Source organism: Mesorhizobium waitakense (genome assembly GCF_056431085.1).
This window is the reverse complement of the sequence record NZ_JBWKME010000062.1, coordinates 55,588-109,937: the sequence shown is the minus strand read 5'-3', so window position 1 is coordinate 109,937 and position 54,350 is coordinate 55,588. Positions and strand designations below refer to the sequence as shown.

The following is a 54,350-nucleotide window of genomic DNA, read 5'->3' as shown; positions in this document are numbered from 1 at the left end:
ATGCCACTTTCGGCGGCCAGTCGGCGCTCGACCTGATGCTGCGCGGCGAAATCTCCGACCTTGCCGCGATGCGCGAATGGCTCGATGCGGAGCGTGGTGCATGGTGAGTGGGCTCGCGGTCCGGCGCCGCGTCCACTGGCAGCAGACCTTCCGCATCATCCGCTCCATCCATCCGCCAATCGACCTCTTCGAGGATATTGCCGACCCGCGTGACTGGGAGGCGCTGGCCGCGGTCGAGGAGAAGACCAACCCGCGCATCAGGCTCGAGATCGGCGACCTTGGCAAGGTGGCGGCCACAAGGCGGGTCTCCGGCCCTGGCGCCAGCTTCGTGATGGCGCCCTTCGTGCATTGTTCGATCCTGCGGCCCGGTCGGTTCTCGGATGGCAGCTACGGGATCTATTATGCCGGCGACAGCGAAGAGGTGGCGCTCGCCGAGACCATTCACCACCATCAGAAATTCATGCGCGCCACCAACGAGGATCCGGGCTGGACGGCGGATTTCCGCGTGCTGGTCGGCAGCGTCGACCGCGACCTCGACGACGTGAACGCGGTGCCCGGCGTGCTCGATCCCGACGACTACACCGCCTCGCAAGCGGAGGGGCGGGCGCTGCGTGCGACCGGCAGCGACGGGCTGGTGTGGAACAGCGTGCGCATGCCGGGCGGCGGCTGCATCGGCATCTTCTCGCCGGACGCCATCACCATTCCGGTCCAGGGCCGGCATTACAGCTATCACTGGGACGGCGCCCGCGTGGATTTCGTGCGCGAGCACGATACGGGCAAGGTGCTGGCCGTCACCTGATGGCTGGCGAGAGCGAATTGCATCCGCGGTGAAGACCCGCTTGGTTGCAACCGCCCCGGATCCCGCTTTACAGGTCGCGGCAAAGTCGATATCCACAAATCCAAGGATCCGGATATATGGATAAAAAAGGCACGTTGAACGCGCTGGCGGCCCTTGGCCAGGAGACGCGACTGGATGTTTTCCGGCTGCTCGTCCGCGCCGGTCCGGAAGGCATTCCGGCGGGCGAGATCGCCACAAGGCTGGATACGGTCCAGAACACCATGTCGGCGCATCTGAAGGTGCTCGCCCATGCCGGGCTGATCCACCCCCAACGCGATGGCCGGATCGTGCGCTACGTCGCCGACATGACCGGGTTTCGGGACCTCCTGGCCTATCTGATGGAAGATTGCTGCAACGGCGCGCCGGAACTCTGCCGTCCCGTCATCAATGCCGTGACCTGTGACTGCTAGGAGCACGCCGATGAGCGAAGTGGCTGTACGAGATCGCCCGCACCCTGCCGAAGGCCAGCTGAGCGCCGTGGCGAACGACCTGCCACGCCGCTGCGTTGCCGAAGCGCTGGGAACCGCGCTGCTGGTCGCGACGGTGGTCGGCTCCGGCATCATGGCATCCCGGCTGACGCACGACATTGCCATTTCGCTGCTCGGCAACACGTTGCCTACGGGAGCGATCCTTGTCGTGCTGATCACGATACTCGGGCCGGTTTCAGGAGCGCATTTCAATCCGGCGGTCACGCTGGTGTTCGCGCTCCGCCGCGAAATCGACGCGAGGGCAGCGCTCGCCTATGTCGTCGCCCAAATTGTCGGCGGCATCGCCGGGACATTCCTGGCGCACGCCATGTTCGAACTGCCGATCCTGCAGGCCTCGGTGACGGTGCGGACCGGAGCCGGGCAATGGCTCGCCGAGGCAGTCGCAGCTTTCGGCCTCATCTTCACCATCCTAGCAGGCCTGCGCTTTCGTTCCGACGCGATCCCCTGGCTGGTCGGGCTTTACATAACAGCCGCCTACTGGTTCACGGCCTCGACCTCATTCGCCAATCCGGCCGTCGCAACCGCGCGTGCCTTGTCGGACACGTTTTCCGGCATCCGCCCGGTCGACCTGCCGGGTTTCATATTAGCCGAATTGCTGGGCGCGCTGCTGGCCATGGCCCTGGCGGGCTGGCTGCTTGCCGAACCGAAACCAACCAGACAGATGCAGGCCGCGAAATGACCATCACCATCTATCACAATCCCGATTGCGGCACCTCGCGCAACACGCTGGCCATCATCCGGCAGTCGGGCGAGGAACCGGAGGTGATCGAGTATCTGAAGACGCCGCCGTCACGACAAAAGCTGGTCGAGTTGATCGCTGCCATGGGCATGACACCGCGCGAGCTGCTGCGCGAGAAGGGCACGCCCTACGGCGAACTCGGCCTTGCCGACCCGAAGTGGTCCGACGACGAGATCCTCGATTTCATGCTGGCGCATCCGATCCTGATCAACCGGCCGATCGTGGTGAGCCCGCTCGGCGTGGTGCTGGCCCGGCCGTCGGAAAAGGTGCTGGACATCCTGCCCAACCCGGACATCGGCGCGTTCAACAAGGAGGATGGCGAGGTGGTCATCGACGCTTCGGGCAAGCGGGCCAGCTGATGCTATTTCCAAATTTTTCGAAATTTGGTTGACGACTCGACAGGCGCCGCGTAGCTTATTTCCATGAAACTCGAAAAAGCAGCCACCCAGCTCGAAGCGCTCGGCAACCCGACGCGGCTTCAGCTTTACCGCATCCTCGTGCGCGCCGGTGACGACGGGCTTGCCGTCGGCAGCGTCCAGGGCAAGCTCGATATTCCGTCCTCGACGCTGTCGCATCATCTCAAGCGGCTGGTCGACACCGGCCTTGTGACGCAGGAACGGCAAGCGACGACGCTGATCTGCCGCGCCAACTATCCCGGCATGAATGCGCTGATCGGCTATCTCGCCGACGAGTGCTGCGCGGATGCCGCCTGCGCGCCTGCCGTCGTCAAAGCGCTGGCCTGATTTTTTTCGCTTTGTAATTCGAAGATACCGGAAGGATCGAACATATGGACATGATGGCAAACCTTCCCGTCGCGGTGATCGGCGCAGGCCCGGTCGGCCTCGCCGCCGCCGCGCGTCTGGTCGAACGCGGCATCCGCCCGCTGATCCTGGAACGCGGCGAAAGCGTTGGCGCCGCACTGCTCGAATGGGCACATGTGCGGGTGTTCTCGCCATGGCAATACAATATCGACGCGGCGGCGCGGGCGCTGCTCGACCGCTCCGGCTGGACGGCGCCAGACATGCGAGGCCTGCCGACCGGGGGCGAGATCGTGCGCGATTATCTGGCGCCGCTTGCCGCACTTGCCGGCATCGCCGCCAATTTGAAGCTCGGCGCCGAGGTCACCGCGATCACCCGCCAGGGACATGACAAGGTCGCCAATGACGGTCGCAAGGACGCTCCCTTCGTCATCCGCTACCGCGATGCGGGCGGCGAGCACCGCGTTCTCGCGTGCGCCGTCATCGACGCGTCCGGAACATGGTCGCGGCCAAACCCCATCGGCGTCGACGGGCTGCCGGTTGCCGGCGAAGACGCGGCTTGCGAGCGCATTGCCTATGGCATTCCCGACGTGGTCGGCAAGGCCAGGGACAGCTATGCGGGCAAGCGTGTCCTCGTCATCGGCGGCGGGCATTCGGCGATCAACGTCGCCCTGGCGCTCATGGAGCTGCAGGACGCAGCACCTGGCACCAAGATTTTCTGGGCGCTGCGTCACGCCAGCGTCGACCGGCTGCTTGGCGGCGGGCTGAACGACCAATTGCCCGAGCGTGGCGCGCTTGGCCTCGCCGCCAAGCAGGCGATGGCCGATGGAAGGCTGAACATGCTGGCGGCTTTCGCCGTCAACCGCATCGAAATGCAAGGCGAGGGGCTTGCCGTCGACGCCAGCCTGGCCGGCAAGCCATTCAGCCTTTCCGTCGACCGCATCGTCGTCACCACGGGCTTCAGGCCCGACCTGTCGTTCCTCGGCGAAATCCGCCTCGCACTTGATCCCGCCGTCGAAGCGCCGCCGGCGCTGGCGCCGCTGATCGATCCGAATTTCCACTCGTGCGGCACGGTTCCCGCGCATGGCATCCGGGAACTTGCCCATCCCGAACCCGGCTTCACCATCGTCGGCTCGAAGTCCTACGGACGCGCCCCGACCTTCCTGATGGCGACCGGCTACGAGCAGGTTCGCTCGGTGGTCGCCGACATTGCCGGAGACCATGTCGCGGCGCGCGAGGTGCGGCTGGTGCTGCCGGAGACCGGCGTGTGCAGCGCCGATGTTGTGACGGGATCGGACAGTGCTGGTTGTTGCGGCGGGCCCGCGCCCGCCAATGTCGATGCCTGCTGCGTCGAGGATGCGGACGCCAAGGCAAAGGGTGCGTCGGGCTGCGGCTGCGCAACGGGCCCATCGGCTGGCGCCAGGGCGACGGAAGCCGTGGGCGTCGATGCCTGACCGGTCTGTCCTGCGCAAGGCGGTATGGGCGCTCGGGCTGACGCAGATTATTGGCTACGGCACGCTCTATTACAGCTTTTCGATCCTGGCGCCGGCGATGGCCAGGGAGTTCGGGCTCACGGAAGGGTGGGTGTTCGGCGCGCTGTCCGCCTCGCTGTTTGCCGGCAGCCTGTTCGCGCCCACGGCCGGGCGCTGGGCCGACCGCTTCGGCGCCGGGCGCATCATGACCATCGGCTCGGTCGCGGCAGCCGTCGCGCTGGCGCTGTGCGCCGTCTCGCCCGGACGCGTGACCTTTGTTCTGGCCTTGCTGGCGATGGAGCTGGCCTCCAGTTTCGTCCTCTACAGCGCCGCCTTCGTGGCGATCGTGCAGATCGGGGTTCCCCGGCCGCAACGCAGCATCACTCACCTGACGCTCATCGCAGGGTTCGCCTCGACCCTGTTCTGGCCGCTGACCTCGGCGCTGAATGCGCATTTGACATGGCGTGAGGTCTATCTGCTGTTCGCGGCGCTCAATCTCGGACTCTGCCTGCCGATCCACGCCTGGCTAATGCGCCTGTCGCGCCGTCACGCGACGGCCGCGCCGCAAGAGCGCGGGCCAGCCCATGAAGCGGGCGCGGCACTCGATCCGCGACGCGGGCAGGCCGTGTTCCTGCTGATGCTGGCGGGCTTCGCCTCCGAGGGCTTCGTGCTGTCGGCGATCCTCATCCACATGGTGCCGCTGACGGCGGCACTTGGGCTCGGCACGGCCGGCCTCTTCGTTTCGACCCTGTTCGGGCCGGCGCAGGTCGCCAGCCGGTTGATCAACATGCTGTTTGGCGGGCGGCTTCAACAAACGCATCTCGCCGTCATTGCCGCGTCGCTGCTCACGGCCGGGCTGTGCGCGCTGCTGTTGACCACGCCATGGCTGCCCGGCGCTTTCCTGTTCGTGCTGCTGTTCGGCCTCGGCTCCGGTCTCACCAGCATCGTCGGCGGCACCTTGCCGCTCGAGCTCTTCGGCCGCCAAGGCTATGGCGCGCGGCTGGGATGGGCGAGTGCCGCCCGCCAGTTCACCTCGGCCTTCGCGCCGTTCGCGCTGGCCTTCATGATGGCGCGGACATCCGTCGCCAATTCGCTGTGGGTGCTGGTGGTCGTCGCCGCGAGCGGCGTCATCGCCTTCCTCGCCATCGCGCTGCTGAGACGGCGCGAAAGCCGGGTTGCATTTGCGATTGGCGGCAGTCCGGAAGAGGCGAGTTAGCCCGGACTTCTCAATGTCGCAAAATCTTGCTCAGGAAAGCTCGGCTGCGGTCGGTCTTGGGGTGCGAGAAGAATTCGTCCGGCGTGCCGCTTTCGACGATGGCGCCGGCATCCATGAACACCACGCGCTGGGCGACCTTGCGGGCAAAGCCCATTTCGTGCGTCACCACCATCATGGTCATGCCTTCCTCGGCGACCGCCACCATGACGTCGAGCACTTCCGAGATCATCTCGGGGTCGAGCGCCGAGGTAGGCTCGTCGAACAGCATGATCTTTGGCCGCATGCCGAGGCAGCGCGCGATCGCCACGCGTTGCTGCTGGCCGCCGGAGAGCTGCGCCGGATAGGCGTTGATCTTGTCGGCCAGCCCGACCTTGGCCAGCAATTCGCGCCCGGCCTTTTCGGCTTCAGTGCGCGGGATCTTGCGGACATGGATGGGCGCCAGCGTCACGTTTTCGAGCGCCGTCTTGTGCGGATAGAGGTTGAACGACTGGAAGACGAAGCCGATCTCGGTGCGCAGCTGCGTCATGTTGGTGGCGGGGTCGCCGAGGCGCTGGCCGTCGACGACGAGATCGCCATCCTTGATCGCCTCCAGGCCGTTGACGCAGCGGATCAGCGTGCTCTTCCCCGAGCCGCTCGGGCCGCAGACGACGACCACCTCGCGCGGCTCGACGCTGAGCGTGATGTCCTTGAGCACGTTGAGCGCGCCGAACCATTTGTTGACGCCGCGAAAGTCGATCATACCGGTTTTGGTCATATTTGCCGGACCTTTGGGGTTCGCAGTCACAGCTGCACCTCGCCATGCGCCGCGCCCATGCGGCGCTCGAGCCGGCGGGCGAGCATGATCAGGGGATAGCAAACGATGAAATAGCCGACGCCGACGAGGAAGAAGACCAGCAGGCCGTTGGGGACGCGCTGCACCACCAGCCAGCCGACGCGGGTGAGGTCGGTGAGCCCGATCGCCGAGACGACCGAAGAGTCCTTGATCAGCAGCACATATTGTCCGACCAGCGGCGGCAGCACGATGCGCATCGCCTGCGGCAGCACCACCTGGCGCATGCGCTGCCAGCGCGACAGGCCGGATGCCAGCGCTGCCTCGACCTGGCCGGTCGGCACCGAACGGATGCCGGCGGCGACGATCTCGCAGATGAAGCAGGCGGCGAGGTTTGTCAGCGCGATGATGCCGGCGGTGAAGGCGTCGAGCTCGATGCCGAGCTCCGGCAGGATGAAGAAGATCAGGAAGATCTGCACCAGGAACGGCGTGCCGCGGATCAGGTCGACCCAGGCGCCGATGACGCTGCCCACCAGCCGGTTGCCGCCGGTGCGCAGGATGCCGAGACCGAAGCCGAGCAAGGTGCCGAGCACCAGGCTGATCAGCGACAGCACCACCGTCATGCCGAGACCGCGCAGCGCCAGTGGATAGCTGCCGGCGAGGCTTTGCAGCTGTTGCCAGATCATGTCCGCGCCCCCGCAGTGCCGAGCCAGCGACTGGAGAGAGCAGCCAGCCCTTTCAGGCAGTAGTAGAGCAGCAGGTAGAAGGCGGCGATGGTGAGGAAACCTTCCGCCGGCATGAAGCGGTCGGAAGCGAGCAACTGGCCGGCGCGGGTCAGTTCGGCGACCGAGATCAGCGACAGCAATGCGGAATCCTTGACCAGTACGATCGCCTGGCCGAGCAGCGGCGGGATCGTCACCTTGAAGGCTTGCGGCAGGATGACCAGGCGCATGCGCTGGACATAGGTCATGCCCGAGGCGACGCTGGCTTCGACCTGGCCACGCGGGATCGACAGGATACCGGCACGAATGATTTCAGCGACATAGGCGCCGCTGTTCAACGACAGCGCAAGGATACCGACGACCAGCTCGGGCAGGACGAAGCCAAGCCGGGGCAGGCCGAAATAGAGGAAATAGAGCTGCGCCAGCAAGGGCGTGGCGCGCACGGCGTCGATATAGGCCTTGGCTGGGGCACGAAACAGCCAGCCGCGCTGCAGATTCATGGCGCACAGCACGATGCCGACGGCGAGCGCGCCGAGAAAGGACAGCGCCGACAACCACACGGTCGTGACCAGGCCCTGCCCGAACAGGGGCAGATACTCGACGATGGTGCGGAAACTGAAATTCTCGAGCATCGCTGGGCGGTTCCCCAAAGCGGGCGAAACGAAAGGCCAGGCGGCTTCGCGGCGCTCAAGACGCGCGCAAAACCGCCTGGATCCCAAGGCTGGTTAGTGGTCCTTCTTCCAGGCGTCGGAATTGACCCAGTAGTCGAGGTTCTTCTGCAGGCGGCCGTCGATGCTGACCTGGTCGAGGAACAGGTTCATCCAGACCAGCAGGTCCGGCTCGTCATAGCGGGTGGCGAAGGCAAGCGGTTCCTTCGACAAAAGCTCCGGCATGATGGTGAAGGTGCCGGCCGGGTAGGCGGTCGACTGGCCTTTCACCGCCGAGACGTCGTTGACGCCGCAATCGGCCTGGCCGTTGTTTACGGCGTCGAGCAGCAGCGGACCGCCGCCCTTGTAGCTCTTGATGTCGGCATCGGTGAAGACGGCCTTGGCCTCCTTCTCGCCGGTGGCGCCCAGCAGCACGGCGATCTTGGTGCCCTTGGCCTTGCAGTCCTCGGTGGTCTTGAACTTGCTGTCCGCCTTGGTGAACACGGTGCTGCCCGTATACATGTAAGGTTTGGTGAAAGCGACCTTCATGCCACGCGCCAACGTTGGCGTCATGTCGGCGACCAGAAGGTCGGCCTTGCCCGACAGCAGCGCCGGGATCAGGCCGTCCCAATCGAAGTCGAGAAAGGTGATCTTGACGCCCATTTCCTTGGCCATCAGCTCGGCCAGTTCAACCGAACTGCCGGTGCGTTCGCCATTGGCGCCGACCAGCGAGAAGGGCGGTCCTTGTGTCTGCACGGCGACGCGCAACTCGCCGCGCTTGGTGATGTCGTCGAGCGTTCCGGCGCTGGCCGCGGTGGCGAGCCCGGCGAGCGCAAGTCCAGCGATGAAAAGTCTGGCAATCTTCATTTGGCATTCCTCCTTGTTTTATTGTTCCACGTTGTTGTTTCACCCTTCGGGGTGCTTTTTTGAGCGGCAGCGCCGTTGCCGGCGGCAGCCACCGTTCGAAAACCCTCAGTCCCAGGCCACCGTCTCGGTCACAGTGATGCCGCGCCTGGCCAACTCGTCGAAGAAGCGGCCATCGGGCACATCGAGCAGCGGGTTGAGCAGGCCTGGTTTGGTGATCTCGCGCCGCGCCAGCATCTGCGCCACGATGCTGGCGGGATAGCCGACGCCGAGGCTCATGCCGAACAGGCCGGAGGCCAGGTCGCGCTCGATGATCAGGTCCGAGGTCACCGTCTTGCGGCGGCCGCCTTCGAGGCCGGAAAAGACATTGCGCATCACGCAAAGGTCCTTTTCGCCGGGGCCGTACTGCAGTTGCGGCCCGAGCAGCCGGCCTAGGAATTCGCGCGGGCTGGAGCCGGTGCCGGGCACCTTGTCTTCGGAGAGGAAGCCCAGCTCCTTCAGCGGCGCCCAGAAGGCCGACCATCCCGGCCAGCGCAGCGTATAACGGCCCGAGCGGCGCAGCCCTCTTGCTGCGTCCAGCATCTCGACATAGTGCAGCGCATCGCCATTGGGGAAGGCCTCCAATGCGCCCAGGCCCGCGACCTCGATCTCGTGGATGAAGGGGTTGTCGTGCTGCTGGCCGGCCGGCACCGCGACGCGTTCGCCGTCCTTGATCATCACGCTGTCGCGGTTCTGGCTGACCAGAACCATGTCGAAGTTCCAGCTCACCTTGTAGCAAAGGGGCTTGGCCATCGCCTTCGGCTCGGGAATGCCGCCGCAATAGGAATCGATCGCGGCGATGGTATCGAACTGCCTTGCGGCGCGCGCGTAGAGCACAAGGTCGATGCCGGGATCGAGCCCGCATTCGGCCATGATCGGCACACCAACCTGTTCGGCGGCCGGCGCCAGGTCGGCGATGACCTTGCCGTAGTTGGTGGTGACCAGCGGCGTGCGCGTTGCGATCGCGGCCTGGACCGCCTCACGCATCAGTGGCTGCGGCAACAGGTCGATGACCGCGTCAGCATTCGCCAGCACGCCGGCCAAGGCAGGGCCGATCGCTCCCTTCGGTACCACGAACCGCACGCGGGCAAGGTCGGTCAGGCCGTCAAGGCGAGCCGCGCCGTCCGGCGCCGTGTCGACGCAAATCACCTCCTCGGCACCGCTGGCGACGAGATCGGCGATGGCCGCCCGGCCTTGCAGGCCGAGGCCGCCGAGAACCGCTATTCTCATGCCGGCTCCTTGCGATCGTCCGACCAGCAGCCTTCCGGCAGGCTGACCCATTTGTTGCACGACGCCATGACGACGAAGGTCTCGCTGCGAACGACTTCGCCCGGCTCGCCGGCCCCCGGGATCAGCTCGCTGGTGACGCGGTAGAGATCGGCGACGTCACCGGCCACGGTCACGTCGACGATGATGTCGAAGCGCCCGGTGACCACCGAAGCCGAGTTGACGAAGGGCAGTTCGGAAATGCGCTGCGCCAGCTCGCGGGCCCGGCCGCGTCCTTGCGCATTGATACCGACAATGGCCGAGATCAGTTCTGGGCGCTCGGTCAGGTTCAAGAGCCCGACGATCTTCAGCAGATTGCGGTCGAGCAGATTGCGCAGCCGCGTGCGCACCGTCGGCACCGAAATCGCCAACATCTCGGCGAGCCGGTTTATGCCCGGCTGTGCGTCCTGCGACAGCTGTTTGACCAGCCGCCGATCAGTCAGATCGAGATGTTCCCGCAAAGGCTCTTTCTTTCATAAAAAGAAAAAAGGTCGGCAAATTATTTGCCTATATGAAAACAAGCTATGTCACGAACTTTTGAAAAGCAAGGTGTTGTTTTCGCACCAAGTGGCATGGTGCGTCGTCTGGCGCGGTTGCGGTTGCGCTATTGCGTTGCCGGGTTCAGACCAGCGCGGCAGCCAGCAATTTCGCTTGCGGCGTCAATTCGTCGAAGCGGCGGGCGCACAGATTGAGCTGGCGAGTTGCCCAGTCGTCGGTGAGCCGCAGGCTGCGCAGCGAGCGTGCCGAGTGGCGCGCCGCACTTTCCGGGACGATGGCGATCCCGGCGCCTTGCGCGACGAGGCGGCAGACATTGTCGAGGCCGGGCACTCGGATGCGGATATGCAGATGACCACCAAGGCGGGCGGCCTGGCGTGTGACGTGCTCCTGCAGCGCATGGCCTGTGCCGAGCCCGACGAAGGGTTCACCGAGAATGTCGGCGAGGCTGGTGGCGCGGCCTTCCAGTCCGGGCCAGTTCCGCGCGGCGACCACCACCAGCCGGTCGATGAAGAACGGTTTCTGCTCGAGATGCGACAGGCCGGCCCAGGTCGCGGCGATGCCGAGATCGGCCGCACCGCTGGCCACCGCCTTGGCGATCTCATGGCTGGGGCGCTCGTCGAGATCGATGTCGACCTGGGGATGCGTGACAAGGAAAGCCGGCAGGACACCACGCAGCAGCTCGCCGGTGGCGGCGGTGTTGGCGAGCAGCCGGACGCGGGCGCGAAGACCGGAGGCGTAGGCGCCGAGGTCGCCGGCCATCGCCTCGATCTGGTTCTGCACGGTGCGCGCATGGTGCAGCAGCGCCTGTCCGGCCGCCGTCGGCACCACGCCACGGCGGCGGCGTTCCAGCAGCGGCGTTCCGAGGCGATCCTCCATGCCCTTGATGCGGGCGCTGGCCGAGGCCAGGGCAAGGCCGGCGAGTTTGGCGCCACGGGTGATGCTGCCGCGCTCGGCCACCAGCAGGAACAGCCGGAGATCGACCAGATCGAAGCGCATTCTTTGCTCCTGAAAACAGTTCGGCAGCCGCGCAACCCCAGGTATCAGCCTTCGTCCTGGACGAAGGCTGATAGTGCAATTTCCACATTGTGACCGGCCCGCATCTGCGTCAAACAGTTTCGGTGGAGATGTCTGATGACCGAACGAACATCTGGCCGTCCCGGCATTCTTGAAAGCACGGCGATTGTGCTGGCCGTCGCCGTGGCCTGCCTTGCGATGGTGCGGGCGGAGCCCGGCCTGCGAGGATGCGCGACGACCTCCGTCAGCCGCGATGCCGCGCCGGCAAAGTCCAGCCCTGAGGCCGATGCCACGGACATGCTGCTGCATGACTGATCCTGCCCTGAAGGTGCGATCGTGCTGAGCGCCGGTGTCATCACCTGGATCGGTGCGGTGTTTCTCGCCGCCGGCGTGGTCAAGGGCGTCGTCGGCATGGGTTTGCCGACCGTGGCGATGGGGCTGCTGGCGGTGACGATGCCACCGGCGCAAGCCGCCGCCTTGCTGCTGATCCCGTCGCTGGTCACCAACCTCTGGCAGTTGTTGACGGGTCCGTCGCTCGACGGCCTGTGCAAGCGGCTGTGGACGATGATGGCCGGTGTCGTACTCGGCACCGTCGCCGGCGCCGGCCTTTTGACCAGCTCGCACACGGGATTTGCCTCGGCGGGGCTGGGCGCGGCGCTGGTGCTCTATGCGCTTGTCGGCCTCGCCAGGGCCGGCTTCACCACGCCGGCGCGCTACGAGACGTGGGCGTCGCCGCTGGTCGGCGTGGCGACCGGGCTGGTCACCGGCGCCACCGGCGTCTTCGTCATTCCGGCCGTGCCCTATCTGCAGTCGCTGCGGCTGGACAGGGAAGACCTGATCCAGGCGCTCGGCCTTTCCTTCACTGTCTCGACGGCAGCGCTGGCCATCGGACTGTTCAGAACGGGAGCTTTCGCATCGCCGACGGTGCAACTGGCGGGATCGGTCGCAGCCCTTGCGCCGGCGCTGGCCGGCATGGTCGTCGGCCAGGCGCTGCGTCAGCGGATGAGCGTCGAGACCTTCCGCACGGTGTTCTTCGTCGGGCTGCTGGCGCTGGGGGTCTATCTCGCGGGGGAGGTGGTGCTGTAGCCGCGCAGGCCTACCGAACCACCAGGACCGGGATTTCGGTTAAGGACAGCACCTCCGCGGTCTGGCTTCCCAACAGCAGCCTGCCCAGTCCCCGGCGGCCGTGCGAGGCCATCACGATCAGGTCGCAGCCCTCAGCCTTCGACAATTCCAGGATCGCCTCGGCGGGCTTCTTGTCCTCGATATGCACCACCTCAGCGCGCACATTCGCCAGGTCAGCCGACGCCTTGCATTTGTCGAGCACGTCCTTGGCGTATCGGCGACCACCTTCCTGATAGGCGACGAATTCGTCGCCGGCGGCATAGCCGGCCATGGTACCGCCCCAGGCGAAGATCGGGAATGGCTCGGTGACGTGGACAAAGGTAACGGTGGCGCCGAGGCGGCTGGCCAGCGCCAGGCCGTGGGCAACGCCCTTGTCGGCCAGTTCCGATCCGTCCGTGGCGATCAGCAAATGTGTGTACATGATGATGTGACCTGTTGTGCCAGGGCCGACACGCCCTTGTGGTGGTGAGAGCCTGTAGCGGCTGACCTTGATATAGTTGCGCCACCGGGCTCATCACAGGGGCCAGCTCGATGCGGATCAAGGCCAGGCCATTGCACACTTTCGCGTTGGCCGGATTCCCCTTTGCCGCGTCCTCCTCTAAGGTGCCGGCGATTTGAGGGACACCCATATGAGCAGCGCATATCCGCAGATCCATCTGGTCCGCCATGGCGAGACGGCGTGGAGCCTTTCGGGGCAGCACACCGGCCGCACCGACATGCCCCTGACGCCGGCCGGCGAGGCTGCCGCGCGCGGCGTCGCCGAGCGGTTGAAAGGCCTGTCGTTTTCGGCCGTATGGTCGAGCCCGTCGCAGCGCGCCTACAACACCAGCGTGCTTGCCGGCTTCGGGGCAGAGAGCGTCAAGAACGACGATCTGCAGGAGTGGGACTACGGCGCCTATGAAGGGCTGACGACAAAGCAGATCCTGGCCGAGCGGCCGGGCTGGAACGTGTTTCGCGATGGTTGCCCGAAGGGCGAGACGGCGGCCGATGTCGGCGCCCGGGCCGACACGATCATCGCCGCGCTGCGCAAGGCCAATGCCGACATTCTGGTGTTTTCCAGCGCGCATTTCCTGCGCGTGCTGGCGGCGCGCTGGATCGGCCTGCCGCCGGAAGGCGGCGCGCTGTTCGTGCTGGACACCGCAAGCATCAGCGTGCTCGGCTACGAGCACGATCTGACCGAGCCGGTCATTCGCAAGTGGAACCAGAAATAGTTCTAGGCAACGCCCTGCTTGTCGAACTTCTTGATCGCCTCGGCGGTCACGGGCGTGAAGAAATTCACCAGATTGCCGTCCGGGTCGCGGAACAGCAGCGAGCGGTTGCCCCAGGGCATGGTGGTCGGCTTCTGCACGGTTGCGTCCTTGATGGTGTCGGACAGCCTGGCGAATTCCGCGTCGACATCGCCGACGCGGAATTCGATGATGGCGGTGTGGTTGTCGGCGGGGCGGGCGACGTAGCCGCCGAACAGCTGCAAGGTACGCGTGCTGCCGATCGCCAGCGTGCAGGCCGGTGTCGCCAGTTCGGCGAAGTCTTCGGTGTGGATCGTCACGGGCATGCCGGTGATCTCGCCGTAGAATCGCACGAGGCGCTGGACATCCAACGTGATGATGCGGACCGAGACGAAATTCATCGCATTTGCTCCCTGATTTGCTGGAGCCACGGTCGGGCTCGTGCGCAGATATAGACCAGCCCTCCTGACAGCTTCCCGTCAGGAGGCCGGCCAGACAGGCGGCAGGCCGAAGGGAGCAAAAAGGTCGGGGCCGAGCGGGCCGACATAGACCGTCAGCGAGGCGATCCCGTCGTCGGCCGGCTCGATGATATGCAGCGACTGGGCGCGCCATTCGGAATCCTGATGGCGCCGCGCATAGATCGCGACCGCGGGCTGGCCGTTCGCGCGGGTGGCGACCGGCTGGTAGCCGGCGAAATTGCCCCAGACAGTCTTGAAGAAACCATGGATCGCCTGGCGGCCCTTATACCAGTCCAGCCATGGCGGCATGTGATAGGTGGCGTCCTCGCGCAGCAGCTCGATGAAGCCGTCGAGGTTGGCGGACTGCCAGGCCTGCATGTAGCGCTCCAGCAGCAGGCCCTCTTCGCCGGTGGGCCGCGATCGCTGCAGCGGACGCCCCTGCGGATAGCGTGCCCCAAGCGTTGCGCGGGCCCGCTGCAGGGCGCTGTTGATCGAAGCTGCGGAGCCGCCCAGCAATTGCGCGCTCTCGAGCGCCGACCAGCCCAGCACGTCGCACAGCAAAAGGGCGGCGCGCTGCCTGGGCGGCAAGGACTGGATCGCGGCGACGAAGGCGAGCTGCACCGCTTCGCGGGTCTCGTAGCGCGCTTCCGGGCCCGGCTCGCCGTCGATAAGGTCCGGCAGCTCGGTGTCCGGGTAGGGCTCCAGCCAGGCGAGTTCGGCGGCGGGTCCGGCAGCGGCGCGCCCCTCGGACGGCGGCCGTCCGGGCTGCTCGACAATGCGATGCGCCGATGACCTCGCCTTGATGGCGTTGAGGCAACTGTTGGTGGCGATGGTGTAGAGCCAGCCGCGGAGCGAGCCGCGGCCATAGAATTGCGACCGGCCGCGCCAGGCTTTCAGGAACGTGTCCTGGACGAGGTCGTCGGCCTCGTGCAGCGTGCCCATCATCCGGTAGCAATGCAGCTTGAGTGCGCGGCGATGGGCCATTGTCAGGCGCTCGAAGGCCAGCCGGTCGAGGATCGGCTGGCCTTGCTCGCCCATTGGCTCAAGCGGGCCAGGAGCGTCTGTCATGTCGAGCCCATCGTGTTGAATGCGACTGGCATCCTGCGCGCCTCATGCCGCCGCCGCAAGTCCGCTGCCGCTGACGGTGAAGGAGACGCCTTGCAGCTTGCCACCGGCGAGCGTGACCACGGCGTGCCCGACATCGGCCGGTGTCTGCATGTCGGTCATGCTGGCGAGGAAATCCGCCGGGCTGATGCCGAGATAGGCCGACACGCCGTCGATGCCGCGCTGGCCGACGCCGGTGTCCGGCATGATCCGCATCGGCACCAGCGCCATGAAGCGCAGGCCAAGGCCGAGCCGGTCGGCTTCCTTCTGGCAATGGGCGGCAAGAAACATCTGCATGCGCTTGGCCCCGGAGTAGCCGCCGGAGTTCGGTGGGCCGCCGCTGAGCGCCGCGCCACTGGAGATCAGCACCACCCGGCTACCCGGCTTCAGCCGGCCCTGGAGTGCGGCCTTGCAAAACAGGAACGATGCCTTGACGTCCATGTCCCAGTTCGCGGAGAAGTCGTCCCAGCTTTGGTCCTGGACCGGCGCCGACGGGGCCAGGGCGCCGGCGCAGATCACTAGAACATCCGGCTCCAACGCGGCGAACACCGCATCGGGCGCGATCTCCTGCGTGGCGTCGACCGCCAATGTCTTCACCCTGGGTTTCTCCCAGGACAGCTGTTTCAGATCGGCTGCACCCCGGGCTACGGCGAGCACCGTCGCACCCTCGCTGAGTGTGGTTTCGACGATCGCGCGGCCGACGCCCCGGCTGCCTCCGACGACGACGACATTCTGACCTTGTAACGATGCCATGGATCACCTCGCTTCTTCCGGCCGCCGGACCATTCCAGCGCCTGTAGATCAGGACAGCGCGGGTGAGCGGAAATCATCGGTGGGGGCAAGAATTTTTTGGAGGTGTCGCGGTTGAAGGGGCCTGCACCCGCCACTTACCCCGCCAGCAGCGCCAATTCCTCCGGCGTCAGGTGCCGCGCCGTGCCCTTGGCGAGGTCGCCGAGTTGCAGGCGGCCGATGGCGATGCGGATCAGCCGCAGCACTTCGATGTGATGCGCGGCGAGCAGGCGGCGGATGTGGCGGTTGCGGCCCTCGTCGAGCACGATCTCCAGCCAGGCGGTGCGGCCGCCGCTGCGCAGAAGCTCGATCGCGTTCGTGGTCAGGGTCTCGCCGTCGACGGTCACGCCGGCGCGCAATCTTTCCAGCATCGCGGCGTCGGGCACCGTGCCGATCTGCACGTGGTAGGTCTTGGGCAGATGCGAGGCCGGGTCCATCAGCCGGTTGGCAAACTGGGTGTCGTTGGTCATCAACAGCAAGCCTTCGCTCGCCTTGTCGAGCCGGCCGACCGGCGAGACGAAGGGCAGGTCGAGCCCGTCGAGGCAGGCATAGACGGTGTCGCGCTGTTGCGGGTCGTCGCGGGTGGTAACCATACCGCGCGGCTTGTTGAGGATGAGATAGACCTTGCGCTCGGCAACCACGGGCCGGTCGTCGACGACGATGCGGTCGCGGTTGAGGTCGACACGAAGGGCCGCATTGCGCACCACCTTGCCGCTGACGCGCACGCGCCCCTCGGCGATCAGCACCTCGGCCTGCGTGCGCGAGCACAGGCCGAGCTTCGACAAAGCGCGGTTGAGGCTGACGCCAGGCGGTTTGCCAGTGTGCGGCTTGCCAGTGCTAGCGTTGCCGGCAGGTGGCCTGCTGTTGGGCGGTGGTGGTCGTGCTGCCATGCTGCTGGGGATCGGTCCGTTGTGTCAGACAGATGCCACGGGCCACGACGGTTTCGCAAGCCGGATGCGGCGAGGCCCGCTCACATGCGACGATGGCGGGCTGTCTCCTTCCACGAAGCTGTTCTTACCGGAGGAGGCTATTCCCTCCCGTTGAAGAACGCCGTCAGCACGGGCGCGTGCGCGGCGGGTTTCAGCATGTGGTTCTGGCCGGCCAGCGTCCGGTAGCGGGCATTGGGCAGCGCCTCGGCCAGCGCCTTGTTGCCACGCTGCATCCAGAGCGGGCTCTTGCCGCCATCGGTTACCAGGATCGGCACGTGCACCGAAGCCCAGCCGGCAGAGTCTAGCATCTTGCCGCGTTGATCGCCGGCGACGATGGCGCCGTCATAGGGCAATGTATGCGCCACCGCCTTGAGTTTGCGCCAGATCGGCGTCAGCCGCATGAAGACAATCAGCAGGCCGGGCATGCCGACCGATCTGAGGAAGGCAGTCACCGCGTCGCCGCGCCGTTCTTCAGCGATCGCGGCCCGGATCGTTGCCCAGTCGCCTTGCGTGGTCCCGCGGCTGTCGTCGACGATCAGCGGCGCTTCGTAGAGCGCCAGCTTGCCGATGCCGGGCAGGCGGCTTGCCGCCATCAGCGCCAGCATGGCACCTGACGACATGCCCCAGACGAAGGCCTCGCCGCCAGCTGCCTGGAGCACGGCCTCGATGTCGTCGATCTCGCGCTCGACCGCGTAGAGCGCGGTGTCGCCGCTGTCGCCACGACCACGGCGGTCGTAGCGGAACACGGTGAAGCTACCTTCAAGCGCCCTGGCGAGTGGAAGGCTCGGGCCCATGGTGCGGGAACAGAGCGCGCCGTCGACCAGGATGAGCGGATGGCCCTGGCCACGGCGCTCGCAGGCGATCGGCGTTCCATCCCGCGACAGGACGGCCTGCGTGGTCGGCTCGGCGTTTTCAGCCAGCATGGTTGCCTCCTATCAGCTGCTCGAGCCGGTCGAAGCTCTGCGTCCAGCCGCCGCGCATGCCGAGTGCCAGCATGCGGTCGCGGTCGGCAGCGCTGGCCAGCGTCACCTCGAAATGGACGTGGGTTCGCTGCGCATCCGGCGTGAAGGTCACCGTATGGCGGCTTTGCCCAGGCGGCTTGCCGGCCCATTCGCGCAATTCGGGATCCGGCTCGTCGGAATAAACCAGTCGGCTGTCCGCCACGATTTCGAGATAGCTGCCCTGGTTGCGGTAGAGCGCGCCGCTCGAGGTGCGCATGTCGATCTGCCAGCGGCCGCCGACGCGCAGGTCGAGCACACAATGCGGGATGGTGCAGTCCTTGATGCCCCACCATTGCGCCACCAGCAAAGGATCGGTCAACAGCCGGAAGACACGCTCGACCGGGGCATCGAAAATCCGCTCGATGGCAAAGCTACGGTCGTCCGCCGAAGCCATGGGCGCGCTCATTCCGGTTTGTCCGCGCCGCGCCGCAACAAGTCCTCCATACGGTCGAAGCGGCCTTCCCAAAGCTTGCGATAGCCGTCGAGCCAGCGGTCGATGTCGCGCAGCGGCTTGAGTTCGATGCGGCTCAGATGCTTCTGCGCCGACCGGCTGCGGGTGACCAGGCCTGCCTGCTCCAGCACGCCGACATGCTTGGAGATCGCTCGCACGGTCAGCGCGAAAGGTTGCGCCAGTTCGGCGACCGAGGCTTCGCCGTCGAGCAGCCGGGCAAGGATGGCGCGGCGCGTCGGATCGGCCAGCGCGGCGAATGTGTCGTCGAGGGAGATTTGGGTTGCCATTTTGGAACCATTTAGTTCTGGAACTATTTGGTTCTATAAAGCAATCGGCCCGTCACGTCAACGGTGACCGCCTCACGCCGCTTGCAGAACCCACAGAAGGTGACCGTAACGGCGGAAGTAGCGCGCCACGAGGCGCTGCTGCCTGGCTCTGATGAGATCGGCCAGGCGCCGCTCCTGGCGCCAGCGCGGCATGTTGCGCCAGAAGGCGATGAAGCGGGCGGCGTCCTCGATGGCTTCTTGCGCCGACAGCGCCGGACCGATCGCCGCCAGGAACAGCGCCTGCGAATGTTTCAGTGCATCGATGACGGCCTTGCGCCTGACATGATCCTGGCAGGCGCGCTCGATGCCGTTGCGGCGGATCGCCTCGAAGGCTTCGAGCAGAGCAGGGCTGTCGCCGGTGTAACCGCAGGCGCGGGCGAAATCGGCGGCAAGGGCGTCCATCGTCACTCCCGGAGGGCGGGCGGTTCGCGCCCCCGACTCACATTTGTGAGTTGATATAAGCATAACTCAAATAAATGTAGAAGAAAAACTTTTGGGAATCTTTGAGATAGGCGACTCGACTCGCGGCCTAAAACACAGGATTATGCGAACAAATCAGGAACAAAAGACGAGGCAGGGGCGATGGCATTGCCAGGCAAGGAACCAGTAATCGCGCATGTCGCCTCGATATCGGTCGAGTGCGCCGATTGCGGCCGCAACAGATGGTGGCGGCCCGATCAGCTGAAGCGGTTCGGGGTGTCGGGGAATACGCCGCTGGCCGCCCTTTCAGGCCGCATCGTCTGCTCGGCCTGCCGCGCCGACGGGCTGCCGGGCGTGGCCATTTCGATCCAGGCGGCGTTCATCGACGAGCGCCAGCGCGTGCGCAGCGAAGCCCGGATGCTGAACGACCGCGAGGCGCCGCTCGAGGGAGCGAGGCGGGCGTGAGGAGAGGGGCGCTGCGGGAGCCGCCACCCTAATACCCCAGCAGTTCCTTGAGCGGGATGACGCGCCAGACCTGTTTTATGGCGTAGCGGTTGAAGGTCAGCGTCTTCGGCGGATTGTACTGCTCGACCACCAGCTCGGCGGTGGTGCGCTTGACCAGCTTCTTGATGAAGGCCTTGCCGTTGCGCTCGTTTTCTTCGGGAAAGGTCTCGATCACGACATGGTCGCCGGGCACCGCCTCGCGGCCGCCGCAATAGATCATGTCGCCCGGTTCGTAGCGCGGCACCATGGAATCGGAAAGCACGTGCAGCGCAAACACCTTGGGGAGGTTGCGGATGCCGGGCGGACGCTGGACATAGCCGGCCGGCTCGCCGTTCAAGGTGAAGTCGCCGTCATCGCCGCCGACGGCGGCGCCCAACACCGGGATATCCATCGGTCCGGCGGGCGGTGCGCCGGCATCGGTGACGATCTCCACGTCGGCGACCGGGCCGGCATCGTCGAGGAAGACGACCTCGCCCTTGCCCAACGCCACCGGGTCGACTCGCAGGAAGGCGGCGGTCTTCAACAGGTTCTCGGTCTTGGGCAGGTTGCGGCCGGTTTCCCAATTGCCGACTGCCGCGACATCGGTGTCATTGTGCTCGGCAATGTGGCGCATGACCAGGCCGCGCTGCTTGCGCGCCTGGCGGATCGCCGCCCCGACCTTGATCGACAGTTGCGTTTTTGCCATGGCGCGCATGTGAGCGATGAAAGTGGCTCTCGTCTATGAAAGAATGGCTTGCATAATTTTTTGAGTTATGCTTATATACGGACATGCAAAACCTGTCCAGATTCGATGGCGCCGTGGCGCCGGCCTCGCATGAGGCGGACCCGGCGGTCACCACCGTCAGCCATTCCCTTCCGTCCCGGCCGTCCTCCCCGGCCGGGGCGAAGCCCGAGGCGCTTTGCCTGATTGCATCGGCCTCGGATCCGGTCCGCCCGTCACCGGCGACCGGAACGGCCGGAGCCGCCGCTCCCAGCGGCTCCGGCCCCCAATTCGATCGAGATGGCGCTGGCCAGGATTCTGACGGTCCAGCTGACCGGTCATGCATCCGCACGCAGGATGGCACCGTCATCTTGTTCGATGGCCGTTTCCGCCTCCGACAGAAAAACGGCCGTGGCGCGGCTTTCGCGCCTCGCTGAACCGGCCAGGCGGCGAGCCCGCTCCCGCTGAGGCTAAAGCCGGAGCCAGCCGGCCCTCCGAACAGACAACCCTGACTGCGGCCCAGGCAACCGGGCCCAGACCTGACGCTTGCCCGACGGCGCACGGCCGAAGGCGGAACTTTGGAAGGAGCCCTGAGATGGCAAGCTATACCGACGCCGAATTGCAAGAGATCGCCCGCTGGCTGAAGGACGGGCTTTCCGCCTCGAAGATCGCGGCGGCTCTCACTGTGCTGCGTGGCAGTCCGGTGTCACGCAACGCCATCATCGGCGTCGTGCACCGCAACACCACGCTGGGCGCGATCGGCTTGGCCTATGGCAAGCGGCCGCCAGCCGGCAAACGCACGGTGAGCAAGCGGGCGAACGGAACGGGCGGGGCCATCGCCAAGGTGTCCGACACGATCGACGTCGCGCTTGCCACCGGCATCGCCGGCACGCCGGTCCGGCCGAAGCGCTTGCCGCAACCCCTGTCGGTGCGCGATGTGGGCGTGCTGGTCGCCGATGGCGAAGCCTATTGCCTGGAGATGCCGGTGCTGCCTCGTGCGGCCCTCGGCCGCCAGCCACATGGCGTGGCGATGCGTTTCATCGACTGCCTGTTCGGCCGCTGCCGCGCGCCGCTGGATTTGACGCTGGAAGAAGATCCTGAAAACGATGCGCCGGGCAGTCGGCCGGGCGCCGCCATGCTGTCCTGCGGCATGCGCACCAAGGCGCTGAAAAGCTATTACCCCTACCACCAGGCCCGCTTTCGCCGCCGCGTTTTTGAGGCGGAGGCGGGGTGAGCATCCCTTCACCCCCGTTTACGGGGAGAAGGTGCCGGCAGGCGGATGAGGGGCGGCGCTGACGTGGTGGGATTGAAAACAGATATGAGCTTCAAGCATCCGACCGAAGCGCTGGCGCCGCCCCTCATTGCCCTGGCGGACATTTCTCCCCGTTCACGGGGAGAAAGAAACTTCGTCGCCCTATTTCGGTATCTGCCGGCCTTGCTTGGGCATGCGGCTTTGCACGGTCCTGGTCTCGAGCGTCATGGCCGGTCCGCCTTCGGCCTCCAGGATGTCGGCCACCCTGGCAAAGCCGGTGAACACTTTCATGGCGTCGGATTCGGAAATCTGCGCTGCGATGGCAGCGCTGCAGGCGTTGAGGGCGCTGCGGTAGACATGGCCGCGCCGCTCGAGCGGCCAGCGCTGCAGGAAGTCGGCGGCGTCGTTGACGCAGTCGATCTCTTCGATCTGTCCGTCGATCCGCACCTTGAGCGGCACTCCGGTCTTCATCGTACCCACGGCGTTCACCTTCACTCTGCGCGGGGCTGGAAACCCCGCTCTTATCAACGCGCCACGCTGGCTGGCGGTTGCATCACATTTTCGGCCCGGCCCTGCCCACCAACCTCACAACCCTCACGGGCTGACCACGGCGTCCAGCCAGGCATGGGCGCGGCTTCTTGGCCTGGCCACCAATATATTCTGTTGCCCAGCCGCCCTGGTGAGGGCGTCGAACGCGATGCGCTGGCTGCAAGTGCCGTCTACCGCCAAGGCGACGAGCCTGGCCGCCTCGACATAGCCAGGTGCTGTCTTGTCTGGCCATTGCTGCCTGAGCGCGTCGGCGGCCTCAGCCACCGAGCCGACCAACATGGTTCTGCTGTCGCAAAAGCGCAGCGTAACCGGCATGAAAGCTGTCATACGCAAACCTCCCGTTGGTATGGACGCGACATAACGTCGAAAGTTCGCGCTGGTTCCATTAGTCCGGACGCGGATATGGCCGCAGTCTCGGCAAGGCTTGTGTCCTCCAGCGTACTCAGCATTGAGCTGCGCTATCCGCGAGGTGCTCGCCAGAGCAGAAGGTACGTTAGTGCCGCCGGTGAAGAGGTGACGCTCTCTGATTGACAGATCGGCGGGACAGCGCCCCCCCCCTCTGGCCTGCCGGCCATCTCCCGCACAAGGAGGGAGATCGGCAGCGTTGCCCGCACCGCCTTTCCTGCAACGTTGGCGATTGCGAAAGCAGCAGCAACATCCAATCTCCCCACTCGTGGGGGAGATGCCCGGCAGGGCAGAGGGGGGCGCGAAGGATCACCAGCCTCCCTAATCCCAACACCCCAACCAGGAGCCTCCCGTGAGCAAGAGAACCAGAGCCGCAAGACCGCAGGCGCCAAAACTGCCGAAGGGCGAGGCCGAGCAGGTGCGCATCCGCCGCGAGATCGGCCATGATTTCGCGCTGAAGGACGATGACTTCGGCCGCAAGCGGCTAGCTGCGGGCACGCTGGAAGCGGGCCGCGTCTACGAGGTGTCGAATGACGGCTTCACCTCCACCGGCGGCATCGTGCGGGTGCGCAATGTGGATCCGCTGCTGGGCATCACCTCGCTGTCGCGCCAGCAGCGCGAGGCCGGCCTGCGCTACCGCGAGGATTTCCGCTGCAGCCAGCAGGCGAGCGTGAAGCCGATGCGCTGGAGCGAGCGCGTCGACGGCGGCCGGCACGGCGGCGGCATCGCCGACAGCGTGCTCGACGCCGGCCGGGCGCATGCCGCCGCAAGCCGGGCGCTATGGCATTGGGAGGTGGCCGCCGTGGTCCAGAAAGTCTGCTGCGCCGGCGGCTCGATCAAGAGCCTGGCCGAGCAGACCGGCGAGGGGCGGGATGTGGTGACAAAGCTCTTGAAGGTCGGGCTGGACCTGCTGGCGGTGCACTATGGGATGATGTTGGGGAGAAGGTGAGGGTGACAGGCGACCCGACCGGCAATGCCGGCCGGATCAGTTCTCACAAGATCAGGTCATCCGCAGACGCGGATTTCCTCGATGATCCTGTGGTGATGGCGCCAGTGCTTGACCAGTTCGATGTGGCAACGGTGGTGCCGGTGGTAATAACGCGGCCTGTAACCGTTGTCGTAGGAGTCGTCCTGGTAGTAGCGGCGATAGGCGTAGCGATCGCCGTAGTCACCGTAACCATTGTAATAGCCGTTGCCGTAATAGTCGTCGGCATAGCCGCCGATGCCGAGAGTGATACGGGCGCGGGCATCCGCGGGGGCGATCATCGCCGCCGCCGAAGCAATGGCGATAACCGAAACAAGCAGGAGCTTCTTCATGGCTACCTCCTTTCAAGGTTGACCTAATATAACCCCCGAGACGCGGCCCCGTTCCACAGATTCGCTAGATGTGACGAACAGTAGGGACATCAAGGCCGGGCCGGCAGACAGTTCAGGAATCCATATACTATTGCACGCCGTAAACGAGGGAGAAGCTAGTTACCTTCCCAACCTCCCCATCTGCCTTGTCAAAAACTCCACGAACAGCCTTGCCCGCACCGGCAGTTGCCGGCCGAAGGCATGTACGATGTGGACCGGCATGGTTGGCATCGGCACCTCCGGCAGGACGCGCATGAGTCGGGCGGTGTCGATGTCGTCTTGCACGGCGACTTGCAGGAGGTGGGCGATGCCGGCGCCGGAAAGTGCCGCGTTGCGGATGGCGCCGCCGTCGTCGGTGTCGAAGCGGCCATCGGGCACGATTTCGGTACCGTCGGCGAAGGCGATGGGTCGCGGGCGGCCGGCCGAGACGTAGCGGACGAAATCGTGGCGTCGCAGATCGGAGATCGAGGCTGGCAAGCCTCGACGCTGGAGATAGGCGGGGGCGGCCACGAGCACGATCGGCAGGCTGGCGATGCGCCGCGCCGTAAGCCCGGCATCGGCCAGCGTGCCCATGCGCACCGCCACGTCATAGTTCTCGCGGATCAGGTCGGCATGGCGGTCTGTGACGCTGAGTTCCAGCTTCACTTCCGGCTGCTCGGCCAGGAACAACTGCACCCATGAGGCAATGAGGCCGCGGCCGAGTTCGACCGGGGCGGTGACACGCAGCAGGCCGCGCGCCGTGCCGGTGCTTTGCACGATGTCCTGCGCATCGTCGAGCGCCCGCAGCAGCGGCGCCACTCGCTCGTAATAGGCGATGCCTTCGCTGGTCAGCCCCAGCCGGCGCGTCGAGCGTTGGATGAGTTTTGCGCCGAGCCGCCGCTCCAGCTTCGCCACGCTCTTCGACACGGCCGACGGGCTGGAGCCAATCAGCCGGCTGGCGACGTGGAACGAGCCGGCATCCACCGTGCGCACGAAAGCGACGAGGCCGGCGGTCTTTTCGAGGATGGTGGTCATGGAGACGTCATCGCATGTCGAGAAGGGGCTGATTGCGGAATTCCAGGCAAGAAAGAGTGGCGTACTGACAATCTAATGCGCTTTTTCGGCGTGCTTAAATACCGCTCATCGTCAGGATCAAGGAGAGAATGGATGACCAGTCTGAACGGCAAGGTCGCCATCGTCACCGGCGCATCGAAGGGTATAGGAGCAGCCATCGCCAAGGGATTGGCGGCGGCGGGCGCGGCTGTCGTGGTCAACTATGCCTCATCGCGGGAAGGCGCCGAGCGCGTCGTCGCCGCCATCGCGGACGCCGGCGGCCGGGCGGTCGCGGTGAAGGGCGATGTTGCGCAAGCGGCTGACGTGCGCGGCCTGTTCGAAGCGGCAAAGTCCTCGTTCGGCGGCATCGACATCCTGGTCAACAATGCCGTCGTGTTCCAGTTCGAGCCGCTGGAGGCGGTGACAGAGGCCGAGTTCCACCGCGAATTCGGCACTAATGTGCTGGGCGTCGTGCTCGCCATCCAGGAAGCGGTGAAGCATTTCGGGCCGGCCGGCGGCAGCATCATCAACATCAGCTCGGTCGCCAGTTCCAATCCGCAGCCCAACTCGCTGGTCTATGCCGCCACCAAGGCGGCGGTGGATTCGATCACGCTGTCGATGTCGCGTGAGCTTGGCGCCCGCCGCATCCGCGTCAACGCGATTGCGCCGGGCGGCGTCGACACCGAAGGGCTGCAGCGTGTCGGCATCGTCGGCAGCGAACACGAGGAGGCGCTGGTGGCGGTCACCCCGCTCGGCCGCTTTGGCTAGCCCGACGACATTGCGCGGGTGGCGGTGTTTCTGGCGTCCGACGAGGCGGGTTGGGTGACTGGAGAGCGGATTACGGCGTCGGGTGGGTGGCGATAGGAGGGCGGGCGCTGGTTTTCAAAACAACGCCTTCTCCAGCGGCCGCTCCAGCGTCTCGGCGAAGGCGGTGGCGAGGTGGTGGCGGTCGCGGAAGGCTAGCTTGCCGCCGATGAAGACGTGGCAGGCGGTGCGGCCGCAGAAGCGGTCGGTGAGGTCGACATAGAGCGTGTCGGGCACGCTGGCCACGACGGCGCGCTCGGCGGCGGCCGCGCCGTCATTGGCGGCCTCGCTCCTTGGCGTGTCGCAGTGCGGCGACGGCGCCTCGCGCCACCACAGCGCGCGCGCCACGCAGGAATCGGCGAAGCTGGCGTTGATCGGCGTGTCGCGGATCACCGCGGCCTCGACGCCGGCCCGGCTGAACGCCTGCAAGGTCGAGCGCAGGCCGGCCTGCCAGCGCTCGGTCTCGGCGGTGCGGCTGGCGGCGGGCATGTCACGCGTCAGATTGCCAATGGAGAATTCCGAGATCACCACCAGGCGCGGCTTGCGGGCGATGATGTCCGATATCGCCTGCTCGCGCCAGGCGTCGCATTCGGTGTAGTCGCGTTTCAGCACGGTGTTGAAGGTCGAGAGCCGCGAGGCGCGGCACGATGATTTGAGATAGGTGACCACCCTGGTGTCGTTGCGCCTGGCCGCCTCGATCAGCGGCGTCGACCAATGGTCGGCATGCGAATCGCCGAACAGCACGATGGTGTGGGCGGCATCCGTGGCGCCGAACGTGCAGGGTTTGGGCGTCACCGTGTGGAAGTCGAGCAGGCAGCTCTTGTCGACGGCGCGCGCGATGGAGGGTTGTTCGGCCGCCTGCTCGATGCCTCGCTGGTCGGGGTCGATGTTGCGCTGGGCCAGATGCGCATTGGCATAGGCCATCGCCACGCCGGCGCCGGTCAGCGCCAGCGCCGGAGCCAGCGCAATTGCAGGAAAAGTGAGACGCGGTCTTGCGTCCGGAATCGCGCTGAAATAAGGAGCCCTGGCGCCCGCCGTCAGCCAGACGGCGCGCCGTCCGGGGTTCTCGATCAGGTGATAGGTGAACACCGACAGCGCCAACGCCAGCGCGCCGCAACCGAGGCGCTGCGCCACGCTGAGATCCGGCGCCAGCATCTGGGCATAGACGATCACCGGCCAGTGCCAGAGATAGAGCGAATAGGAGAGCGCGCCGATCCATTGCAGGGGCGGCAGCGACAGAGCGGCGACCGGGCTGTAGGCTTGACCGTTGGTCCGCCCGGTGGCCAGCATGCCGGCCTGCTCCCCGCCGGCCCCGCCCAACAGCACCAACACCGTGCCGGCAACCGGCAGCAGCGCCAGGTAGCCGGGAAAGGGCAGGTCTTCGCTCAGCCACAGGTAGGCCGCCGCGATCAACGCCAGGCCGAGCCAGCCAAGTGCAACACGCAGCCGCGGACGATGCAATAGGAAAGTCACTGGGACCAGCGTCGCCAGGCCGCCGGCGGCGAACTCCCAGGCACGCAGCGGCGAAAAATAGAAGGCCCAGGCTGGTGCTGCGCTGGTCAGCCAGGCGCAAGCGACGAAGGAGACGAGGCCGGCGATGCCGATCACGACCACCGCCGTTCGCCGGCTGGGACGCAGCCAGGCGGCCAGCAGAAGCAGCGCCGGCCAGGCCAGGTAGAACTGCTCCTCCACGGACAGCGACCAGAAGTGGATGAAGGGATTGCTGGTGGCGTCAGTGGCGAAATAGTCGAACGACCAGCGCAGCAGCCACAGATTGATGGCGTAGGCCGAGGCGAACATGGCGCCGCGCGAATAGAGTGCCTGCTCCTGCGGCGACAGGATGAAATAGCCGGCCACAAGCGTCGCTAGGATGACGAACAGTGCCGCCGGCAAAAGGCGCCGCGCGCGCCTGGCATAGAAGCGCCAGAGGTCGAGCCTGCCGGTATCGCCGATTTCCTGCATGAGGTGGGTGGTGATTAGCCAGCCGGAGATGACGAAGAAGATGTCGACGCCGGCAAAGCCGCCGGGCAGGGCGGAGAGCCCGAAATGATAGGCGACGACGCCGCCAACGGCGAGCGCGCGCAATCCCTGTATGTCCGGCCGGAACGATGCTGCCAAGACGGCTCCTTCGTGCAAGCCCACCTCTTGGCCCACCGCTTGTCCCAGCCCCGTCGCAAGTGTCGGCCGGGCAGGTTGACATCGCAATGCAACAAATCTTTCGCAGTGCAACATGGCAAGAAAAAAGGGAGGTCCTCTCCGACCGGCCGCGCCGCGCCGTCAGTCGCTCCGGATCTGGTGCATCAAGCCTCGCGCGCGAGGCTTGCCGCCAGAGGGTCGACGCTGGGGTCATCGAGGCTGACAGTGTGGGCCATCCGCATCGCCTGTCTCAGGCTGATCCTGGTGACGTCCCGCCGCATGATCACCGACACGAAGGCTGGCCCCGATCCAGTTAGGACAATGGCCCTGCCGACCAGAACCGGCTCCGAGATTGGGGCCCATTGCACGGCCATGATCGACGGCTCGCCGGTCTGGCGGCTGTTGATGCCGCTGAAATAGATCCAGTTCAGGCGCGAGATCACCACGCCGTAGTGGTTGTCGGGCGCCCGTGCTCCGCCCTGGCTGTCGTCTGGAGCCCACCGCGTCACGCGCCTGAAGGTGACCAGCTCGGTCTCACGCTGCACGAAGGTGATCGAGCGCGTCAAAAGGTCGGGGCGGCCGGGAACCGAAAAATAGGTGAAATAGGTACCACCGGCGATGGCCGGCGAGGGGGGATGCACCATGGTCTCATACAGTCTCTGGCGCAGCAATGCGTGGCTGTCGGTGGCTGCCGCGGCAGCGGGCTCGCGATAAAGATCGTTCTCGTCGATCTTGAAGAAGCCGCAGATCAGCCTGGCGGTGGCTTTGTTCGGAATGGCCTGGCCTTGCAGATAGCGCTCGAACTGGGTGCGGTTGATGCCAAGCTCACGGCACACCGCACTCACGGAAGCGTGGCGTTGGACCAGCCGCCTGAGATTGGCGGCGAGATTCTCGCGAATTGGCACGACATCGCCCCCGCGACGTACGGATGCTTATTCAAGCGATAACTTATATTTTGCCAAACTCGCATGCGGTGACGGTTTCGCGAAGAGGGACTTTGGGCCAATAGCGCGGCCGGTCCGGTGACACGAAGACTGTACGGTTTTGACCGTTTGGCTATGCAAGCCAGCCAAATGGGCGTAATCCAGTGTCAAGAGCGACCTGGATCGGCCACTCGACATCCTGTGATGGAGGGCGGTTTGGATCACACCGGCCTGGTCGAGCTTCTGGACTATACGCAAGCGCAATTGAGCAAGATACGCCAGGCGGTGGCCGCGAGCGATCACGCCGGCGCCATGTTCACCATCGATTGCCTTATCGGAGCGGCGGCCGAACAGACGAAATGCAAGCTAGCAAGCCTGGAGCATGGCGGGTTGCCAATTGGCAGAAATGAACCGGTTGGCCGGAACAGGGCGGCGGATGACTATGAAGTCGGTGCGACAGGGCCCGGCAAAGTGACATCATCGGGCAAGCCGGTGGCGCGGCGCCCTTGATCAGTCGGCATCGATCTCGCCGAGCAGCCTGACATATTCGGCCTCGGCTTCGCCGTAACTGCCATTGGCGAGTTCTTCCAATCCGGCGCGGTCGCGGATGACGATTTCGCCGCGCCGCGAACGGATCAGCGCGCGGCCTTCCAGCAACTGGAGGGCAACGGTGACGCCTGGCCGTCGAACGCCAAGCATGATGGCCAGGAATTCGTGCGTGATGGCCAGGGTTTCGCCAGGCACCCGGTCGTCGCACATGAGCAGCCACCGCGCCAGCCGCTCCTCGAGCTTCAGCCTTGCGTTGACGAGCGCGGTGCAACCGGCCTGCGTCTGTAGCGCGTTGACGAAGCGCAGCAGGAACATCCGCAAGGTCGCACTTGCCGCAAGGGCTGCATTGAAAGGGCCGGCTTCGATGCGGATGGCTTCGCCCTCGAGCTGCACATAGCAGGCGTGCACCGCACGGTCGTCGCCCATCACCAGCGAAGATCCCGTCATGCCTTCGAAGCCGATGAAGCCCACTTCGGCCTCGTGGCCGCGGGTCGTGCTGGCGACCACCGAGCCGATGCCCCGTTCGATGAAGTAGACGGCCTCGATCGGAATATTGGGGCTCACCAGTACCTGGCGCAAAGGCAGGTCGCAGCGCTGCATATGGGGCTCGAGCAACGCCAGGTCATCCGCCGGCATACGCCGCAGCAGTTGATTTCGGTATTGGTGGTTTTTTTCAGGATCGGTCATGGCGCGGCCCAATGCAGGGCAAGAGCCATCCCATCTCCCAGCCGTCCGCGCCCCGTATCAACGTGCCGACGATAGCCCGTATATAGGGAGTTTGAACGAAAAAACCCAGGAATGCGGTATGAAATTCGATGCACGGCGGCCCCCAACACCGTTCGCATACGAAAAGATCGACCTGAACGTTAGTGTCGGAAACGTACCAAACGCGTCTTGGTACAAAACCGACATATCCCTTGAGAATGCCGGATCACGGCGACGGTCGATAAAATCCGCCGGCTAACGACAAGAGCGCCATGTCACGTCTGGAAATCCGTTCGAAGCGTGTCTGATGACACACGTATCTATCTTCGGCAGGCGGGAAAGTGTACGATTTGGGGGTGCGGACATCGTCAGGCAAGTGGTCGCTGCTCCAAGAGAGGGCTTCTCATGTCGAGCCTTAACAAGCGCCATCCCGGCTTCTATCCTTCCGATCTGAAACTGTGCCAACGCGTCTTCGACCAGGTCTGCTCCGAACGCAAACTTGATCCGAAGTCGCCGGAGCCAAACGTGCAGCGGCTCGCAGCCACGGTGTTCTCGCTATTCGAGAATGGCTGCAGCAATGAAACCGAGTTGCTTGAGAGTTTCAGGCGGACCCGCCAGTGACCAAAGTCCAGGTCATGTCCTCGGACACCAGGGTGGCATCGAATTGCGAGACCAGCACAAGCATCGGGCCGGGATCGCACGCAACATCCCCAGGCGGTATTTGATCGAGTTCCGGATCGAATGGCGCGCCAACCCGACAGCGCCAAAAACGGCCGCCCTCCGTCAGTTCTTATCCACCGGCTTCGAACGCATCCTCGACACCGTCTCGCGCTCGGCGCGTTTAGAGCGCAGTGGCGGCAGGCCGCGATCGACCAGGTCCATGTCCTCCAGCACCATGTCGCCCATGCGCTTGAACGCGATGTCGAGCGCGCCGGCGCGGTGGGCCGAGCGCAGGAAACCGGGCAGGGCACGAACCGGATGGCCTTGCGCCAGCGGCTCTTCCGGAAAGACATCACTGGCGGCGACGATGTGGCCGCTTTTCACCGCCGCCATCAGGGCGGGAAAATCGACGACGCCGGCGCGGCTGAGCAGGATGAAGGCCGCGCCCTCGCGCATGCTGGCAAAGGCGTCGGCGCCGAGAAATCCCTGGTTCTCGCTGGTCACCGAAGCCACAACGAAGACGAAGTCGCTCTGCGACAGCACCTCGTCGAGCGAGGTCGGCTCGACGCCGTTGTCGATCAGGATCGACGGCGGCAGCCAGGGATCGAAGACTTTTGTGCGGGTGCGGAAGCCCGACAGCAGCCGGTTCAGCGCACGGCCGAGATCGCCGAAACCGACGATGCCGACATCGGCCCCCGACAGCAACCGGGCTGTCCGGTTGCCGTCGCCGCCCCACAGCTCCTTGCCATGGCGAAAGGCGAGGTCAGCGTCGACGATGTCGCGGGCAAGGTTGAGCGCCATGGCAAGGCCAAGCTCGGCCACCGGCTCGGCGAAGACCAGGCCGGTGGTGACGACATGGATGCCGCGCGCAAACAGTGTCTCGTAGGGCATGTTGTTGATCAGGTTGGTCTCGACGTTGAAGACGCAGCGCAGGGCCTTCATCTTGTCCAGCGTTTCAGGCGCGATCGGCGGCTGGCCGACGATGTAGCGGGCTTCGGCCAGCACATCGGCCGGCAATTTTGCGACGCCATCGGGTGTCGTCTCGACGATACGGTATGTTTTCCGGAAGCGTGCCAACTGCGGGGGCATGAAGATGAGGTCGAGCGTGCGCGGTTCCGGCGCGCTGATGACCAGCGGCAAGGTGCTATCTGACATGGCAATTTCCTCCGGGCGCGAACCTCATCGCCCATTTTTAGTTTGCACATGTCGTTATCCCGTTGCACACTTTTGGGCGACACGCACGGAGACAAAATACCTTCGATTAAACGATTTACAAACGCGAAAAATCGATTTACTCGATTGGTGGCGGACGAAAAATGCTGACGTCCGCGCCTCGTGAGGAGGACCAATGGCGCATGGGCAGGGCCAGCGGCGGCGTCCGTCGATCCACGACGTGGCAAGCCATGCCGGCGTGTCGGCAGCCACCGTCTCCAAGGTCATGGCCGGCGTCACCACGGTGAAGCCCGAGAATGCCCAGCGCGTCTTCGATGCCGTCGAGCTTTTGGGCTACCGCGTCGATCCGCTGGCCTCCGACATGCGGCGGACCAAGCGCCGCATCATCGGTGCCATCATGCCCGAGTTCGAGAGCGAGTTCTTCGGCCAGATGGTCACGCAGCTCGAAAGCCTGGCCGAGCAGCGCGGCTATACGCTGGTGGCCGCATCGAGCCGTGAATCCGAGGCGCGTGAGAAGGAAATCCTCGAACGCATGCATGACTGGAGGGTGGCCGGCGTCGTGCTGGCGCCGGTGCGCAACGAGCACGGTCCGGCCGCCGGGTTCATGAAGGCCAACGGCATGACCGGCGTGCTGATCGACCGCGTGCTGTCGGACGACGCCTTCGACACCGTGTCGGCCGACAGTGCGGCGGCCAGTGCCGAGGTGGCGCGCGAACTGATCGGCAAGGGCCACCGCCATATCCTGGTTGTCGGCCTTGGCGAACATGCAGCCACGATGCACGCCCGCCTCGACGGCTTTCGCGGCACCGCGTTGGCGCTGGCGCCGGATGTGCGCATCGAGGTCGTGCTTGCCGAAAGCGATGTCGAACCGCTCAGGTCGCAATTGCGCGACTATTTCGATCAAGGCGAAGGTGGGGGCGGGGGCCAACGTCCGAGCGCCGTCTATTCGCTGTTCCTCAAGGGCACACTGGTGGCGCTGTCCGAGTTCCGCCGGCGTGGCTGGCATTGCCCCAACGACATTTCGCTGGTCGGCTTCGACGACGCCGAGTGGATGCAGGTGACATGGCCGGCCATCGCCGCGGTGGTGCAGCCGGTGCGGCAGATCGCGGGCCACGCCATGGACGCCCTGTTTGCCAGGATTGAAGGCGGGGCGGGGCCGCCGAGAGCACGGCTCGAGCCTTGCCAGGTTTTGATGCGGGAATCCGTTGGCTTGCCAGGCAACCGCCTGCATTCCGGGGGAGGAAACCGACAGTAGCCAGTGTCGGCAGGCAGTTGCGCTGCACCTGGCCCTGGCGGCCTGCATGGGAGGCAATCGCCGCTACCGGCTACAGCGGCGCCGTTGCGCTGGAAATCTTCACCAGGCGCTCCGCGGCCTCGACCAGACGCCGTTGCGCGGTCTGTATCCTGCTGCGCAGCGCGACGTTCTCGGCCAGCATTTCTTCCGTGCGTTGAATCGCGAGCTCGGTCCGGTTGATGCGCTGCCTTGCATTGGCAACTTCCAAGGCCAAAATATCGGCCACCATCCCGTGACCGTGGGGTTCCATGGTGTTTGTCATAAGTTTCTAACACCTGACGGGCGATATCGTTCCCGCCTCCTGCGCACACGCGCGCCAAGCATGCAAGGCTGGGGTGATCCGGGCGGGGTGTTCTATGACGCTTCGCCGGCGACAGCATTTGCCCGCCGCAGGCCTAAATGCCGTATCTTGCGGCCGACGATCATCAGCTGGCGCGCGGTGTTGTTGCGCAGGCGGCGGATGCGCCATTCCAGCCCTGTGCCGGTGGTGATCTCCTTGGCATAGTAGCTCACCCGCATGCCGTTCTCATCGGAGGCGATTTTGACCGGGTCGTCATAGAAGGCGCAGATCTTGTCAGCCGCCATGCCTGGTGTTTCGAGCCAGCGCGGAATGTGAACCGAATGGAGCCGATCGACATCGGTCATCACCCGCTCGATGCCGACGCCCGGCGTCGGGCATGTGGTCCAGAAGGCGTCGCCGATGAAGACGACACCATCGCGGCGATGGCCTTGCGTCGTGGTCAGATTGATCTGCCTGACCTCGACAGGGCCTGCCATCTCGAAGTTCCCGCATTGCGCTGATATTTCGGGCATCAGCTCGCAAAGCATCTTTTGCGGGTCCTGGCGAAACGCCCTTGTCCACGGCTCGGCCACCAGCCGGTAGACGAACATGTTCGCCCGCATCTTGTTGCCGATCGGAAAGACGCTGATGTAGGCGACACGGTCCCCGGCCCGTTTGGCGTAGCAGGTGACGGACTGATAGGCGAAGTCACGCGGCGCGATGGCGAGATCGAAGCCGATCGACAGCGAAAATGCCTTGGATTCTTCTATGCGGTTCACGCCGATGGCGCGCCGCACCGCTTCGCTGTAGCCGGTGGCCACCACCAGAAGCCGCGCGTCGATGACGGAGCCGTCGGTGAGCACAAGCCGCTGCTTGTCCGGTCCGGTGGTGATCTCGGCGACTTTGCCCACCGTCAACGGAACTTGCGGCGGCAGCGCGTCGCGCAGGCCGTTGATCAGCGCGCCATAGGAAAATCCAAACTCGCGATGCATTTCACGCGCGAACAATTGTCCGAGGCGAAAGACGTGGACCTCGTCCATCGGGGTGACGAGAGGCAGAAGCGTCGCGTCGAGGCCCAGTCTCTCGAACTGCTGCATCTGCTTCGTGCCGATCTTCTCAGCCCTGAACTCGTCGTGATGGATGCGGTGCGGATCGATCAACGCCACCTTGCGCCCGGCTTTTCCAAGCACCGTCGCCAAGGTGGTTCCGGCCAGCCCGGCGCCGACAATCGCCACGTCGACTTCGGCTGGGCCAGCCTCTGCGATAGTCATTTCGCCGCCCTTTCTGCTAGTCATCTTCCTGCTCTGCAATCTGTGGTGGAAAATACGTCCGGACCCAAATCAACCTCAAGCAACCTGCGGGCGCGACTGGTAGTAACCAATGTTTATGTTAATACCGCCCGCCTCGTTGCTTCCAGCGCGGTGCAATCGCCGAGCCGTCGATGAACTCGAAACCACCCGCCTCGTTGAGCGTGTGGAGCTTGCGTCCATCCCATAGCGCACCTGGATTTAAGATCGTCTCAACAACCTGCTCCATGCCGATCAAATCGAGGTGAGAGATGCGTGCGATGCCGAGAGCCGCGCCATAGCTCCTGCGACAGTCCTGCACCGGGCGCAGCAACTGATCGCCTCGTTTCACCATGCGGCCGGCCGGCCGCGCCGAGGCGATGTCGATCAGCACGGGATTGTTCGGGTGCGGCGTCCAGGGGCCGCGAAAATCCGGCGCCGACCACAGATGCAGCGTGTCGGAGAAGGCGCCTCCACCGTCCCGGACAGTGGCGAACATCCACCAGCTGCCGCCGTGCTCGACCAGGGTGGCGTCGCTGGCGACGACGCCGGACAACAGCGTCGCCTCCTTGACCCAGCCGCCGGGAAACGCAGTCGCCCGGTAAAGATCGACCGCGCCGTTGGCGCAGCTTTCCGGAACCATCCAGACCTCGCCGTCGCGCTCGAAGACGAAGGGGTAGGAGAGATGGTAGGGCAGTTCCAGCACCGGCTCAGGACGGCCAAGCGGGCCGGCCGGACCGAACGGCACAGCCGAGATGATGGCCTTGCCGAGCCGGTGGATATAATCCTCGACGAACAGGGTAAGCTGACCCTGATAGAGGATCGGGAACGGATCGGCGTAGAAGCGGCTGCCATCGTCCGGCAGCACCTGCCAGCCCGATGCCGGATGGGCGCGCAGGTCGAACAGATCCCGGCCCTTGGTTTCGCGCCAGCCGACCTTCCAGTGCGGCGCGTTGTAGCAAAGATGGTAGATCTTCTGGACGATCCGCCGCGCCAACGCCTTGGCCGCCCTGACGCCAAGCTTGCCGACCGAGGGCATCGGCGGCGGGGCACCAGCCTGCGCCGGCTCGGGCAGTGCCGGCACGGCCGTCGCTGCGCCCGACATCGCCGCGACGATCAGGCTTGCCGTACGCGCCAGCATGTCCTGGAAGGATGCCAGCGCGATACCGCCATATTCGGTTCCCAGGCGCCCGGCGGCAATCGCAGCGCCGTTTTCCTCGACGCGGGCGAGTGGCGTCTGGCCGGCGAGGATCAAGGCGAGCAGGGCCGCTTCCCCGCTGGCGCCGCCATAGGTGACGTGCCAGATCCGTGGGCCTTCGAGCTGAACGTCACCGCAGAGGTCGACCACCAGATCGACCGAAGCGGGCGGCGCGCCATAGCGGGCGAGCGCCGAGCGCGGCACGCGCTTTGCTAGCCCGTCGCGGGGCAAGCCGTGGATTGCCGTTTCAAGTTGGAACAAGGCCTCGGCGCTGCGCGGGATACCGCCGCCAGCCGGCCGGGCATCGACGGACAGCTCGACATTCGCGAGCGCGGCCAGGCGTTGAGCGAGCAGGACATGGAAGCCACGGACGCAATCGCCGTCCAGGCGCAGGCTTAGCCGCATGTTGAACACCTGGCACTTTCGTGGCCGACGTCAGAACATGGGACACTGGTGTCGGCCCGGTTGAAGTGTTGCCCCATTTTCGTCCGTCTCTCGTTCAGCTGCGCGGTGTCAACACCCCAGTACGTTTACCTAAGCAAACTCCGTGCCAAAATTCATTCGGGTTCCAAACATAATTAATAATGTTTTAACAATTGGAGTAATAGCTAGGTTCATGCCCGCGATTTGGTCTTGCAGGCAAATGGAGTATTGTAGGAGGCAGCTATGCTATCATCTCTGCCCATGGTGCCTCAGCAATACTTTCCGGAAGCAGGATCGGTGGAACCAGCGGGATCATACGCACCCTCGACCGTCGAGCTTGGCGATCTGAAGCGCATTTTGGTGCGCCGCCGTCTCTGGATCATCGGCACCGCCGTACTGCTGACGCTCGCAACCCTGCTCTACGGCCTCCTCACGCCCGCGCTGTACAGCTCCGTGGCGGAAATCATCATCGATCCGCAAGACCTGCAAGTGGTCACAAACGATATCAATCCGAGCGGACTGGCGCCCGATGGCGGAATCACACAGGTTGAAAGCCAGGTCAGCGTCGTCCAGTCGACGGGCGTGCTGCAGCGAGCGATCGCGGCGACCAAACTGACCGGGGATCCGGAATTCAACGGGCAGGGCATGCTGTCGCGCGCCCTCGGTTCCGGTTCGGCCGCGACCGACAGGACGGTGGCAACGCTCGACGCCCTGCGCCGGCGCCTGGCGGTGAAGCGGGCGGACAAGGTCCTGGTCATCGACGTGATCGTCACCGCCAAGAGCCCCGACAAGGCGGCACTTCTGGCCAACGCCATCGCACAAGCCTATCTGGCCGACCAGGCGAGCGCGCGCGCGCAAGCCGCCACCGATGCGTCGAAGGCGATCACCGCGCGACTGGACGAACAGCGCAAGCGCGTTCAGCAGGCCGAGAATGCCGTCGAGGCCTACAAGTCCGCCAACAACATGGTGATGGCTGCTGGCAATCTGGTCAGCGACCAGGAACTGACCGAGCTCAACACGCAGCTTTCGGCGGCGCAAAGCCGCACCGCGACGCTGAAGGCGCAGGTCGACCAGATGCGCAAGCAGAGCGGCACGCCCGATGCAACGTCGGAAGCGATGCGCTCGTCGGTGATTTCGAGCCTGCGATCACAGGAAGCAACACTTGTCGACCAGGTCTCGCAGCTTGGCACGGAACTGGGGCCGCGCCATCCGTCGATGATTGCCGCGCTGCAGCAACTGCGCGACACGCGGCAGCTGATCGTGCGCGAACTCGGCCGGATCCAGACGGCCACCGAGACCGATTACGAGCGGGCGCTTGCCAACCAGCTGGCGCTGGAAACGAAAGTCGCCAGCCTCAAGAACAAATCGCTCGACACCGACCAGGCATCGGTGCGGCTGCGCGAATTGCAGCGCGATCTCGAGGCGGTGCGTTCCGTCTACGCAACTTACCTGCAGCGGGCACAGGAAACGCGCGAACAGATCAACGTCGACAGCACCAACGCGCGCGTCATTTCGGACGCCATGCCCGCCCAGAAAAAGAGCTGGCCGCCACTGGGGCTGCTTTTGTTCGGCGCCGTGTTTGGCGGATTGGGGCTGGGCACCGGCCTGGCGCTGATTGCGGAATACTCCTCGCCGACGGTGCTTTCCAGCGCCCAGATGCAATTCACGATCGATGCCCCCGTGCTTGGCATCCTGCCGGCGGGAGCGAAGGCGGGACGGCGCTGGTGGCCTTTCGGCACCAGCCCGGCCGTCGCGACCAGCCAGAAGACGGACGCCGTCGTCGGCCTCGCGCTCCGGCGCATGTTCAGTTCGGGCCGGCGTCCGCCGGATTGGCCGCTGGTGCCGTCGATCCTGGTGACGTCGCCGCCGGAAGACGGCCAGCAGCGCAACAGGATCGCACGGCTGCTCGCCAACGCCGCGGCGGCCAGGGGCAGCCGGGTCCTGTTCGTCGATACCAACACCAGCCACGGCCAGAAGGACCCGCAGCCCGGCATACTCGATGTGCTGCGCGGCGAATATGCGTTTGAAGCCGTCAGCCGGTACGCCCCGGGCAGCAACGTCGCCCTTCTGGGCAGGGGCCGGCCGAAGGCGATCTTCCAGGAAGCACACGGCGTCTACTTCGCGCAGCATATGCTGGCCCAGGCGAGCCGGAGTTTCGAACTCGTTGTCGTTGATGGCGGTGCGCTGGCCGAGAATCTGAATGCCTCGCCGCTTGTCGCCATGGTTGACGAGATCGTGGTCGTCGCCAGGCTGAACGCCACGCCGATGCGCGATGTGACGGCGACGATGCAGGCGATTTCCGTCATGGGGCGGGTGCCGACGGGCGCGTTGCTGGTCGACGAGGCGGCCTGATATGGCTTCAGGCTGGAGCGGAACAGCCTCGAATTTCGGCGCTGCCGCGCCCCGCGCCGGCACCTCCGTCGATGCGGTGACCCAGTTTGGACTGATCGCGGCGGTGCTGGTGCTGTTCGCCGTCTCGGGCGGCATGCTCTGGCTGCTGGGCTACAATTACGACGGCCTGTCAGGTAGTGCGGCGACCAAGATACATCCCTCCACCTATCTCATCGTTCTGCTGTTTGCCTGGCGTTCGTGCACGTTCGGCAATCCGGTCGGCTATTGCGTCCACGTCGCCGACAGGCGGCCCGCCACGGCACTGATGAGCGTCATCGCGGTCGTGCTCCTGGTCGTCGTCATCGTCAGGCAACGTCCGGGCATGGCCGGCATGATCGACACGTTCGTGGCTTCCGGGCTGCTGGTGCTCATGCTCGGCGAGGATGACGAATGGACATTCGCCCGGCTGCCTACCGTCATTCATGCGGTCATGACGGTCAATGGGCTGCTCGCCCTTGTCGAATTCGCCACCAAGACACTGGTGTTTCCCTATCGTTTCGATGGCGAGGTGTTTGCCACCGATCCGCGCTCGAGCGCGCTGCAGGGGCATCCGCTTGTCAATGCCACGGTGACGTCGGTCTACGTGCTTGCTCTTTTGAGCGGCTCAAGATCGCTGCCGGCTCCGCTGCGGTTGGCGATGATCGGCCTGCAGTGCGCGGCGCTCGTTGCATTCGGCGGCCGGTCGGCGATGGTGGTGACCATCCTGCTGGGCGGCAGCTATGTGCTTTTCCACGGCTTCCGCAAATTGCGCACGGGTCGCGTCAACCTGCTCGGCGCCGCCTTGGCGATGATGCTGGCCGCGCTGCTGCCGGTTGCCATCGCCGTATTGGCCTCGCAGGGCTTTTTCGATGCGCTGCTTGGCCGCTTCGTGTCGGATGGCGGCAGTGCCAATGCCCGCGTCGAGATGTTCGAGATCTTCAACTATCTGGAACTGCGCGATGTGATTGTCGGGCCGAGCGTCGATCTCGTCGAGAGCCTGCGCCGGATCAACGGCCTCGAATGGGGTATCGAGAACCCATTCGTCCGCATGACGGTCTACCAGGGCGCCTTCTTCACCCTTTTGATGATGTCCAGCTTCGGGCTGTTCATGCATGAAGTGGCGCGCCGCTGCCATCCTGGCGTCTGGCTGCCGGTGGTGGGCTGGCTCATTCTTCTCAACACCTCGGAAAGCATCTCCTCCAAGACCACGCTGCTCACCAAGGTCGCGGTGCTGTGCCTTGCCCTTTATCGGCCGGCGCGGCCGGTGATCAGGCCGGTCGGCGGGGTTCGTCCTCTCGCGGAAACGCAGAACCGCTCCACATCTTTTTGATGCAATTGCGGTCGGAAGGCCGTTTCACAAAGCTCATCAAATGGCTGCCGCCAATGGCCGAGAAGGGGCCGTCAGGGGAATGGCGGCTTTTGGCGTCCGAAGAACGATAGCGGACGTTCAGCGGGTGGGGTCCGGCCGCGGGTAAACTCGAAGTGGCCATTCGCAACCACGCAAACGATCTCGGCGAAGTAAGTTTTGCGCTCGCAGCCAACACAAATTGGGCGTATCGTGGCATATCGTCGGTTGCTAATAAATGCGCCGGCGACTGAGAGCGCAAGACTCCCGCAGCAGACTGGGCGCGCTAGAATCCACAACCACTCGTCGCGCCCGCGAGACCATCTGCCTATGCCGAAACCTCTTTTGCTCGGTTCCGGCCAGAATTGTCGTTTGCGATTCGGAAGAGGAGCGTTCGGATGCAGATCATGCAAACCCGCCGCCGATTCCTGGCCGGCGCTGCAATGGCAGGCGCTGCCGGTATCGTCGGTGTTCCAAAGTCACTGCACGCGGAACCGCCGCTGGAAACGACCACGGTTCGTCTGCCGCGGCGGGTTGGTGGTTCCTACTGCTGGGCAGGCGCTTACATCGCCGGGGAACTGATGCGTGCAGATGGCTTCACAGACGTTCGGTACGTAGAAGGCGATAGGAGCGTCGACCAATCGGAGTGGATCGCACGCGGTGAGACGGATTTCTCGGTCAACTTTCCGCCGAACCAAATCGCGTCGATCGATGCCGGCGTGCCGATCAAGGTGCTAACCGGGTTGCACTCGGGATGCCTCGAACTGATCGCCAACGAGAGCGTCCGCAGCGTCACGGATCTGCGGGGCAAGAGAGTGGGCGTTGATGGTTTCAACAACTCGCGACACGTGTGGCTGTCCCTTATGGCCGCCTATGTCGGGCTCGATCCCGTCAACGATATCCAGTGGGTCTTGACTGAGGACGTCAAGCCCACGGAACTCTTCGTCCAAGGGAAAATCGACGCATTCCTCGGGACGCCGCCCCAGCCGCAGGAGCTGCGCGCCAAGAAGATCGGCCACACGATCCTCAACAATGCGGTCGACCGTCCATGGTCGCAGTATTTCTGCTGCATGATCTCCGCGACCACGGACTACGTGAACAGGTACCCGGTGGCGACCAAGCGGGTCTTGCGATCCATCCTCAAGGCGGCCGACCTCTGCGTGTCGAACCCGGAAAGGGTGGCCCGGCAGATGGTCGATCGCGATTTCGTCCCATCGTATGACGACGCGCTCCAGACGCTGAAGGATATCCGTTACGACCGCTGGCGGGAATTCGATCCTGAAGACTCGTTGCGGTTCTACACGCTGCGCATGCAGGAGACGGGCATGATCAAATCGAGCCCGCAACAGATTATCGCCGACGGCACGGACTGGCGCTTCATAAACGAGCTTAAGCGCGAGTTGAAGATGTGAGTAGCTAGCCGGCACGCTGGGCCTTTTCATGGGAGGAGAAAAGCATGCAGATAATCCAAAGCCGTCGCCGCTTCCTGGAAGGTGCTGCGGCAACCGGCGTCGCCGGCCTTATGGGCGGGGCGACAGATGCGTGGGCAGAGGCACCTCCTGAAACGACGTCCGTTCGCTTGCCGCGATGGATTGATGGCGCCTACTGCTGGGCGGGAATGTACCTGGCCGGAGAGCTGCTCAAAGCGGAGGGCTTCACCGACGTCCAGTACGTGCAGGGCGACGAGAAAGTCGACCAGGCGGTGTGGATTGCACGCGGCGACACGGATTTCAGCATGAACTACGCGCCAGTCCATGTCGCATCGATCGACGCGGGCGTACCAATCAAGGTGCTTGGCGGTCTGCACTCCGGGTGCCTCGAGTTGATCGCCAACGACAGCGTCGAAGGCATCTCGGACCTCAAGGGCAAGCGGGTGGGCATGCACGACATCGACGCGCCGTCGCGCGTGCTGGTCGCCCTGATGGCCTCCTATATCGGACTGGATCCAGTCAACGACTTCGAATGGGTCCAGGAAAGTAAGCCGGTAGAAGCCTTCGCCAATGGACAGTTCGATGCATATCTCTTCACGCCGCCGGAAACGCAGCAACTGCGCGCCAAGAGAATCGGCCACACGATCCTCAATACGGCGGTCGACCGCCCCTGGTCGCAGCACTTCTGCTGCATGACCTCGGCCGCTGCGGATTATGTGAACAAGTACCCGGTGGCGACCAAGCGCGTGCTCAGGGCCATCGTTAAGGGTGCCGACCTTTGCGCGTCGGATCCCGCATGGAGTGCCGGGCAGATGGTCGAGCGAGGTTTCGTGCACAGCTACGAATACGCGCTGCAAACGCTGAGCGACACGCGGTACGACGTCTGGCGGGATTACGAAGCCGAAGCCTCGATGCGCTTCTACGCCCTGCGCATGCAGGAGACTGGCATGATCAAGTCGAGCCCGCAAAAGATCATCGCCGACGGAACGGATTGGCGGTTCCTTGACGAGTTGAAGCGCGAACTGAAGACGTGAGCGGATAGCAGGCACGCTGCGCCCGTCATGGGGAGGAGAGACCCATGCAGATCATCCAGAGCCGCCGCAGTTTTATGTTCGCTGCTGCAGCAGCCGGCGCCACCGGCCTGCTGGGCACCGCGACCGATGCCTGGGCCGGGCCGCCACCCGAGACGACGACGGTGCGCCTGCCACGGTGGATCAATGGCGCCTATTGCTGGGCGGGCCTGTATCTTGCCGGCGAGCTGCTGCGCGCGGACGGCTTCACTGACGTCCAATACGTACAAGGTGACCCCAAGCTCGACCAGTGGGCGTGGATCGCAAATGGCGAGACGGATTTCAGCGTGAACTACGTGCCGGTCCATCTCACATCGATCGACACTGGGGTGCCCATCAAAGTGCTTGCCGGGCTGCATGCCGGATGCATGGAGCTGATCGCCAACGACAGCGTCAGGGACATCACCGATCTGCGCGGTAAGCGGGTCGGCACGTTTACTCTCGATTCCCTGAGCTACACGATGGTCGCCCTGATGGCCGCCTATGTTGGGCTGGATCCCGCCAAAGACATCGAATGGGTCACCTGGAAAGGCAAGGCAACGGAAGGCTTCGTCGCTGGAGAGTTCGACGCATTCCTGTTCACGCCACCCGCACCGCAGCAACTGCGCGCCAAGAAAATCGGCCATACGATCGTCAATACGACTGTCGACCGCCCCTGGTCTCAGCATTTCTGCTGCATGATCTCGGCCAGAGCGGAGTACGTGGACAAATATCCGGTGGCCACAAAGCGCGTCCTCAGGGCCATCCTCAAGGGCGCTGACTTCTGCGCGTCCGATCCGTCATGGAGTGCCGGGCAACTGGTCGATCGAGGTTTCGTCCCGAGCTACGACTACGCGCTGCAAACGCTGAGCGACACGCGGTACGACGTCTGGCGAGAGTACAATGCCGAGGCTTCGATGCGCTTCTACGCGCTGCGTATGCACGAAACAGGCATGATCAAGTCGAGCCCGCAGGAGATCATCGCCAAAGGGACGGATTTGCACTTCTTCGAAGAGATCAAGCGCGAACTGAAGACGTGAGAGGCGCAGCGCGAAGGACCGCTGAAGAGGAGAACGTCATGCACATCATCCAGAATCGCCGCCGCTTCATGGCCGGCCTCGCGGCGGGTGCCGCGGGATTAGCCGCAGCCCCGAGGCTGGCGCTCGCCGAGCCGGCGCCAGAGATGACGAAAGTCCGGTTGCCGGTGTTCGCCAAGGTCTCGGACTGCCAATCGCCGATGTATGCGGCCACCGAGCTTCTGCATGCCGAAGGCTTGACCGACGTTGAGTTCGTGTCTTCGGGCACCGGCCCGGATTCGTCAGACTGGATCGGCCACGACGAGATCGACTTCGACTGGAACTACCCGCTCGCGCATGTGCTTAACATCGCAAAAGGCGCGCCGATAAAAGTCTTGACCGGGTTGCATGTCGGCTGTCTTGAGCTGATCGCAAACGATCGGGTCGTTGGCATCCCTGATCTGAAGGGTAAGACGGTCGGAGTGGATGGCACCACCATCCAGTATCTGTTGCTGAATGTGATGTCTTCCTATGTCGGCCTTGATCCGGCAAAGGATTTCGAAACTCTCGTAACCCCCGATGCGGTTCAAAGCCTCGCGGAGGGTAAGATCGACGCGTTCCTCGGCGGACCGCCCACGCCCCAGCAGGCGCGCGAGCGAAAGCTCGGCCATGTACTTGTCAGCACGGCGATCGACAAACCATGGTCGCAGTATTTTTGTTGCATGCTCGCGAGCACCGCAGATTACGCAGAACGTTACCCGATGGCGACCAAACGAGTCATGCGCGCTCTACTCAAGGCCGTGGACCTCTGCATAACCAATCCGGAAGCGGTTGCCAAAAGTGCGGTCGATACAGGCTACGCCAGCGACTACACGCTTCAGGCTATCCGTTCCGACATACGCTACGACAAATGGCGTGAATATGACCCCGAGGACTCCCTGCGTTTCTATGCGCTGCGTATGCAGGAGACAAATGCGGTCACGATGAGGCCACAGGAGGTCCTGGACCGCGGCACCGACTGGCGTTTCCTTAAAGAGCTCAAGCGCGAGATGAAGACGTGAGTCGCTGGCCGACGCGCGCGTTGCTGCTCCTCGCCCTCGTCGCTGCGCCTGCGCACACCTCTGCGCACCAAGCGTCAGCGCACGCCGGGGACAACGAGCGCCTGCCGATGATGGGCGCTGCACCGGATTTCACGCTGATATCGCAGGACCACAAGCCGGTGTCGCTGCGCGACTTCCGCGGCAAGGTGGTCGCCATTGCATTCATCTATACGTACTGTACCGACGTCTGCCCGATGCTGACCGCCCATATGGCCAGTGTGCAGGAAAAGTTGGGTAGTGCGTTCGGCCCCAAAATCGCCTTCGTTTCGATCACCGTCGACCCGGAGCGCGATACACCCGATGTCTTGAAGGAATATGCGCAGAATTTTGGCGCCGATCTGAAGGGCTGGTCGTTTCTTACCGGCGATCCGGCTGTCGTTCACGATGTTGGACGGAAATACGGGGTCATAGCGAAGAAGGCGGCGAACGGAGATGTCGACCATACCTTGTTGACGTCGCTCGTAGACCCCGATGGCATCTTGCGAGTACAGTATCTTGGCGTCCGGTTCGACCTGGAGGAGTTCCGGGGTGATCTTCTCAGCCTCTTGGACCAATCCAAATAGCATAACGAACCGGCTCGTTGGCTGGGTTGCCCGGCTGCCGGCGCGTGTCCAGACCAAGCTCTTGATCGCTTTCCTGTCGATTGTCGGCCTGTTGATCGTGCTCGGGGCCGTCGGGTTGCAGGTGCTGAGTGGGGTCAATGATCAAACAAATGAGCTGATCAAACTGCAGCGCCGGATCGCAGCCTATCGCCAAGTCCAGCACGACACCACGAACCAGCTCTACAGCATCTCGACCGCGCTTCTGCTTCAGGACGAGCGGATGCTCGATGCAGCGCTGCGCCAGCTCAACCAGTTTGGCTACGACCTTGACCGCATGGAGTTCGTCGCAGAAACCGAGGCGGAGGTGCTGGGACAGGTTCGGCAGGAGTACGAACGGCTAGCTGCCGGTGTGACGCACGTCGTGGAGTTATTCCGCGCCGGTCGCACGGAGCAGGCGCGCAAGATCCAGCTGGATGAGATCATTCCGTCGGCCGACCGCCTCGAGCGGTTGACGAACCAGTTGGTCAACATCGCAGAAGCCGACATGGTCGCTGCAATCGAAACGAGCGAGGGGGCGTACGGGACCTCTCGACTGATCGTTGTCTCCTTTGCAGTCGGCAGCATTCTGCTTGCGCTCGGACTTGGCTACATCATCTCCTGGTCGTTGATTGAGCCGGTCAAGAAGATCGAGATGCGCCTACGCCAGATCGCAGACGGCGACTTCGCGCAACGGGTCGCCGTCGCCAACCGGGACGAGCTGGGAGCGCTTGCGGACAACGTCAACCAAACATCCGAGCAGCTGGGGCGCCTGTATCGGGAGATTGAGACGCGCACCCAGCAGCTCGACGAAGCACTTCAGCAGCAGACAGCCACTGCGGACGTGCTGAAGGTCATCAGCCGCTCTACCTTCGATCTGCAGGTCGTCCTCGATACGTTGGTGGAATCGGCAGCCAGGCTCTGCCGTGCCGACAAGGGTGGTATCGTGCAGTTGCTGGATGGCGTGTTCCGCTATGTGTCGACGCATGGCTACCCGCCCAGTTTCCGTGCTTATGTCGACGCCAATCCACTTCCAGCGCTTGCCTCAGGCCGAGGCTCCGCCGTCGGGCGCGTAATCGAAGAACGGCGGATCGTGCAAATCGAAGACGTGACCGCTGATCCGGACTACCGCGTTGCCTTGATCGCTGAGGCAGGCGGATTCCGCACCGTCCTTGCTGCCCCGCTGTTGCGGGAAGGTGATCTCGTTGGCGTATTCGTCTTAACGAGGGTTGAGCCGCAACCTTTCAATCCCAAGGAGATCGCGCTCGTCGAGACATTCGCCGACCAGGCGGTGATCGCCATCGAGAATGCGCGGCTCTTCGAGGCGGTGCAGTCACGAACGCGCGAGCTTGCCGCGTCTGTTGGTGAGCTCGAGGCGCTTGGTGAGGTTAGCAAGGCGGTCAATTCGACGCTGGATCTCGACACGGTGCTGAAAACGATCGTGGCCAAAGCGGTCCAGTTGTCGGAGACGGATGCTGGCACCATCTACGTGTTCAGCAGCACGCGGCAGCAATTCCGTCCGCGCGCAAACTTCGGTATGAGCGATGAGCTTATAGCCGCAGTCTCCCACCAGACGATCGGGCTGGCCGACATGGGGATCGGCGACGCACCCGGGCGATGCATGCCGGTGCAGTTTCCCGACCTCAGCGAGGAGACCTCATCCTTCCTTGTAAGAAAGACGATCGTCGAAGCCGGATATCGCGGTATCCTGATCGTTCCGCTGCTGAGGCCCAACAAGATCGTCGGTGCACTGGTCGTCAGGCGCCACAAGCCAGGTGCCTTCCATGAGCAAGTTGTTCACCTGCTGGAGACCTTCGCAGCCCAATCGGTGCTCGCGATCCAGAATGCCAAGCTGTTCCGCGAAATAGAGGAGAAAGGCCGGGAACTGGAGGCCGCCAGCCGCCACAAGTCCCAGTTCCTGGCGAATATGAGCCACGAGCTCAGGACGCCGCTCAATTCGGTTCTGGGCTTCACCGAACTGTTGGTCGACGGAATCTACGGCGAGCTTCCAGAGAAGGCAAAGACGACCGTGGCGCGCGTGCAGGCAAACGGCCGTCACCTCCTCGGGCTCATCAACGACGTACTCGACCTTTCAAAGATCGAAGCGGGCCAGCTCACTCTGACCCTCGAGAACTATTCCGTCGGGCAAGTGGTGCGATCCACCGTCGCGGCCATAGAGCCACTGGCACGAGCAAAAGGTCTCAATCTCGCTGCAACTGTCGGAGAAAACCTTCCAATTGGCCGCGGAGACGAGCGCCGCCTGACCCAGGTCCTTCTCAATCTCGCAGGTAATGCGGTCAAGTTCACCGAGACGGGTACGGTCGACATTCTAGCCGGTGCGGCTGACGGACACTTCGAGATCACGGTGCGAGATACAGGTGTCGGCATTGCGGCCAAGGACCAGGCTCTCATCTTCGAGGAATTCCAGCAGGTCGACAGCAGCAGCACCAGGCAGAAGGGTGGCACAGGTCTTGGCCTGGCGATCTCGAAGCGCATCATCGAAATGCATGGCGGAACCATAGATGTCGAGTCCGTGATCGGATCAGGGTCGACATTCCGTCTGAAGGTACCAATCCGGGTGAACGAGGACGTGAGGGCCGCATGAGCAAACGAATCCTGATGGTGGAAGACACCGAGGACAACCGCCAGATCATCCGGGATCTCATTGCCACCACCGAATACGAACTGATAGAGGCGGCGGACGGCGCCGCCGGCATCGCAGCAGCCGGAGCGCACAGGCCGGACCTGATCCTTATGGACATTCAGCTCCCTGTGATCGACGGGTATGAGGCGGCCCGCCGCATCAAGGCCGACCCGGCGCTCCGGCACATTCCGATCATCGCGGTCACCTCCTACGCGCTGTCGGGCGACGAGGCTAAAGCCCTTGCTGCAGGGTGCGATGGTTACATTGCCAAGCCATTCAGTCCGCGCCAGTTGCTCGCCGAGATTCGCCAGTTCCTTTCCTGAGGGAGGCAGCGCCTTGCACGATCCGCCTCGCATTCTCGCGGTCGATGATACCCCGGAAAACCTTGAGATCCTGCGCATGCGCCTCGAGGCGAACGGCTACGAAGTTGTAATCGCCGCCGATGGTGAAGAGGGGCTTGCGAAAGCCCGCGAACTCACGCCGGATCTGATCCTGCTCGACATCATGATGCCGAAGCTCGACGGCATCAGTGTGGTACGCATGCTCAAGCAGGACACCTCTCTGCAGGCGATTCCGGTCATCCTCGTCACCGCGAAGGCCGACACGCGCGACGTGGTCGAGGGGCTGGACGCCGGCGGCGACGACTATTTGACAAAGCCCTTCGAGCACCAGGCGCTGTTGGCGCGGGTGCGCTCGATGCTGCGCCAGAAGGCACTTCACGACACTGTCGCGAGCCAAGCCAAATGCCTTGAGGACCAAGCCGCGCAACTTTCCGACTGGAACCGCTCGCTCGAGCAAACCGTGGCCGACCAGGTGACGGAGCTCGAGCGAATGGCGCGGCTCAGGCGGTTCCTGCCCGAACAGGTCGCCGACCTCATCGTTGCGGCGGGCAACGGAGACGCGCTCTTGCAGAGCCACCGTCGCGAGGTGACCGTTGTCTTTTGCGATTTGCGCGGCTTTACGGCCTTCGCGGAGACCGCCGAACCCGAAGAAGTCATGACGGTTCTTGCCGAGTATCACTCCTGTCTTGGTGAACAAATCGTCCGCCACGAGGGAACTCTCGAGCGGTTCGTGGGCGACGGTATCGTCGTGGTTTTCAACGATCCACTGCTATGCGCCGACCACAGCGAGAGAGCCGTCTCGATGGCTGCTGCGATGCGCGACGCGATTGACGAGCATTCAGAGCGATGGCGCAAGCGGGACTATTTGCTGGGCTTCGGGATCGGCATTGCCAGGGGCCACGCAACCATAGGGCGCATCGGTTTTGATCAGCGCTCGGACTATGCCGTCATTGGCACTGTGTCGAACCATGCTGCCCGATTATGCGAGGAGGCCAAATCCCGCCAGATTCTCGTCAGCCAACGCGTCGTCGGCGCTGTCGAGTCGCTGGCCGAATCCGTTCTTGTTGGCGATCTGACGCTGAAGGGTTTTCGCCGCCCGATGCCTGCCTATGAGATCGTGCGGTGGATCGGTCGGCCAAGTTAGCGTGCACTCTTTCGCACAAAGCAGCCAAGCCATCGACCGATCTCGAAATCGCCGCAAACGGGAAGAAAGCGGTCGTTCCGCGATTGACAACCCAATCGCAGCGTATGGCGCAAACGAGCCTTCTCGTCTGTTCACTCAAATGTCTCCTTTTGGGATGCGGCGATGGCCTGCTCAACGGCCGACATGAGGCGCAAACCGGTCGGCCTCCTGGCCCGCAGGAAGGAGCCCGGTGACGCACCCGAGTTGGCGGATCATATCTGCCGACTGCCGTTCCCACCTCCGATGACGTGGTCACGAAAGCGAACCGTTGCTTATGGGGTTTCGTAGAGTTCCAGCGGCAATCCATCCGGGTCGCTGAAAAAGGTAAACCGTTGGTCTGTATATGGGTCGATCCGGATTGGCTCGACGGGAACGCCGGCGGCTTCCAGGCGCATAATTACGGGATCAAGATTCGCCACGGCAAATGCCAGATGTCTCAGGCCTGTCGCCTCTGGATGGGACGGCCGCATCACTGGTGTAGGGAAGGAGAACAATTCCAGCTGGACGGATCCGATCCGCAGATCGGCCTTCCATGACTGCCGCTCCTCCCGGTAGACCTCCCGGATCAGATCGAGGCCGAGGAGTTCGACGTAGAACCGTCGCGACCGAGCGTAGTCGGTGCAGATCAGCGCGACGTGGTGAATGGCGTTCAGCATGCCACGAACTCTAGCCAAGCTGGGATTTGAGGCCAAGGTCGCCATCGGGTGCGCGGCATTTTGTTGATGTCGCCGTTCGCCAGGGTCGCTTCGTCCATACGGATTTTCATCAGCGCCCAATCGGCGGCATGATGTTGCCGCCGACGCGCTTGAGACCCGCGCGCGGCTCTACTGGTCCGAAAACTTCACGCTCACGCCGCGCTGGCGAAAATAAGCCTGCATCAACTTGCGGCCCGAGCGGTTGTTCTGCGCCAATTTGGTCGGATCGAACGCCGCCTGTTTTACCCCTTCTCGTGTCAGCGCCGCCTTGAGCGTCGCGATATGTGCGTCGATGTCGGCATTGTCCGCCCGGAGCGAGACATAGATACTTTCGGTCGCCTGGGCCACGGTTGGTTCGTTCACGGGTGTCGTCCTTTGGTTGGTTGAGCGGCGGCTACCACAGTTTCGCGGCTCTGGCGATACCGATGAGACTGAAGTCGTCTCTACTGGCATAGCAGGATCCTGGCGCTTCCCGACCACCCCCAAGATGGTCGCTGGAGATGTCTGCTTTCGGGCAACCGCAAAATTGGACTCTACGTCCAAGTTGCGGCGCAAAGTTGCCGTTCGCGCCATGGAAGACGTAAGTCGGCTTGGCGTCGAACTCGTTCGGAGTGATTGGGTTTTGACCCTAGTCCGCCGGCATGGTCAGGCCAAGTGCCGCTGTGATATCCGGGTCGAGCGCCCGCGTGGTGTCGTCCATCATCCCCATGCCGTCGAAGAGATTCCAGAATGCCCAGCCAAAGCCGAGATCCTCGGCGCCCTGGCGCACATCGGCGATGTAGCGTGCCCGATCGGGACTGGGCGCCGCCACATAGCGAGCGTCGGTGCGCAGCGCGCCGAATTCGCCCATGATGATGCGCTCCGGCGCAAGGCCGTGACTGTCACCCCAGGTGCGAACCTGGCGGAGATATTTGTCGACAAAGCGCCGGTCGGGCTGGGCGTCGAAATAGACCTTCAGCACGCGCTCGGTTTCCGCATACGCGGCTTCCTTGGCCTCATCCGTCGTTTCGGCATCCTGCGCCATGCGCGCCCTGACCGACGCCAGCGTCGCTTCCAACGAGCCGGCGGACGCCGGCCACGGCACGTTGTTGAGCGAACGGTAGACGGGCTCGCGCATCCACGGCGCACCCTGATGGCTGAACAGATAGGGCTCATAGAAGTGGAAGGTGAACAGGATCGGCTCGAACGGCGACAGCGGCACCGGATCGAGCGCGGTCAGCCCGCCGACCATCGAGCCGCAGCCTCCGGTGACCACCAGGGGCAAAGTTGCAGCCGATGCCCTTGCCGCGGTCAGAAGCGCGAGCTGGACCTGCGACCAGACGTCCGAAGCGCAGGCCTGCGGCGGCTCGTTGACGGCTTCGAGCGCCACCTTGCCGGGCTGGAAGCGCTCCAGCCTGCCGGCGAGTTCGCCGACCAGCCCGCGATAGAGATCGAAGGCGGGCGCAGTGACGCTGGCGACCATGCGGTCAGGATTCCAATAGTGGGTGGCGCCATTGGCCTGCACGTTGACGATGATGCCGAGACCCGCATCGAGGGTGGCGCTGACTGCCGCGTCCAGCATGTCCAGCAACAGGGCGCGCGTGGTGGCGTCGGCCGCCAGGAACGGGCCGGGATCGACCGGCAGGCGGATGAAATCGAGCCCCGTGTCGCGCAACCGGCGCAGGTCGTGCGCGGTCGGAATCGGCCGCTGCGGCTGGAAGGGCGGCCAGCCGTAGTCAGTGCGCGGCGCCGGGAATTCACGTGTCAGCGAGAACCAGGGCCAGGCATTGACGCCGCGCCTGAAGGGAGGCTCGGCGGCGCGGGCGAATTGCGCGATCGGGAGAGAGCCAAGTGCCGCGGTCGACAGCGCCGTCCGCAGCACCCGCCGGCGCGACCAGCCTGTCATGCAGTGCCGGGCGATGCGCGATTGGCCGCGACGGCGTCGTCGGCGGTGACACCGAGAAGCCGATAGGCTTCACGCTCATAGGCAGCCAGGACATCCTCCCAGCGGAAGGCTTCGCGGGCGCGGGCCCTTGCCGCGATGCCGCAATTCCTGACCAGGGCGTCATCGTCCTGCGCCTGTTGCATCCGCTCGGCGCAACTGTCGGTGTCGGTGAAGTAGATCGCGGCGGCACCCGCGGTCCAGCGATTGAACGGATTGTCGTGCGCGATCACCATGTTGCCGGCCGCCAGCGCCTCGACCAGCGACGGGTTGGTGCCGCCGACGGTGTGGCCATGCAGATAGGCTCGTGCGTGATAGCGCAGTGCCTTCACCGTCGCCTGGTCGTAGATGGCGCCCGGCAGAACCACCGATCCGTTCGCCGCCTTGCGGACGGCGACATGATAGGGGATTTCGTCCGACAGCGTCCCGAGCACCACCAGCTTCATGTCGCGTTTGCGGCTGCAAAAGGCTTCGACGATCGGCAGAATGTTGTTGTCGGGTTCGATCCGCGCGATCGAGATCAGATAGCGCCCCGGCTCCAGGCCCAGGGCCCGGACCGGCGCCTCGGGCGCCGATGTCACCGGATCGGCGCCATAGGCGATGGTGGCGATGGCGCTACGCGGCCGTCGCGTCGCCAGATGGTCTGCGATGGCAGGATGATCGGCGACCAGACGATGCGAGGCCCAGGCGCCGATCCATTCGTTGAGCCAGAACCAGCTGCGCGCCGCCATCCCCCATTTGGGGCGTCGCCACTCGATGCCGTCCATATTGGTGAAGATCTTGCGCCCCTTCAGCCTGAGCCAGGTCAGGAAAACCGCGCCGTTGTAGCCGAGCACCAGGCAGACGCCCGGCCGCCTGGCGGCGTCGCGCACGCATTGCCAATCGAATTCCAAGGTCGCGCGCGGCCCTTTCGAGGCAACCTGGACGTGGATGAGTTCGATGCCGCGCCAGGTTTCGCTGCGCACCCTCTGGTCGATCCGCGCGACCTCCTCCTGGCAATAGACGCCGACCTTCCAGCCGCGCCCGGCAAGAAAAAATGCCAGTCTTTCGGCGAAGGTTTCAAAGCCGCCATGGGCCGCCGGTATGCCGCGCGTCCCCAGGATCAGAATGGCAGGCGTCTCTGGTTTCATGGCCGCTGGCACTTTCAGAACTTTATATATTAGCGATTGCTGCATCATCAAAATCGGATGGGCAACTTCCATGCCATCCGACGATTTCGGCGTTCGGGCGGATGATCATCGCGCGGGGTTGTAAAAAAACTGTATTGAACCCGGTGGTTGTTTCATTATCGGTCAACCCTTCTGTGTGTATCTGTGTCGAAACGAGGCATTGCCAAGGATTGGGCGTCCGGCGGCCGGACGAATCAACCGGGCATGGTTCTTGCGAAAAGGTTCCCGCATTCCAGCGCCTGGTGCGATGGCTGCGGCACCTGGCGGGATACAAAGATGCGGATTGCCTGCGTTCATCAGGGCTATGAACTCTATGGTTCCGATCGCAGCTTCGCGGAGAGCGTTGCTGCGCTGCGCGCCGCGTTTCCGTCCGCCGACATCGAGGTTGTGCTGCCGCGCAGCGGGCCGATCGTGCAGATCCTGGAACACCATGCCAGCCGCATCGTCTTCGAGCCGCTCTGGGTGCTGAGGCGCCAGGCCATCCTGCGGCTGGCGACGGTCGAGATGGCGCGATTGCCGATGGCCGTGCTTCGGGCATGGCGGCGCCTCCGGGATTGCGATCTCACCTACGTCAACACCTCGATCGTCGCCGACTATGCGCTGGCCGCGCGCCTTCTCCCCGACAAGGCCATCCTGCATATCCACGAGATCCCCGAAGGCGTCATGCGCAAGATACTCGTCGGCCTGATGCGCTGGAGCCATGCGGATCTCATCTTCAACTCGCGCGCGACGCGCGCCGCATTCGGCGATCCCAAGGTCTCGCGCACGCATGTCGTCTACAACGGTGTCGCTGGGCCGGCGGCGGCCGAACCAATGACTTATGACGGCAAGCGCCCTTTGCGGGTGCTGCTGCTCGGCCGCGTCAACAGGATCAAGGGCCAGGAGATTCTGCTCCAGGCGATCGCTTCGATGTCACCGGAATTGCGGTCGAGGATCGAGGTGCGGTTGGTCGGCGGCGCCTTCGAAAGCGTAGAGCGCGAACGCGCGTTGGCCGAACTGGTCGAAAGCATGGGCCTGGCCGAACGGGTCAGCGTGTTGCCGGTCGTAACGGACCCCTCGGCGCATTACCGCTGGGCCGATATTGTCACAGTGCCGTCGCGGCGTCCGGAATCGCTAGGGCG

The 54,350-nt window shown here is 64.3% G+C and carries 60 protein-coding genes and 1 pseudogene (2 of these 61 only partly in view); 29 read left to right on the top strand and 32 right to left on the bottom strand.

Annotated elements, in window-relative coordinates; all coding sequences use genetic code 11:
• The 8 genes from AC07FD_RS15025 to arsK form a co-directional block, all read left to right on the top strand.
• Positions 1–107 carry the 3' end of an antitoxin Xre/MbcA/ParS toxin-binding domain-containing protein gene (locus AC07FD_RS15025; RefSeq protein WP_478350453.1) on the top strand. The gene continues 322 nt to the left of window position 1, outside the view, so the window shows 107 of its 429 coding nt (coding positions 323–429); its start codon lies beyond the left edge, outside the window; the stop codon is at positions 105–107.
• The gene (locus AC07FD_RS15020; RefSeq protein ID WP_478350452.1) at positions 101–799 is read left to right on the top strand and encodes an RES family NAD+ phosphorylase; all 699 of its coding nucleotides are present in this window, start codon (positions 101–103) and stop codon (positions 797–799) included. The genes AC07FD_RS15025 and AC07FD_RS15020 overlap by 7 nt, the downstream gene beginning before the upstream one ends.
• Positions 800–915: 116 nt before the next feature.
• Complete coding sequence (locus AC07FD_RS15015) at positions 916–1,248, top strand: ArsR/SmtB family transcription factor (RefSeq protein ID WP_095091162.1); 333 nt, start codon at positions 916–918, stop codon at positions 1,246–1,248.
• A 67-nt stretch (positions 1,249–1,315) separates the two neighbouring features.
• Complete coding sequence (locus AC07FD_RS15010; protein ID WP_478350465.1) at positions 1,316–2,005, top strand: aquaporin; 690 nt, start codon at positions 1,316–1,318, stop codon at positions 2,003–2,005.
• Entirely contained in the window at positions 2,002–2,424 is a 423-nt protein-coding gene (arsC, locus tag AC07FD_RS15005) for an arsenate reductase (glutaredoxin) (protein WP_478350451.1), read from the top strand. Before AC07FD_RS15010 ends, arsC begins: the two co-directional genes overlap by 4 nt.
• A 63-nt stretch (positions 2,425–2,487) precedes the next feature.
• On the top strand, positions 2,488–2,808 hold the full coding sequence (locus AC07FD_RS15000; RefSeq protein ID WP_478350450.1) for an ArsR/SmtB family transcription factor: 321 nt from the start codon (positions 2,488–2,490) through the stop codon (positions 2,806–2,808).
• A gap of 44 nt (positions 2,809–2,852) precedes the next feature.
• A complete protein-coding gene (locus AC07FD_RS14995; RefSeq protein ID WP_478350449.1) occupies positions 2,853–4,277 on the top strand; it encodes an NAD(P)-binding domain-containing protein in 1,425 nt (474 codons plus the stop codon).
• Positions 4,270–5,511: an arsenite efflux MFS transporter ArsK gene (gene arsK / locus AC07FD_RS14990; protein ID WP_478350448.1), complete on the top strand. Its 1,242-nt coding sequence runs from the start codon at positions 4,270–4,272 to the stop codon at positions 5,509–5,511. The genes AC07FD_RS14995 and arsK overlap by 8 nt, the downstream gene beginning before the upstream one ends.
• A 10-nt stretch (positions 5,512–5,521) precedes the next feature.
• Here arsK and AC07FD_RS14985 read toward each other — a convergent pair whose 3' ends face one another.
• From AC07FD_RS14985 to AC07FD_RS14955, 7 genes are all read right to left on the bottom strand, one after another.
• Positions 5,522–6,265 carry an amino acid ABC transporter ATP-binding protein gene (locus AC07FD_RS14985; RefSeq protein WP_478350447.1) on the bottom strand — a complete coding sequence of 248 codons (744 nt, stop codon included), beginning with the start codon at positions 6,263–6,265 and terminating at the stop codon, positions 5,522–5,524.
• Between the two features lie 26 nt (positions 6,266–6,291).
• Entirely contained in the window at positions 6,292–6,966 is a 675-nt protein-coding gene (locus AC07FD_RS14980; protein ID WP_478350446.1) for an amino acid ABC transporter permease, read from the bottom strand.
• Positions 6,963–7,634 carry an amino acid ABC transporter permease gene (locus AC07FD_RS14975; RefSeq protein WP_478350445.1) on the bottom strand — a complete coding sequence of 224 codons (672 nt, stop codon included), beginning with the start codon at positions 7,632–7,634 and terminating at the stop codon, positions 6,963–6,965. Before AC07FD_RS14975 ends, AC07FD_RS14980 begins: the two co-directional genes overlap by 4 nt.
• Positions 7,635–7,727: 93 nt before the next feature.
• Positions 7,728–8,516, bottom strand: a complete 789-nt coding sequence (locus AC07FD_RS14970; RefSeq protein WP_457150577.1) for an ABC transporter substrate-binding protein — start codon at positions 8,514–8,516, stop codon at positions 7,728–7,730.
• Positions 8,517–8,621: 105 nt separating this feature from the next.
• A complete protein-coding gene (locus tag AC07FD_RS14965) occupies positions 8,622–9,782 on the bottom strand; it encodes a saccharopine dehydrogenase family protein (protein ID WP_478350444.1) in 1,161 nt (386 codons plus the stop codon).
• Positions 9,779–10,279 carry an Lrp/AsnC family transcriptional regulator gene (locus AC07FD_RS14960; RefSeq protein WP_095091173.1) on the bottom strand — a complete coding sequence of 167 codons (501 nt, stop codon included), beginning with the start codon at positions 10,277–10,279 and terminating at the stop codon, positions 9,779–9,781. The genes AC07FD_RS14965 and AC07FD_RS14960 overlap by 4 nt, the downstream gene beginning before the upstream one ends.
• Positions 10,280–10,439: 160 nt before the next feature.
• Positions 10,440–11,312, bottom strand: a complete 873-nt coding sequence (locus AC07FD_RS14955) for a LysR substrate-binding domain-containing protein (protein ID WP_478350443.1) — start codon at positions 11,310–11,312, stop codon at positions 10,440–10,442.
• Between the two features lie 135 nt (positions 11,313–11,447).
• Between AC07FD_RS14955 and AC07FD_RS14950 the strand changes: the two genes are divergently transcribed.
• Both AC07FD_RS14950 and AC07FD_RS14945 read left to right on the top strand, forming a co-directional pair.
• A complete protein-coding gene (locus AC07FD_RS14950) occupies positions 11,448–11,645 on the top strand; it encodes a hypothetical protein (RefSeq protein ID WP_478350442.1) in 198 nt (65 codons plus the stop codon).
• A 21-nt stretch (positions 11,646–11,666) separates the two neighbouring features.
• Complete coding sequence (locus AC07FD_RS14945; RefSeq protein WP_478350441.1) at positions 11,667–12,416, top strand: sulfite exporter TauE/SafE family protein; 750 nt, start codon at positions 11,667–11,669, stop codon at positions 12,414–12,416.
• Positions 12,417–12,426: 10 nt separating this feature from the next.
• Here the strand turns inward: AC07FD_RS14945 and AC07FD_RS14940 are convergent, their stop codons facing one another.
• Complete coding sequence (locus AC07FD_RS14940) at positions 12,427–12,876, bottom strand: universal stress protein (protein WP_478350440.1); 450 nt, start codon at positions 12,874–12,876, stop codon at positions 12,427–12,429.
• A 208-nt stretch (positions 12,877–13,084) separates the two neighbouring features.
• Between AC07FD_RS14940 and AC07FD_RS14935 the strand changes: the two genes are divergently transcribed.
• Complete coding sequence (locus AC07FD_RS14935) at positions 13,085–13,666, top strand: histidine phosphatase family protein (protein ID WP_457150571.1); 582 nt, start codon at positions 13,085–13,087, stop codon at positions 13,664–13,666.
• Positions 13,667–13,668: 2 nt separating this feature from the next.
• Here the strand turns inward: AC07FD_RS14935 and AC07FD_RS14930 are convergent, their stop codons facing one another.
• From AC07FD_RS14930 to AC07FD_RS14895, 8 genes are all read right to left on the bottom strand, one after another.
• A complete protein-coding gene (locus AC07FD_RS14930) occupies positions 13,669–14,082 on the bottom strand; it encodes a VOC family protein (RefSeq protein WP_478350439.1) in 414 nt (137 codons plus the stop codon).
• Positions 14,083–14,160: 78 nt separating this feature from the next.
• A complete protein-coding gene (locus AC07FD_RS14925; protein ID WP_478350438.1) occupies positions 14,161–15,207 on the bottom strand; it encodes an RNA polymerase subunit sigma-70 in 1,047 nt (348 codons plus the stop codon).
• Between the two features lie 42 nt (positions 15,208–15,249).
• Positions 15,250–15,996: an SDR family NAD(P)-dependent oxidoreductase gene (locus AC07FD_RS14920; protein ID WP_477226698.1), complete on the bottom strand. Its 747-nt coding sequence runs from the start codon at positions 15,994–15,996 to the stop codon at positions 15,250–15,252.
• A gap of 134 nt (positions 15,997–16,130) precedes the next feature.
• Complete coding sequence (locus AC07FD_RS14915; protein WP_478350437.1) at positions 16,131–16,922, bottom strand: pseudouridine synthase; 792 nt, start codon at positions 16,920–16,922, stop codon at positions 16,131–16,133.
• A gap of 137 nt (positions 16,923–17,059) precedes the next feature.
• Positions 17,060–17,884: an alpha/beta fold hydrolase gene (locus AC07FD_RS14910; protein ID WP_478350436.1), complete on the bottom strand. Its 825-nt coding sequence runs from the start codon at positions 17,882–17,884 to the stop codon at positions 17,060–17,062.
• On the bottom strand, positions 17,874–18,368 hold the full coding sequence (locus AC07FD_RS14905) for an SRPBCC family protein (protein WP_478350435.1): 495 nt from the start codon (positions 18,366–18,368) through the stop codon (positions 17,874–17,876). The genes AC07FD_RS14910 and AC07FD_RS14905 overlap by 11 nt, the downstream gene beginning before the upstream one ends.
• The gene (locus AC07FD_RS14900) at positions 18,365–18,700 is read right to left on the bottom strand and encodes an ArsR/SmtB family transcription factor (RefSeq protein WP_478350434.1); all 336 of its coding nucleotides are present in this window, start codon (positions 18,698–18,700) and stop codon (positions 18,365–18,367) included. The genes AC07FD_RS14905 and AC07FD_RS14900 overlap by 4 nt, the downstream gene beginning before the upstream one ends.
• Before the next feature lie 72 nt (positions 18,701–18,772).
• Positions 18,773–19,141 (bottom strand): hypothetical protein, encoded by a 369-nt coding sequence (locus tag AC07FD_RS14895; RefSeq protein WP_478350433.1) that lies wholly within the window; start codon positions 19,139–19,141, stop codon positions 18,773–18,775.
• 180 nt (positions 19,142–19,321) lie between these two features.
• Between AC07FD_RS14895 and AC07FD_RS14890 the strand changes: the two genes are divergently transcribed.
• Positions 19,322–19,624: a hypothetical protein gene (locus tag AC07FD_RS14890; protein WP_095091187.1), complete on the top strand. Its 303-nt coding sequence runs from the start codon at positions 19,322–19,324 to the stop codon at positions 19,622–19,624.
• Between the two features lie 28 nt (positions 19,625–19,652).
• Here the strand turns inward: AC07FD_RS14890 and AC07FD_RS14885 are convergent, their stop codons facing one another.
• Complete coding sequence (locus tag AC07FD_RS14885; protein ID WP_095091188.1) at positions 19,653–20,357, bottom strand: XRE family transcriptional regulator; 705 nt, start codon at positions 20,355–20,357, stop codon at positions 19,653–19,655.
• A gap of 601 nt (positions 20,358–20,958) precedes the next feature.
• On the opposite strand from AC07FD_RS14885, the gene AC07FD_RS14880 reads away from it, so the two are divergent.
• Positions 20,959–21,597, top strand: a complete 639-nt coding sequence (locus AC07FD_RS14880; RefSeq protein ID WP_478350432.1) for a GcrA cell cycle regulator — start codon at positions 20,959–20,961, stop codon at positions 21,595–21,597.
• A gap of 180 nt (positions 21,598–21,777) precedes the next feature.
• Here the strand turns inward: AC07FD_RS14880 and AC07FD_RS14875 are convergent, their stop codons facing one another.
• Together AC07FD_RS14875 and AC07FD_RS14870 are read right to left on the bottom strand one after the other, a co-directional pair.
• The gene (locus tag AC07FD_RS14875) at positions 21,778–22,086 is read right to left on the bottom strand and encodes a DUF982 domain-containing protein (RefSeq protein WP_457150586.1); all 309 of its coding nucleotides are present in this window, start codon (positions 22,084–22,086) and stop codon (positions 21,778–21,780) included.
• 123 nt (positions 22,087–22,209) lie between these two features.
• The gene (locus AC07FD_RS14870) at positions 22,210–22,491 is read right to left on the bottom strand and encodes a DUF982 domain-containing protein (RefSeq protein ID WP_477283018.1); all 282 of its coding nucleotides are present in this window, start codon (positions 22,489–22,491) and stop codon (positions 22,210–22,212) included.
• Positions 22,492–22,921: 430 nt separating this feature from the next.
• On the opposite strand from AC07FD_RS14870, the gene AC07FD_RS14865 reads away from it, so the two are divergent.
• A complete protein-coding gene (locus tag AC07FD_RS14865; protein WP_478350431.1) occupies positions 22,922–23,518 on the top strand; it encodes a DUF6456 domain-containing protein in 597 nt (198 codons plus the stop codon).
• 56 nt (positions 23,519–23,574) lie between these two features.
• Here AC07FD_RS14865 and AC07FD_RS14860 read toward each other — a convergent pair whose 3' ends face one another.
• Both AC07FD_RS14860 and AC07FD_RS14855 read right to left on the bottom strand, forming a co-directional pair.
• On the bottom strand, positions 23,575–23,886 hold the full coding sequence (locus AC07FD_RS14860) for a hypothetical protein (protein ID WP_478350430.1): 312 nt from the start codon (positions 23,884–23,886) through the stop codon (positions 23,575–23,577).
• 159 nt (positions 23,887–24,045) lie between these two features.
• A complete protein-coding gene (locus AC07FD_RS14855; protein ID WP_478350429.1) occupies positions 24,046–24,939 on the bottom strand; it encodes a LysR family transcriptional regulator in 894 nt (297 codons plus the stop codon).
• Positions 24,940–25,071: 132 nt separating this feature from the next.
• On the opposite strand from AC07FD_RS14855, the pseudogene AC07FD_RS14850 reads away from it, so the two are divergent.
• Positions 25,072–25,821 (top strand): annotated as a pseudogene (locus AC07FD_RS14850) (SDR family NAD(P)-dependent oxidoreductase).
• Between the two features lie 18 nt (positions 25,822–25,839).
• Here AC07FD_RS14850 and AC07FD_RS14845 read toward each other — a convergent pair.
• On the bottom strand, positions 25,840–27,879 hold the full coding sequence (locus AC07FD_RS14845) for an acyltransferase family protein (protein ID WP_478350428.1): 2,040 nt from the start codon (positions 27,877–27,879) through the stop codon (positions 25,840–25,842).
• Positions 27,880–28,061: 182 nt separating this feature from the next.
• Entirely contained in the window at positions 28,062–28,802 is a 741-nt protein-coding gene (locus AC07FD_RS14840) for an XRE family transcriptional regulator (RefSeq protein ID WP_478350427.1), read from the bottom strand.
• A 234-nt stretch (positions 28,803–29,036) separates the two neighbouring features.
• Here AC07FD_RS14840 and AC07FD_RS14835 point away from each other — a divergent pair, with 234 nt between their 5' ends.
• Positions 29,037–29,330, top strand: a complete 294-nt coding sequence (locus AC07FD_RS14835) for a hypothetical protein (RefSeq protein WP_478350426.1) — start codon at positions 29,037–29,039, stop codon at positions 29,328–29,330.
• On the opposite strand, the gene AC07FD_RS14830 is transcribed toward AC07FD_RS14835, so the two are convergent.
• On the bottom strand, positions 29,331–30,056 hold the full coding sequence (locus AC07FD_RS14830; protein WP_478350425.1) for a Crp/Fnr family transcriptional regulator: 726 nt from the start codon (positions 30,054–30,056) through the stop codon (positions 29,331–29,333). It abuts the gene before it with no gap.
• A gap of 423 nt (positions 30,057–30,479) precedes the next feature.
• On the opposite strand from AC07FD_RS14830, the gene AC07FD_RS14825 reads away from it, so the two are divergent.
• On the top strand, positions 30,480–30,695 hold the full coding sequence (locus AC07FD_RS14825) for a hypothetical protein (RefSeq protein WP_478350424.1): 216 nt from the start codon (positions 30,480–30,482) through the stop codon (positions 30,693–30,695).
• 162 nt (positions 30,696–30,857) lie between these two features.
• Here AC07FD_RS14825 and AC07FD_RS14820 read toward each other — a convergent pair whose 3' ends face one another.
• A complete protein-coding gene (locus AC07FD_RS14820) occupies positions 30,858–31,889 on the bottom strand; it encodes a hydroxyacid dehydrogenase (protein WP_478350423.1) in 1,032 nt (343 codons plus the stop codon).
• 193 nt (positions 31,890–32,082) lie between these two features.
• On the opposite strand from AC07FD_RS14820, the gene AC07FD_RS14815 reads away from it, so the two are divergent.
• A complete protein-coding gene (locus tag AC07FD_RS14815) occupies positions 32,083–33,162 on the top strand; it encodes a LacI family DNA-binding transcriptional regulator (protein WP_478350422.1) in 1,080 nt (359 codons plus the stop codon).
• 70 nt (positions 33,163–33,232) lie between these two features.
• On the opposite strand, the gene AC07FD_RS14810 is transcribed toward AC07FD_RS14815, so the two are convergent.
• From AC07FD_RS14810 to AC07FD_RS14800, 3 genes are all read right to left on the bottom strand, one after another.
• Positions 33,233–33,463 carry a hypothetical protein gene (locus AC07FD_RS14810; RefSeq protein ID WP_478350421.1) on the bottom strand — a complete coding sequence of 77 codons (231 nt, stop codon included), beginning with the start codon at positions 33,461–33,463 and terminating at the stop codon, positions 33,233–33,235.
• Between the two features lie 92 nt (positions 33,464–33,555).
• Complete coding sequence (locus AC07FD_RS14805; RefSeq protein WP_478350420.1) at positions 33,556–34,752, bottom strand: FAD-dependent oxidoreductase; 1,197 nt, start codon at positions 34,750–34,752, stop codon at positions 33,556–33,558.
• Between the two features lie 118 nt (positions 34,753–34,870).
• Positions 34,871–36,370, bottom strand: a complete 1,500-nt coding sequence (locus tag AC07FD_RS14800) for a glucosamine inositolphosphorylceramide transferase family protein (protein WP_478350419.1) — start codon at positions 36,368–36,370, stop codon at positions 34,871–34,873.
• Between the two features lie 315 nt (positions 36,371–36,685).
• On the opposite strand from AC07FD_RS14800, the gene AC07FD_RS14795 reads away from it, so the two are divergent.
• The 10 genes from AC07FD_RS14795 (at position 36,686) to AC07FD_RS14750 (ending at position 49,405) form a co-directional block, all read left to right on the top strand.
• On the top strand, positions 36,686–38,740 hold the full coding sequence (locus AC07FD_RS14795) for a GumC family protein (RefSeq protein ID WP_478350418.1): 2,055 nt from the start codon (positions 36,686–36,688) through the stop codon (positions 38,738–38,740).
• 1 nt (position 38,741) lies between these two features.
• A complete protein-coding gene (locus AC07FD_RS14790; RefSeq protein WP_478350417.1) occupies positions 38,742–40,088 on the top strand; it encodes a VpsF family polysaccharide biosynthesis protein in 1,347 nt (448 codons plus the stop codon).
• A 413-nt stretch (positions 40,089–40,501) separates the two neighbouring features.
• The gene (locus tag AC07FD_RS14785; RefSeq protein ID WP_478350416.1) at positions 40,502–41,515 is read left to right on the top strand and encodes an ABC transporter substrate-binding protein; all 1,014 of its coding nucleotides are present in this window, start codon (positions 40,502–40,504) and stop codon (positions 41,513–41,515) included.
• Positions 41,516–41,559: 44 nt separating this feature from the next.
• Positions 41,560–42,567, top strand: a complete 1,008-nt coding sequence (locus tag AC07FD_RS14780) for an ABC transporter substrate-binding protein (protein ID WP_478350415.1) — start codon at positions 41,560–41,562, stop codon at positions 42,565–42,567.
• A gap of 44 nt (positions 42,568–42,611) precedes the next feature.
• On the top strand, positions 42,612–43,622 hold the full coding sequence (locus AC07FD_RS14775; RefSeq protein WP_478350414.1) for an ABC transporter substrate-binding protein: 1,011 nt from the start codon (positions 42,612–42,614) through the stop codon (positions 43,620–43,622).
• Between the two features lie 38 nt (positions 43,623–43,660).
• A complete protein-coding gene (locus tag AC07FD_RS14770; protein WP_478350413.1) occupies positions 43,661–44,659 on the top strand; it encodes an ABC transporter substrate-binding protein in 999 nt (332 codons plus the stop codon).
• The gene (locus AC07FD_RS14765; protein WP_478350412.1) at positions 44,656–45,261 is read left to right on the top strand and encodes an SCO family protein; all 606 of its coding nucleotides are present in this window, start codon (positions 44,656–44,658) and stop codon (positions 45,259–45,261) included. The genes AC07FD_RS14770 and AC07FD_RS14765 overlap by 4 nt, the downstream gene beginning before the upstream one ends.
• A gap of 61 nt (positions 45,262–45,322) precedes the next feature.
• Positions 45,323–47,881 (top strand): GAF domain-containing protein, encoded by a 2,559-nt coding sequence (locus AC07FD_RS14760; RefSeq protein ID WP_478350411.1) that lies wholly within the window; start codon positions 45,323–45,325, stop codon positions 47,879–47,881.
• A 14-nt stretch (positions 47,882–47,895) separates the two neighbouring features.
• Positions 47,896–48,243: a response regulator gene (locus AC07FD_RS14755; protein ID WP_478350410.1), complete on the top strand. Its 348-nt coding sequence runs from the start codon at positions 47,896–47,898 to the stop codon at positions 48,241–48,243.
• A complete protein-coding gene (locus AC07FD_RS14750; protein WP_478350464.1) occupies positions 48,176–49,405 on the top strand; it encodes an adenylate/guanylate cyclase domain-containing protein in 1,230 nt (409 codons plus the stop codon). Before AC07FD_RS14755 ends, AC07FD_RS14750 begins: the two co-directional genes overlap by 68 nt.
• A gap of 311 nt (positions 49,406–49,716) precedes the next feature.
• Here the strand turns inward: AC07FD_RS14750 and gloA2 are convergent, their stop codons facing one another.
• From gloA2 to AC07FD_RS14730, 4 genes are all read right to left on the bottom strand, one after another.
• A complete protein-coding gene (gene gloA2 / locus AC07FD_RS14745; RefSeq protein WP_478350409.1) occupies positions 49,717–50,100 on the bottom strand; it encodes an SMU1112c/YaeR family gloxylase I-like metalloprotein in 384 nt (127 codons plus the stop codon).
• Between the two features lie 168 nt (positions 50,101–50,268).
• A complete protein-coding gene (locus AC07FD_RS14740) occupies positions 50,269–50,502 on the bottom strand; it encodes a hypothetical protein (RefSeq protein WP_478350408.1) in 234 nt (77 codons plus the stop codon).
• Positions 50,503–50,767: 265 nt separating this feature from the next.
• Entirely contained in the window at positions 50,768–52,024 is a 1,257-nt protein-coding gene (locus AC07FD_RS14735; RefSeq protein ID WP_478350407.1) for a glycoside hydrolase family 5 protein, read from the bottom strand.
• Positions 52,021–53,190, bottom strand: a complete 1,170-nt coding sequence (locus tag AC07FD_RS14730; protein WP_478350406.1) for a DUF1972 domain-containing protein — start codon at positions 53,188–53,190, stop codon at positions 52,021–52,023. Before AC07FD_RS14730 ends, AC07FD_RS14735 begins: the two co-directional genes overlap by 4 nt.
• A 315-nt stretch (positions 53,191–53,505) precedes the next feature.
• Between AC07FD_RS14730 and AC07FD_RS14725 the strand changes: the two genes are divergently transcribed.
• A protein-coding gene (locus tag AC07FD_RS14725; protein WP_478350405.1) for a glycosyltransferase family 4 protein crosses the window boundary here: on the top strand, positions 53,506–54,350 show its 5' portion. Its footprint extends 325 nt past the window's final position; only the first 845 of its 1,170 coding nucleotides appear in the window; its start codon is at positions 53,506–53,508; the stop codon falls past the right edge of the window.

Bases quoted from the DNA above. Each gene is read 5' to 3' on its own strand.
- AC07FD_RS14885 (WP_095091188.1), bottom strand. From the start codon at position 20,357: ATGCGCGCCATGGCAAAAACGCAACTGTCGATCAAGGTCGGGGCGGCG.
- AC07FD_RS14965 (WP_478350444.1), bottom strand. From the start codon at position 9,782: ATGAGAATAGCGGTTCTCGGCGGCCTCGGCCTGCAAGGCCGGGCGGCC.
- AC07FD_RS14995 (WP_478350449.1), top strand. From the start codon at position 2,853: ATGGACATGATGGCAAACCTTCCCGTCGCGGTGATCGGCGCAGGCCCG.
- AC07FD_RS15015 (WP_095091162.1), top strand. From the start codon at position 916: ATGGATAAAAAAGGCACGTTGAACGCGCTGGCGGCCCTTGGCCAGGAG.
- AC07FD_RS14935 (WP_457150571.1), top strand. From the start codon at position 13,085: ATGAGCAGCGCATATCCGCAGATCCATCTGGTCCGCCATGGCGAGACG.
- AC07FD_RS14750 (WP_478350464.1), top strand. From the start codon at position 48,176: ATGGTTACATTGCCAAGCCATTCAGTCCGCGCCAGTTGCTCGCCGAGA.
- AC07FD_RS14980 (WP_478350446.1), bottom strand. From the start codon at position 6,966: ATGATCTGGCAACAGCTGCAAAGCCTCGCCGGCAGCTATCCACTGGCG.
- AC07FD_RS14790 (WP_478350417.1), top strand. From the start codon at position 38,742: ATGGCTTCAGGCTGGAGCGGAACAGCCTCGAATTTCGGCGCTGCCGCG.
- AC07FD_RS14920 (WP_477226698.1), bottom strand. From the start codon at position 15,996: ATGGCATCGTTACAAGGTCAGAATGTCGTCGTCGTCGGAGGCAGCCGG.
- AC07FD_RS14910 (WP_478350436.1), bottom strand. From the start codon at position 17,884: ATGCTGGCTGAAAACGCCGAGCCGACCACGCAGGCCGTCCTGTCGCGG.
- AC07FD_RS14925 (WP_478350438.1), bottom strand. From the start codon at position 15,207: ATGACAGACGCTCCTGGCCCGCTTGAGCCAATGGGCGAGCAAGGCCAG.
- AC07FD_RS14880 (WP_478350432.1), top strand. From the start codon at position 20,959: ATGGCAAGCTATACCGACGCCGAATTGCAAGAGATCGCCCGCTGGCTG.
- AC07FD_RS14900 (WP_478350434.1), bottom strand. From the start codon at position 18,700: ATGGCAACCCAAATCTCCCTCGACGACACATTCGCCGCGCTGGCCGAT.
- AC07FD_RS14730 (WP_478350406.1), bottom strand. From the start codon at position 53,190: ATGAAACCAGAGACGCCTGCCATTCTGATCCTGGGGACGCGCGGCATA.
- AC07FD_RS14770 (WP_478350413.1), top strand. From the start codon at position 43,661: ATGCACATCATCCAGAATCGCCGCCGCTTCATGGCCGGCCTCGCGGCG.
- AC07FD_RS14780 (WP_478350415.1), top strand. From the start codon at position 41,560: ATGCAGATAATCCAAAGCCGTCGCCGCTTCCTGGAAGGTGCTGCGGCA.
- AC07FD_RS14940 (WP_478350440.1), bottom strand. From the start codon at position 12,876: ATGTACACACATTTGCTGATCGCCACGGACGGATCGGAACTGGCCGAC.
- AC07FD_RS14810 (WP_478350421.1), bottom strand. From the start codon at position 33,463: ATGACAAACACCATGGAACCCCACGGTCACGGGATGGTGGCCGATATT.
- AC07FD_RS14755 (WP_478350410.1), top strand. From the start codon at position 47,896: ATGGTGGAAGACACCGAGGACAACCGCCAGATCATCCGGGATCTCATT.
- AC07FD_RS14905 (WP_478350435.1), bottom strand. From the start codon at position 18,368: ATGAGCGCGCCCATGGCTTCGGCGGACGACCGTAGCTTTGCCATCGAG.
- AC07FD_RS14815 (WP_478350422.1), top strand. From the start codon at position 32,083: ATGGCGCATGGGCAGGGCCAGCGGCGGCGTCCGTCGATCCACGACGTG.
- AC07FD_RS14970 (WP_457150577.1), bottom strand. From the start codon at position 8,516: ATGAAGATTGCCAGACTTTTCATCGCTGGACTTGCGCTCGCCGGGCTC.
- AC07FD_RS14860 (WP_478350430.1), bottom strand. From the start codon at position 23,886: ATGAAGAAGCTCCTGCTTGTTTCGGTTATCGCCATTGCTTCGGCGGCG.
- AC07FD_RS14975 (WP_478350445.1), bottom strand. From the start codon at position 7,634: ATGCTCGAGAATTTCAGTTTCCGCACCATCGTCGAGTATCTGCCCCTG.
- AC07FD_RS14825 (WP_478350424.1), top strand. From the start codon at position 30,480: ATGTCGAGCCTTAACAAGCGCCATCCCGGCTTCTATCCTTCCGATCTG.
- AC07FD_RS15020 (WP_478350452.1), top strand. From the start codon at position 101: ATGGTGAGTGGGCTCGCGGTCCGGCGCCGCGTCCACTGGCAGCAGACC.
- arsC (WP_478350451.1), top strand. From the start codon at position 2,002: ATGACCATCACCATCTATCACAATCCCGATTGCGGCACCTCGCGCAAC.
- AC07FD_RS14775 (WP_478350414.1), top strand. From the start codon at position 42,612: ATGCAGATCATCCAGAGCCGCCGCAGTTTTATGTTCGCTGCTGCAGCA.
- AC07FD_RS14875 (WP_457150586.1), bottom strand. From the start codon at position 22,086: ATGAAGACCGGAGTGCCGCTCAAGGTGCGGATCGACGGACAGATCGAA.
- AC07FD_RS14800 (WP_478350419.1), bottom strand. From the start codon at position 36,370: ATGCGGCTAAGCCTGCGCCTGGACGGCGATTGCGTCCGTGGCTTCCAT.
- AC07FD_RS14985 (WP_478350447.1), bottom strand. From the start codon at position 6,265: ATGACCAAAACCGGTATGATCGACTTTCGCGGCGTCAACAAATGGTTC.
- AC07FD_RS14785 (WP_478350416.1), top strand. From the start codon at position 40,502: ATGCAGATCATGCAAACCCGCCGCCGATTCCTGGCCGGCGCTGCAATG.
- gloA2 (WP_478350409.1), bottom strand. From the start codon at position 50,100: ATGCTGAACGCCATTCACCACGTCGCGCTGATCTGCACCGACTACGCT.
- AC07FD_RS14870 (WP_477283018.1), bottom strand. From the start codon at position 22,491: ATGACAGCTTTCATGCCGGTTACGCTGCGCTTTTGCGACAGCAGAACC.
- AC07FD_RS14950 (WP_478350442.1), top strand. From the start codon at position 11,448: ATGACCGAACGAACATCTGGCCGTCCCGGCATTCTTGAAAGCACGGCG.
- AC07FD_RS14915 (WP_478350437.1), bottom strand. From the start codon at position 16,922: ATGGCAGCACGACCACCACCGCCCAACAGCAGGCCACCTGCCGGCAAC.
- AC07FD_RS14930 (WP_478350439.1), bottom strand. From the start codon at position 14,082: ATGAATTTCGTCTCGGTCCGCATCATCACGTTGGATGTCCAGCGCCTC.
- AC07FD_RS14895 (WP_478350433.1), bottom strand. From the start codon at position 19,141: ATGGACGCCCTTGCCGCCGATTTCGCCCGCGCCTGCGGTTACACCGGC.
- AC07FD_RS14805 (WP_478350420.1), bottom strand. From the start codon at position 34,752: ATGACTATCGCAGAGGCTGGCCCAGCCGAAGTCGACGTGGCGATTGTC.
- AC07FD_RS14890 (WP_095091187.1), top strand. From the start codon at position 19,322: ATGGCATTGCCAGGCAAGGAACCAGTAATCGCGCATGTCGCCTCGATA.
- AC07FD_RS14820 (WP_478350423.1), bottom strand. From the start codon at position 31,889: ATGTCAGATAGCACCTTGCCGCTGGTCATCAGCGCGCCGGAACCGCGC.
- AC07FD_RS14735 (WP_478350407.1), bottom strand. From the start codon at position 52,024: ATGACAGGCTGGTCGCGCCGGCGGGTGCTGCGGACGGCGCTGTCGACC.
- AC07FD_RS14955 (WP_478350443.1), bottom strand. From the start codon at position 11,312: ATGCGCTTCGATCTGGTCGATCTCCGGCTGTTCCTGCTGGTGGCCGAG.
- AC07FD_RS14830 (WP_478350425.1), bottom strand. From the start codon at position 30,056: ATGACCGATCCTGAAAAAAACCACCAATACCGAAATCAACTGCTGCGG.
- arsK (WP_478350448.1), top strand. From the start codon at position 4,270: ATGCCTGACCGGTCTGTCCTGCGCAAGGCGGTATGGGCGCTCGGGCTG.
- AC07FD_RS14855 (WP_478350429.1), bottom strand. From the start codon at position 24,939: ATGACCACCATCCTCGAAAAGACCGCCGGCCTCGTCGCTTTCGTGCGC.
- AC07FD_RS15000 (WP_478350450.1), top strand. From the start codon at position 2,488: ATGAAACTCGAAAAAGCAGCCACCCAGCTCGAAGCGCTCGGCAACCCG.